Genomic DNA, 56,884 nt, shown 5'->3' on the forward strand with positions numbered 1-56,884 from the left:
CCTCGTGCGGGCTTTTTCATTTCGCATTTCCCGTTGCGTCCTCAGGCGGCACGTAACCACCGGTCATCACGCGTCGAGCCGCTACGAGAAATCCGCGATTGCATCCGCACGCGACTGCGCTATCGTGGCGGGATGCGTTCTTGACCCCTGCGCGATGCTCGATCCGACCGACCTGCGACTCCTGTATCAGCTCCGGCCCGCGGAGGCCGGCGATTTTCCGTTTGCCGAAGCGCTGACGCACGGCAACATGGGCGGCTATTACAAGCGCCATGGGCTCGTCTGGCGCAGCGACCTGTTCTACGCGAGCTGGCGCGAATCCGAGAACTTCATCCTCGAGGCCGACGGCGAACGCATCGGCGTGCTGCGCGTGACCGAGGAGGGCGATTCGCTGCACATCCGCGACGTACAGATCGCGGCCGGTCATCGCGGGCAGGGCGCCGGCACCTACATGCTCGACATGTCGCACCGCTGGGCGCGTGCGCGGGGGCTGCACGAACTGCAATTGCGCGTGTTCGTCGACAATCCTGCCGCGCGTCTTTATTTGCGCATGGGCTATCGGGTTGCCGGGTCGCGGCTCGCGCAACTTGGCTCGATCCGCCACATGGTGCGGCCGGTCTGACGCGCTGATGGCCCCGAACGACGCGTTCAGCGGACAGCGCCGATGGCGTCGTCGTCCGGGGTTTCGTCGTCCGCGAGGCTGCCTTCCGGGCCGCGGTGTTCGTAGCCGCGCAGCATGAATGCGCGCGGGCTTTCGCCGAATGCGCGCCGGAACATCGCCGAAAAGGCGCTCTGGCTCTGGTAGCCGAGCTCGCGCGCGATATGCGACAGCGGGCGCCCCTGGTTCAGCAGTGGAATGGCCCGTGCCAGCAGTGCCTGCTGGCGCCACTGCGAAAAACTCACGCCCAGTTCCTGCTTGAAGAGCCGCGAAATCGTGCGCGTGCTCGCGCCGACCTCGCTTGCCCAGTGCTCGAGCGATTCCGCATGCGCCGGATGCGCGAGTACCGACTCGCACAGCATGCGCAGCCGTTTTTCGTCGGGCATCGGTACCGCGAGCGGCAGCGGTTCGGCGCGACTCAGCTCGTCGAGCACGAGCCCGCACAGCAGGCGCTCGCGCGCGGTGCTCAGGTCGCGCGCGTCGAGCGCGACGATCAGTTCGCGCAGGAGCCCCGTCACTTCGACCACACGGCACGAGTCAAGCCCTTCCGGCACGATCGACTCGTCGATGTACAGCGTGCGCAAGAACGCCTCTTCGACGATCACGACCTCGTGCGTCACATGCGGCGGTACCCAGATCGCACGGGACGGCGGCACCATCCATGTCGTGCCGGTCGTCGCGACGCGCAGCACGCCGCGCGATGCGTACGCGAGCTGTGCCCATGCATGCGTATGCAGCGGGATGCGGCGTCCGGCGTCGAGCTGCCGTGCGCGCACGCGCATCGGATGGACGGCGGTCGGCGCGAATTCGGGCGGAATGTCGATGACGTACAGGTTCGGTACGTCGGCTTGGGCGGGCGGATTCATGAACGATTCGGGCAACGCTGCGGCGATGCCGTTATTGTAGAAGGCGCCGCGAAAGCGCATGTGACGGTTTGTCGGGCGATCATCCCGCGCTCAAATGAATGTTGTGTGTGGCCCGGCGATTTCAGGGCCGCCCGCGACGAGAGGCGCTTGCGCGTTCGAACCATCGGGCCGATATCGTGGTCTATCGATGCGCGGGGGATTGCGCAGGAATTGCGCACGGATCGCGCATGAATCGCCCGTGAACAGGGCAACACACGAATCAAAGAGGAGAACCACGATGCGTTACGTATTCGTCTACGGCACCTTGAGAAACGGGGAGGCCAACGACATCGGCCACGCGGCCGCCAGGCACGGAATTGCCGCGCCGACGCTGCTCGGCGCCGCCGCGCTGCCGGGAGAGCTGTACGATTTCGGCACGTATCCGGGGATGGTTGCCGGGTCGGCCGGCAAGTCGCTGGTCTGGGGCGACGTCTACGAAATCGACGACCTGCTTGTTCCCGTGCTCGACGAGATCGAGCGCGTCTATCCGGGTGTCGACTCGCTGTTCAAGCCGGACGACGTGACCGTCGAACTCGGCGGCCGGCAGTACGCGTGCCTTTACTATCCGGTCGCCGCGCACGCGACCGCCGGGCGTCCGCGCATTGCGTCGGGCGACTGGGTTCAGCACCGGCGCGAGCGGGAAGCCGTCTGACCGGCCGCGCGGCAGCCGCTTCGACCGCAAAGGAAAAAGCGCCCGGAGGGGCGCTTTCGTTTGTGCCGTCATTCGCGTGCGACCGGCGCCGACGCAAGGGCGGCCCCGATCGGGACGGGCGGCTTCGTCAGATTTCCTCGTACAGCGGCAGCGTCAGGAATTCGGTGAAGCCTTCCGACGTCGACATCTGCTCGAAGATCGCGGCGGCGCGCTCGTACGGCTGCGTGTTGCCGCCGACCGAGCGCTTCACGTTGTCGAGTTCGGCCTTCGAGAATTCCCGCACGAGCTCGGCCGTGACCTTGCGGCCGTCGTCGAGCACGCCCTTCGGCGAGCGGATCCATTGCCACACCTGCGAACGGGAAATCTCGGCCGTGGCCGCATCTTCCATCAGGTTGTGGATCGGTACGCAGCCGTTGCCGTCGAGCCAGGCGCCGAGGTAATGGATGCCGACGTTGATGTTGTTGCGCAGGCCGGCTTCGGTGATCGGCGTTTCAGGCTGGAAGTCGAGCAGGTTCCTGCCTTCGACCTGCACGTCGTCGCGCTGCTTCGCGATCTGGTTCGGCTTGTCGCCGAGCACCTTGACGAACTCTTCCATCGCGATCGGCACGAGGCCCGGGTGCGCGACCCAGCCGCCGTCGTAGCCGTCGGTCGCGTCGCGCTGCTTGTCCGAACGCACGCCGCCCATGGCCTTGTCGTTCGCTTCCGGATCGTTCTTGATCGGGATCAGCGCGCTCATCCCGCCGATCGCCGGCGCGTTGCGCTTGTGACAGGTCTTCAGCAGGAGCAGCGCGTACGCGCGCATGAACGGCACCGTCATCGTGATCTTCGAACGCTCGGCCAGGCAGAAGTCGCGGTCGTTCTTGAACTTCTTGATCGCCGAGAAGATGTAGTCCCAGCGGCCCGCGTTCAGACCCGAGCTGTGTTCGCGCAGTTCATACAGGATCTCGTCCATCTCGAACGCGGCGAGGATCGTCTCGATCAGCACCGTCGCGCGGATCGTGCCGCGCGGCACGCCGACGGCTTCCTGCGCCGCGACGAAGATGTCGTTCCACAGCCGTGCCTCGAGATGGCTTTCCATCTTCGGCAGGTAGAAGTACGGGCCCGAGCCGCGCGCCAGCAGTTCCTTCGCGTTGTGGAACAGGAACAGCGCGAAATCGAAGATGCCGCCGGACACGCGCTGGCCGTCGACCGTCACGTGCTTCTCGTCGAGGTGCCAGCCGCGCGGACGCACGATCAGCGTCGCGACCTTGTCGTTCAACTGGTAGGACTTGCCGTTCTGCTCGAGCGAGATCGTCCGGCGCACCGCGTCCTTCAGGTTGATCTGGCCGTCGATCTGGTTCGTCCAGCTCGGCGCGTTCGAATCCTCGAAGTCCGTCATGTACGAGTCGGCGCCCGAGTTCAGCGCGTTGATGATCATCTTGCGCTCGACGGGGCCCGTGATCTCGACGCGGCGGCATTGCAGGTCGGCCGGCAGCGGCGCGACCTTCCAGTCGCCTTCGCGGATCGCCTTCGTTTCGGCCAGGAAGTCGGGGCGCTCGCCCGCGTCGAGGCGTTTCGTGCGCTCGACGCGCGCCTGCAGCAGCGCCTGGCGGCGCGGTTCGAACGTGCGGTGCAGCGCCGCGACGAGTGCGAGCGCGTCGGGCGTCAGGATTGCTTCGTAACCCGGCTTGATTTCGCCGGTGATCGCCATGCCTTGCGGCAGCGTGATCGGGGTGCTCATGAGTCTCATCTCCTTGGTCGGTCAGTTGCGGTTTCGGTAAAGGGGGGAGGCGGCAGCTGCAATCGTCATGCACCCGGGCCGGGGCGCGTGCGGTTTGCGGGTCTGCCGGACGGAGCCGGGGTGGCGAGGAATGCGAGCAGGTCGGCCATGCCGGTGCCCGTACCGTCCGGCGGCGCGCCGAGTTCTTCGGCGGGCGCGCCCGTGCGGTTGAGCCAGAACGTGGTGTAGCCGAACCAGACGGCGCCGGCGACGTCCCACGCGTTCGACGACACGAACACGATGCCGCGCCGGTTCGGTCCGAACGCGGCGGTGCCGAGCGCATAGGCCGCCGGACTCGGCTTGTACGCGCGCACGGTGTCGGCCGACAGCACGCGATCGAACAGCCCGGACATGCCGGCGCTCTTGATCGCGATGTCGAGCATCTGTGGCGTGCCGTTCGACAGGATCGCGAGCGGCGGGCGCGGGTCGAGCGCGCGCAGCTTGCGCAGCGCGGGCACCGTATCGGGATAGGTGGACAGGCACGCGTACTCGTCCATCAGTCGCTTCTCGGCCGCGCTGTTCAGCGCGAGCCCGAGCCGGCGCGCGGCGAACCGCAGCGCATCGAGCGTGATGTCCCGGAACGGGCGATAGCGGGCGCCGGCCGGATCGGCGAGCGTGCGCAGTTGCGAGTATTCGATTTGCTTGCGTCGCCACAGCTGCGACAACCGTTCCCCGTGACCCGGAAACATCTGCTCTGCCGCGGCCAGCACCGCGCGCACGTCGAACAACGTGCCGAATGCGTCGAAGAGGATTGCGTCGGGAGAGGAGAGTGTCGTTGTGGCCGACATAGCCTTGCGCTCCGGTTTCAGAGGTCGAGTGAATTCTATTCGTGATCGTATGCGCTAAAAAAGACGCTATTCATCACTTGATCTTTTACTTTCATATACCTAATCTTGAGCCGTTTAAGCTATTTGAAGGGCGGCGGCACCGCCCCGGCGAGTCATGGACCGGTTCAAGCAGATCGAAACGTTCGCTGCGGTCGCGGCGAAGGGCAGCCTGTCGGCGGCTGCGCATGCGGAAGGCGTCGCCCCGGCGATCATCGGCCGACGCCTCGACGCGCTCGAGGAGCGGCTCGGCGTCAAGCTGCTGGTGCGCACGACGCGCAAGCTCACGCTGACGTTCGAGGGCTCGGCGTTTCTCGAGGATTGCCAGCGGATCATCAACGACATGCAGAACGCCGAGGCGAGCGTGTCTGCCGGCGGCGTCAAGGCGAGCGGCCACCTGCGTATTTCCGCGCCGGCGGGCTTCGGCCGGCGGCACGTCGCGCCGCTCGTGCCCGAATTCAGCGTCGGGCATCCCGACGTCTCGGTCACGCTCGACCTGTCCGACCGCATGGTCGACCTCGTCAACGAGGGGTTCGATTGCGCGGTGCGGCTCGGCGAGCTGCCCGATTCGTCGCTCGTGTCGCTGAAGCTCGGCGAGAACCGCCGCGTGTGCGTCGCGGCTCCCGCGTACCTCGTACGGCGCGGCACGCCCGCGACGCTCGCGGAACTGGCGCGGCACAACTGCCTCGCGCTTGCGGCAAACGCGAACCAGCAGCGCGGCTGGGCGTTCCAGGAGGACGGCAAGGTCGTGTCGATCCGCGTGAACGGCACGATGGAATGCTCGGACGGCGCGGTGCTGCACGAATGGTGCCTCGCCGGACATGGCCTGGCGTGGCGCTCGTGGTGGGAGGTCGGCGAGGACATCGCGGCCGGCCGGCTCGTCAGCGTGCTCGACGCATTTGCCGCCCCGCCGATCGGCATCCACGCGGTGTTCCCGCAACGCCGGCACCTGCCGCTGCGTGTGCGGCTGTTTCTCGACTACCTGAAGCACACTTACGAGCGGCCCGGATATTGGGGCGAGTAGCAGCGGGAGCCGGTCGCGTTCGCCCGCGTGTTTCCGATATGAGGGCGAACCCGTTGCCGGGGCCGGTTGGGCGGTTTCGCGCACTACACTCGTAGGAGGCATGTCCGACGCGTCACGGCCGCCCCGGATGGGATCGCGGCTTGCGGCGTGTACTTGACGAAGGAGGGCGCGATGTTCCGGCACATCCTCGTTCCAACCGACGGTTCCGAACTGTCGCAGAAGGCGATCGACGGCGCGATCGACCTGGCCCGGGCGGTCGGTGCGCGCGTCACGGCGTACGCGTGCCTGCCGCAGTATCCGTACTCGCCGTTTTCCGAAGTGATCATCGAGCCGCCCGCCGATTTCCGGGCGCGCAGCGAGCGCGAGGCGCGCACGCATCTCGGCGAGGTCGAATCGGCCGCGAAGGCGGCCGGCGTCGACTGCGACACCTGGACGAGCGTCCATCCGTCGCCGTATCTCGGCATCATCGAGGCGGCAGAACGCGGCGGCTGCGACGTGATCTTCATGGCGTCCCACGGACGCCGCGGGCTCGGCAGCTTGCTGATCGGCAGCGAGACGCAGCGCGTGCTGACCCATACGAAAATTCCGGTGATCGTCTATCGGTAGGGCCGTGCCCTGGAAAAAGGGCGCGCCGGACGAAGCCGGCGCGCGTCGTTGCTGGCGGCACGCAGGCCGCGCGGCCGGTCGCGCGATCGGTATCGCGCGCCTGCCGTCTCCTCCCTGATTTTTGTTCGGTGGCCGATGCCGTGCCGTCGCGAGACGGGGGCATCGGCATGACACGCCTGGCGCGTGTTACGCGACCTTCTTGCCGTCGAAGAACTGCTCGTCCTCGGTCGAGCCGTGCAGTGCGGTCGTCGACGCTTCGCGTTCGACCGTCTGCGTCACGGCGTCGAAGTAGCCGGTGCCGACTTCGCGCTGGTGCTTGACGGCCGTGAAGCCCTTTTCCGCGGCCGCGAACTCGGCCTGCTGCAGTTCGACGAAGGCGCTCATCTGTGTGCGGGCATAGCCGTGCGCGAGGTTGAACATCGAGTAGTTCAGCGCATGGAAGCCGGCCAGCGTGATGAACTGGAACTTGTAGCCCATCGCGCCGAGTTCCTTCTGGAACTTCGCGATCGTCGCGTCGTCGAGGTTCTTCTTCCAGTTGAACGACGGCGAGCAGTTGTACGACAGCAGCTTGCCCGGGAACTGCTTGTGGATCGCTTCCGCGAACTTCTTCGCGTACTCGAGATCCGGCTTGCCGGTTTCGCACCAGACGAGGTCGGCGTACGGCGCGTAGGCAAGACCGCGCGAGATCGCCTGCCCGATGCCCGGCTTCGTGCGGAAGAAGCCTTCCACCGTGCGCTCGCCCGTGAGGAACGGCTTGTCGTTGTCGTCGACGTCGGACGTGATCAGGTCGGCGGCTTCCGCGTCGGTGCGGGCGACCAGCACGGTCGGTGTGCCCATCACGTCGGCCGCGAGGCGCGCTGCCGACAGCTTCGCGACGGCTTCGCGGGTCGGCACGAGTACCTTGCCACCCATGTGGCCGCACTTCTTCACCGACGCGAGCTGGTCCTCGAAGTGGACGCCCGAGGCGCCGGCTTCGATCATCGCCTTCATCAGCTCGAACGCGTTCAGCACGCCGCCGAAACCGGCTTCCGCGTCGGCGACGATCGGTGCGAAGAAGTCGACATAACCTTCGTCGCCCGGATTCTTGCCTTCCGACCACTGGATCTGGTCGGCGCGCGTCAGCGTGTTGTTGATGCGCTTCACGACGAGCGGCACCGAGTTTGCCGGGTACAGCGACTGGTCCGGGTACATTTCGCCCGCGACGTTCGCGTCGCCGGCCACTTGCCAGCCGGACAGGTAGATGGCCTTCAGGCCGGCCTTCACCTGCTGCATCGCCTGGTTGCCGGTCAGCGCGCCGAGTGCGTTGACGAACGGCTCGTTGTTGACGAGGCTCCACAGCTTTTCCGCGCCGCGCCTGGCGAGCGTGTGCTCGATCGGCACCGAACCGCGCAGGCGGACCACGTCCTCAGCCGAATAGCTGCGCTTGATGCCTTTCCAGCGCGGATCGGTTTCCCATTGCTTTTGCAGTTCCTGTGCCTGTTGCTGACGCGACATGATGAGCTCCTTGATGCGGTGCGATGCCTGATGGGTTGAATCTGACGATGGTGAGGCTGTTCTCGAAGGCGGGAGCGTTGTGTTCCGGTTCGTGAGGTCTTGTATAAGAGTCTAGGCAAATCGACCGGGGCGGGACAGGGGGCTTTGTGGGGCGGCAGTCAAATTTTTAGTTGTTTTTAATCAATGGCTTGAAGTTGTGATTTCGAGATAAGAAACGCTCTTTCCCATCCTGCAATCGCTCGGGTTGTGCCACGCAGCATGATTTTTTACGACACAAAAAAATTTTCCGCATCGTGAAATGTGGGGCGGGGCGAAAAAAAACCGGCGCAGATGCGCCGGTTGGCTGAATGGGCAGTGCCATCCGTGGGGCGGCCGGTGGCCGCCCGTGCGTGCTTACGACGCGGAGTTGCTGCGACGCGGGCCGCCGCTGCGTTGACCGTCGCGGCGCGGGCCGCCGTCACGGCTGCCGCCCGGCTTGCCGCTCCAGCCGCCGCCATTGCCGCCGCCGTAGCTGCGGCCGTTGCCGCCATGACCGCCACCCGGCTTGCCGCCGAAACGTCGACCGCCGCCGTTACCGCCGCCCGGACGGCCGCGGCCGCCGGTGCCGCCGTTGCGCGGGGGTGCCTTGCGCGGCTCGAAACCTTCGATCACGTTGACCGGCAGCGGCGAGCGCACGAAGCGTTCGATGCGCTTGAGCGCGCCCTGTTCGGCGTGGTGCACGAGGCTCACCGCGGTGCCCGAACGGCCCGCACGGCCCGTACGGCCGATACGGTGCACGTAGTCTTCCGCGAACTTCGGCAGGTCGTAGTTGAACACGTGCGTGATGCCCGGGATGTCGATGCCGCGCGCCGCGACGTCGGTCGCGACCAGCACGCGCACACGGCGCTCGCGCAGCGCACGGATCGTGCGGTTACGCGCGCCCTGCGGCAGGTCGCCGTGCAGCGCGGCCGATTCGAAGCCTGCGTCGGCGAGACGGCCGGCGAGCTGGTCGGCATCGATCTTGGTCGCCGTGAAGATGATCGCCTGGTCGAGCGCGTCGTCGCGCAGCAGGTGATCGAGCAGGCGATCCTTGTGGTCGCGGTCGTCGACGTAATGCACGGTCTGTGCGATGTTTGCGCGCGACTCGAGGCGCTGCTGGATCTCGATACGCTCGGGATCCTTCAGCAGGCGGCTCGTCAGCGAACCGATCTTGCCGTCGAGCGTGGCCGAGAACAGCATCGTCTGGCGCGTCGCGGGCGTCGCGGCGACGATCGTTTCGATGTCGTCGATGAAGCCCATGTCGAGCATGCGGTCGGCTTCGTCGAGCACGAGCATCTTCAGCTCGGACAGGTCGATACGGCCGCGTTCGAGGTGATCGAGCAGACGGCCCGGCGTGGCGACCAGGATTTCGGGGTTCTTCGCGAGCAGCATCAGCTGCTGGCCGTAGGCGACGCCGCCGAGGATGCTGACCGTGCGCAGGCGCTTCAGGTGCTTGCCGTAGGTCGACGCGGCGGTGGTGACCTGCATCGCGAGTTCGCGGGTCGGCGTCAGCACGAGCAGGCCCGGGCGCGCGACGGGTTGCGGGCGGCGCGCACGGCGGTCGCCCTGGTTCGGTTCACGCGGCGCGCGCGGTTGCTGCGCCTGTGCCTTCTGGAGCTGCGCGAAACGTTCGATCGCGGGCAGCATGAATGCAGCGGTCTTGCCCGAACCGGTCGGGCTCGAGACCAGCAGGTCACGGCCGGCGATGCCGGCCGGAATCGCGCGCTGCTGGACCGGCGTCGGCTTCACATAGCCGGCGGCCTGCAGCGCGGAGACGATCTCCGGCGACAACCCGAGCGACGCGAAGCTCGGCTCGTCCGACGCCGGTTCGACCGCGGCCGGTGCGGCGGCGTCGTCGAGACCGAGCGCCTGGTCGGCGATCGCGTTGAGCGGGCTGGAGTTGATGCTCGAAGTCATAACAATCCTTGAAACACAGTGGGTGAAACGTCGGCGCCAATCGCGCATACCCAAGTCGTCGGATTCAGCGAGCAAATCGGGAAACGGGTGCAATCCGCCGAACCGTCGGCGGATGAGGCATTAGAAGCTGTTTTGGGTGCGGCGCGCTGCAGGAGCGGGGCCGCCAGCCTGATAAGTGACGACCGCGAAGGTCGAAGCAGGAGGGGACAGGTTCTAAACCGGATTGGAGCTTAACGCTACGAGGCGTCGGGCCGGAACGGCTTGCGAGCCGAGCGCGGAGATGACGCAGCCAGCATTATAAAGAGATTTGCTGCGCTGCGCCACTGATTTGATTGCCTATTGCAACCGGGGGGGCGGCCGGGGACGGCCGGAGGCTATTCGGTCAGGATGCCGTGCCGTTCTTCAGCGATTCGACGAGTTCGATGTACTGCTGCTTTGCCGCATCCTGCGACGTGCCCTTCAGCGCATCCCATGCGTCGTACTTGTATTTGCCGACGATGTCGGTGAAGCCCGGCTTGTCGCCATGGGCGTCGCCGTCGGTCGCCTGCTTGAAGAGCGCGTACAGGCGCAGCAGGGTCAGGTTGCCCGGCCGTTCCGTCAGTTGCTTGACGTCGATCTGGGCCTGGTCGAATTGGGCGGTGAGTTCGCTCATCGGGTGTCTCCGTAAGGGTTTCAGGTCGGGCGATCTTAACAAGCGGACCGCCGCGCGGGGTCGAGCGATCCTTCCAAACCGCCGCCGGGCGTGCGCGTGCGCACGGATCGGGCCGATCGCCCGTGGGAGCGGGGTGCCGCATTACAATGTCGCCCATGACGCAAACAGTGCTCCTCGCCATCGATACGTCGACCGAATACTGCTCGGTCGCGCTGCTGCGCTCGGCCCACGCCGATGACGCCGTTTCCATCCCGCAAACCTGGGTCCGCCACGAACTGACGGGCGCCGTGTCGAGCACGCGCGTGCTGCCGGCAATCCAGGAACTCTTCGCCGAATCGGGGCTGACGCTCGCCGATTGCGACGCGATCGCGTTCGGCGCGGGCCCCGGGTCGTTCACGGGCCTGCGCACCGCGACGGGCATCACCCAGGGGCTCGCGTTCGGGCGCGGGCTGCCGGTCGTGCCGATCGGCACGCTGCTCGCGTGTGCCGAGCACGCACGGCTGCGCGCCCCCGGTACGACCCGTGTCCTCGCCGCGCTGGATGCGCGGATGGACGAAGCCTACTGGGCGGACTTCGCGTGGGACGAAAGCGCCGGCGACTGGCTCACGCTGCATCCGGCTTCGCTCGATGTGCCGGGTGCGGTCGGCGTGCCCGATACGCCGTTCACGCTCGCGGGCAACGCGGCCGCCGCGTTCGGCGCGCAGTTGCCGGCCGCGGCGCACGCGGCCGTGATCGACGGCGACGCGATGCCGCACGCGCTGGCGGTCGCCCATGCCGCGCTGCGCGCGTTCCGTGCCGGCCGTGCGGTGCCGGCCGACCAGGCCGCACCGGAATACGTGCGCGACAAGGTGGCACAGACGACCGCCGAGCGCGTCGCGGCACGCGCCGCTCAGGCAGGCGGAGCGAAGGGATGACGGGCGTACTGCTGAGCGACCGCTACCTGGCGCCGATGACGGATGCCGATCTCGACGAGGTCGTCGCGATCGAGCACGTCGCGTACGAGTTCCCGTGGAGCCGCGGCAACTTCGAGGATTCGTTGCGCAACGGCTACCTGGGCGTGTGCCTGCGGCACGTGACGGGTTCGCTCGTTGGCTATTGCGTGCTGATGCCGGTGGTCGACGAGATGCACCTGCTGAACCTGTGCGTCGCGCCGGCCGCGCAGCGCGCGGGTGCGGGCCTCGCGCTGCTGCGCGAGGCCGTGCGCATTTCGCGTGCGGAGCGGCTCGACGGCGTGCTGCTCGAGGTGCGGCCGTCCAATCCGCGCGCGATCCATCTGTACGAGCGCTTCGGCTTCGTGACGATCGGCCGGCGCAAGAATTACTACCCGGCGAAGCACCACAGCCGGGAAGACGCGATCGTGATGCGTCTGACGCTGAACAAGGATGAAGGGGACGCGCATGGCATGGGCTGAAGCGGCGCTCGAGGAAATGGGTCTCGCGCAGATCTGGGTGCGGCGCGGGCAGGGCGCGAATGAACGCGCGGACGCGGGCGCGGCAGTCGAAGCGCCCGCCGCGGCGCAAACGGGGGCGGCGAACGCCGCACCTGCCGTCGTTGCGACCGAGCGACCTGCGCGCACCGCGCGCACGCCGGCGCAAGACGAGGCGACGCCGGCAGTGGCGCGGAGCGTCGATGTTCCGCCGGTTCGCGAGCCTGCCGCCCCGGCGCACCGCGTCGACGACGATCGCGTGCCCGCACGCGCCGCGCCGGTCGCATCGACCGACACGATGCCGCCGATGGACGATGCGCCGCCTGCCGGAGCCGACGATTTTGCGTGGTTCGATGCGGCGCCGCCGGGCGATCCCGCGCCGCCGGCCCCATTGCGACGCGCCGAAACCCCGGTTGCGACACTCGACTGGGACGCGCTGGCCGCGCGCGTGGCCGACTGCACGCTCTGCCGGTTGTGCGAGAAGCGGACCAACACCGTGTTCGGGGTCGGCGACCGCGAAGCGGACTGGATGCTGATCGGCGAAGCGCCGGGCGAGAACGAGGACAAGCAGGGCGAGCCGTTCGTCGGCCAGGCCGGCAAGCTGCTCGACAACATGCTGCAGTCGCTGTCGCTCCAGCGCGGCGACAACGTGTACATCGCGAACGTGATCAAGTGCCGGCCGCCCGGCAACCGCAACCCGGAGCCGGACGAGGTCGCTCGCTGCGAGCCTTATCTGCAGCGTCAGGTCGCGCTCGTGAAGCCGAAGCTGATCGTCGCGCTCGGCCGTTTCGCCGCGCAGACCCTGCTGAAGACGGATGCGAGCATCGCGTCGCTGCGCGGCCGCGTGCATGCGTACGAGGGCGTGCCGGTGATCGTGACCTACCACCCGGCATACCTGTTGCGCAGCCTGCAGGACAAGTCGAAGGCATGGGCCGACCTGTGCCTCGCACGCGACACGTTCCGGCGCGCGGAAGGCGCCGACGTGAACGGGCCGGCCGGGCAATGACGACGGGCGCGGCGTGCGCACTCGTCGACACGCTGCATGACGCCGCGGTTCGCGATCTGGGCTGGTTGCTTGCCAGCCCGAGCCTCCTCACTGCGGTACCGGGAGCGCCGCTTGCGCGCCCGTGGCCGGATGCGGCCGGGCAGTCGGCCGTCCACGCATGGCTCGCCGCGCTCGATGCGCAGCCCGGGCCGCTGCATCGCGCGCTCGACGGGTTCCGGCCCACCCGGCTCGGCCGCTACGCGGAATGCCTGCTCGAGTATTTCCTGACGCACGGCCCGTCGCTGCGGCTCGTCGCGGCCAATCTGCCGCTGCGCAGCAACGGCAAGACGCTCGGCGAAGTCGATTTTCTCGTCGACGCGCCGGGCGGTCAGCGCCTGCATTGGGAGCTCGCGGTGAAGTGCTATTTGTGCGCGCCGGTACGCGACGGTGCATCGCTTGCCGACTTCGTCGGCCCCAATCTCGTCGACCGGTTCGACCGCAAGCGCAGCCGGCTGCTCGATCACCAGTTGCGCCTCGGCGAACACGACGGGTTCGCGCGGCTCGGCTATGGCGCACCGTCCGACGCACAGATGTTCATCAAGGGCTGGTTGTTCTATCCGCACGGCGCGCCGTTGCCGTCGGTGTCCGCCGAAATCGCGCCGGATCACCCGCGCGGATTCTGGCTGACGCACGCGCAGTGGCCGGCGTGGGCGGCCGCGCAGCCCGCCGGCGCCGCATGGAGTGTGTTGCCGAGGCTCGCGTGGCTCGCGCCGCGACGTGCCGCCGCCGATACCGGATTCGAGCCGGAACCGCTGGCGGCCGCTCTGGAGCTGCCGCCCGTGTTGACGACGCGCGAGGCCCCCGCGCTGATCGGCATGCATGAACAGGACGGTGACGGCACCTGGCGCGAACGGGCGCGCGGCTTCGTCGTGCCGGACGACTGGCCGGTGCGCGCGCAGGCGTTTGCGGCGCAGGATCACTGACGCCGCGTCAGCCGGCGCTCACCACCAGCGATGGAAGTGATGGACGGGGCCGACGCCGTGGCCGACGTCGAGGTGGCCGCTCGCGGCGATCGCGCCGGTCAGGTAGGTCTTGGCTTCGCGCACCGCGCTTTCGAGGTCGGGCTGTTGCGGCAGCAGCGCGGCGATCGCCGACGACAGCGTGCAGCCGGTGCCGTGCGTGTTGCTGACCGGCACGCGTGCACCGTCGAGCCGCACGGAGCGCGCCGCTTCGACGAGCCAGTCGGGGCTCGCGGACGCGTCCGGCAGGTGGCCGCCTTTCATCAGTACGGCACGCGCGCCCGTCTGTAGCAGGGCCCGGCCTTGCCGGACCATGTCGTCTTCCGTGGTGGCGGGCACGTCGTTCAGCAGCGCGGCCGCCTCGGGCAGGTTCGGCGTCACGACCGTCGCGAGCGGCAGCAGCGCATCGCGCAACGCGTCGACGGCATCGGGCGCCAGCAGCGCGTGCGAGCTCTTCGAGATCATCACCGTGTCGAGTACGACGAAGCGTGGCGCATAACGCCGCAGCGCGTCGGCGACCGCGTGCACGATCGCCGCATTCGCGAGCATCCCGATCTTGACCGCATCGATGCGGATGTCGCTGAACACCGCGTCGAGCTGTGCGGTCACGAACGCCGCGTCCGGCGCATGCACGCCCGTTACGCCGCGGGTGTTCTGGGCGGTCAACGCGGTGATTGCGCTGGCACCGTAGGCGCCCAGCGCGGAGAACGTCTTCAGGTCGGCCTGGATGCCTGCGCCGCCGCCCGAATCGGAGCCGGCGATCGTCAGGATGTTGGGTATCGGGTGCGTCATCGGGGCAATGCGCCGGTTGAAAGACCGGCGCCGGCGGACGGAAACGAGGAGTGTAGCGTCAGTGCCGCGATTCGCCGATCAGCGCGACCGAGTCGAACTGGCGCTGGTTCGCCTGGTGGCGGCGCATCACGAGCCACATCGTCAGGCAGACGAACGTGCCGAACAGGACGATCACGACGCCGACCGGCACGTCGAGCCATACGAGCACCGCATACAGGCACAGCATCACGAGCACCGACAGGTTCTCGTTGAAGTTCTGCACCGCGATCGAGTGGCCGGCCGACAGGAGCACGTGGCCGCGATGCTGCAGCAGCGCGTTCATCGGAACGACGAAGTAACCGGACAGCGCGCCCACGCACATCAGGAAGATGTACGCGATGATCAGGTACACGGGCATGCGCAGGTGGCCGAAATGCACGGCCCAGTGCGGCGGGAACAGGTCGCGCGTGTAGAACGCCATCAGCATCACCGCGATACCCATGACGATGCCGACGGGCAGCACGGTCAGCGACTTCTTCAACGGGATCCGGGCCGCGGCGGCGATTGCGCCGGCCGCGACGCCGACCGCGACCACGGCCTGGAGGATCGCGCCTTCCGACAGCGACATGCCGAGCGAGACTTCAGCCCACTTCAGCACGATGAACTGCAGCGTCGCACCCGCACCCCAGAACAGCGTCGTGACCGCCAGCGAGATCTGGCCGAGCTTGTCGCGCCACAGCACCATGAAACAGTCGGCGAAATCGGTGAGGAGCTTGACCGGGCCGCGTTCCTGCTTCGGGTAGCGGGCGCCGGTATCGGGAATGCGCAGGTTGAACAGCGCGGCGACCACGTAGATCGCCATGATGATCGCCATCGCCGCTTCGGCGGGCGTGCCGATCCAGGCGGGGGTATGCGCGATCACGTGCGACGCGATGTGCGGGCTGATCAGCGCACCGCCGAGCACGGTGCCGAGGATGATCGAGCTGACGGTCGTGCCTTCGATCCAGCCGTTGGCGGCGACCAGCCGGTCGGCCGGCAGCAGCTCGGTGAGAATGCCGTATTTCGCGGGCGAGTAGGCTGCCGCGCCGAAGCCGACGATCCCGTACGCGATCAGCGGGTGGGCGCCGAGCAGCATGATCATGCAGCCGATCACCTTGATCGAGTTGGTGATGAACATCACGCGGCCCTTCGGTCGCGAATCCGCGAACGCACCGACATACGCCGCCAGCACCACATAGGACAACACGAAGAACAGCTTCAGCAGCGGTGTCATCCAGTTGGGGGCGTGGAGGTCTTTCAGCAGGGCGATGGCGGCGATGAGGAGCGCATTGTCGGCCAGCGACGAGAAAAACTGCGCGGCCATGATGGTGTAAAAACCTTTTTTCATCTGATGCGATGCTTTCGTCGCTGCGGCAGGGCCGCGTAGGCCGCCTGGTATGCGATCGGCTTATTCCGTTCGAAATGGGTTGTGCGCACGGCTTTATAACATGAAAATACGCCAGTTCGGACTAGCAAGATTCCCCGATCGTTCCGCAAGTTGTCGGCTTCAGTGCTCAAAAGGCGCGGTAAGCTGATGATTCGCAAGCGTCTTTACGTAAATTTCCCATGCCGCGCCCGATCTCCGCCACCATCCACACCGCCGCTCTCGCGAACAATCTCTCCGTCGTCCGCCGCTTTGCCGGCCCGTCCAAGGTCTGGGCGGTCGTCAAGGCGAACGCGTACGGGCACGGTCTCGCCCGCGCGTTTCCGGGCCTGCGCGGCACCGACGGCTTCGGCCTGCTCGACCTCGACGAGGCAGTCAAGCTGCGCGAGCTCGGCTGGGCCGGCCCGATCCTGCTGCTGGAGGGGTTCTTCCGCTCGACCGACATCGACGTGATCGACCGCTACAGCCTGACGACGACCGTCCACAACGACGAGCAGATGCGGATGCTGGAAACGGCGCGGCTGTCGAAACCCGTCAACGTGCAGCTGAAGATGAACAGCGGGATGAACCGGCTCGGCTACCTGCCGGAGAAATACCGCGCCGCGTGGGAGCGCGCCCGCGCGTGCCCCGGCATCGGCCAGATCACGTTGATGACCCATTTTTCGGATGCGGACAACGAGCGCGGCGTCGCCGAGCAGCTCGCGACGTTCGAGCGCGGCGCGGAAAACATCGCCGGCGCGCGCAGTCTCGCGAACTCGGCCGCCGTGCTGTGGCATCCGGACACGCATTTCGACTGGGTGCGCCCGGGGATCGTGCTGTACGGCGCGTCGCCGTCGGGGCTGTCGTCCGACATCGCCGACACGGGGCTGAAGCCGGCGATGACGCTCGCGTCCGAACTGATCGCGGTGCAGACAATCGCGAAGGGCCAGGCGATCGGCTACGGCTCGACGTTTTCCGCGCAGGCGCCGATGCGGATCGGCGTGGTCGCATGCGGTTATGCGGACGGTTATCCGCGGGTCGCGCCCGAAGGCACGCCCGTGATCGTCGACGGCATCCGCACGCGGATCGTCGGCCGCGTGTCGATGGACATGATTACCGTCGACCTGACCCCGTGCCCGCAAGCCGGCGTCGGCGCGCGGGTCGAGCTGTGGGGCAATGCATTGCCGATCGACGACGTCGCCCGCCATTGCGGCACGATCGGTTACGAGCTGATGTGTGCAGTCGCCGGCCGCGTGCCCGTGCGCGCGGAATAAGGGCGTCGCGCGTGGCCAAACAGAAAACCGTATACGTCTGCAGCGAGTGCGGCGGACAGACCCCGAAGTGGCAAGGGCAATGCCCGTCGTGCCAGGCCTGGAATACGCTCGTCGAATCGGTTCCTGAGGCGCCGTCGGCCCATCGTTTCCAGTCGCTCGCCAAGCGTGCGCCCGTGCAGCGTCTCGTCGACATCGAAGCCGCCGACGTGCCGCGCTTCTCCACCGGCATCGGCGAATTCGACCGCGTGCTCGGCGGCGGGCTCGTGCCGGGCGGCGTCGTACTGATCGGCGGCGACCCGGGTATCGGCAAATCGACGCTGCTGCTGCAGTCGCTTGCGGACATCGCGAGCGAGCGGCGCGCGCTCTATATCAGCGGTGAGGAATCGGCCGCGCAGATCGCGTTGCGCGCGCAACGGCTTGCGCTGCTCGACGGCGGTACGCCGGCGGACGAACTGAAGCTGCTCGCGGAGATCCAGCTCGAGAAGATCCAGGCCGCGATCGACACGGAACGGCCGGACGTGGCCGTGATCGACTCGATCCAGACCGTCTATTCGGAAGCGCTCACGTCGGCCCCCGGCTCCGTCGCGCAGGTGCGCGAATGCGCGGCGCAGCTCACGCGCATCGCGAAGCAGTCGGGCACCGCGATCATCATGGTCGGGCACGTGACGAAGGAAGGCAACCTGGCCGGCCCGCGCGTGCTCGAGCACATCGTCGACACGGTGCTGTACTTCGAAGGCGACACGCACTCGTCGTTCCGGCTCGTGCGCGCGTTCAAGAACCGCTTCGGCGCGGTCAACGAACTCGGCGTGTTCGCGATGACGGAGCGCGGGCTGCGCGGCGTCGCGAATCCGTCCGCACTGTTCCTGTCGCAGCACGAGCAGGTCGTGCCCGGCTCGTGCGTGCTCGTTACACAGGAGGGCACGCGCCCGCTGCTCGTCGAAGTCCAGGCGCTCGTCGACACCGCGCACGTGCCGAACCCGCGCCGGCTCGCGGTCGGCCTCGAACAGAACCGGCTCGCGATGCTGCTCGCGGTGCTGCACCGTCATGCGGGCATCGCGTGCTTCGACCAGGACGTGTTCCTCAATGCGGTGGGCGGCGTGAAGATCACCGAGCCGGCCGCCGACCTCGCGGTGCTGCTCGCGATCCATTCGTCGATGCGCAACAAGGCGCTGCCGAAGGGGCTGATCGTGTTCGGCGAAGTGGGGCTGGCGGGCGAGATCCGGCCGTCGCCGCGCGGGCAGGAGCGGCTGCGCGAGGCTGCGAAGCTCGGTTTCACGTCCGCGCTGATCCCGAAGGCGAACGCGCCGAAGCAACCGATCGAAGGGCTGAACGTGATGGCCGTCGATCGGCTCGAGCAGGCGATCGACCGCGTGCGCGATCTCGAGTGACCGGCTGCACGGGTACGCGGGCCGGGCCTGCCGGCGATCTGGCGCGTAATTCGCTGTAAAGAATATGTAGGCTTCTGTAACCCGCCGGACATCGCTTTTCCCTATCCTTGGCCGGATTGTCGAACCGCGCAATGCGAAGGGAACCTATGTTGAAATCCTATGGGGAAGCGCCGGGCGGACGCCTTTACAACCTGCGCGGCTGCCGCGTGTCGGAGCCGATTCGCCAGCCCTGGGGTGGGGGATGCCGGATCGTCGAGTGGATCGACGAAGAGGGGCGACTCGCGCGCAAGGTCGTGTCCGAGGACGTGACGGAAGCGGAAGTCGCTGCCGCGATCCGGCGGCCGACCGAAGGGCGCCGGTACCTGATGGGCGACGACGAGCAGATGCCGCGCGATACGCTGCCGCGCCGCTGAGCCGGCAGCCTGGCGGATGGCCGGCGAACCACAGGGTGACGACAGTAGTGAATGAACAGGCCGGGACCGTGCGCCCGGCCTTGTCGTATCCGGGCCCGAAGAAGGACGGATGGGCCTGTCGAGATGCCGCGATATCAAGGTGCCGCGGTGCCGAGGCAGCCGGCACGCCGGGCTGGCATACCGGCCGGTTGCGCCGCGACAGCGGTCAGCCGATCTGCTCGAGCTCTTCCTGCGCGGCAAGCCAGTCGGCCTCGACCGTCTCGAGACGCGTGTTGACGTCCCCGAGCTTGCGGATCGCATCGGTCAGCTCCGTCTTGCGCTCGGCTTCGTAGCTCGCCGGATCGGCGACGAATGCGTCGAGGCGGGCCTTCTCCGCGTGCAGCGTCTCCATTTCCTTTTCGAGCTTGGTGATGCGCGTCTGCAGCGGCTTCTTCAGCACCGACAGGCGCTGCCGTTCCTCGGCGGCCTGACGTTTCTGGTCCTTGCGGTTGGCCGCGGCACCCGCGCCCGACGAAGCTGCGCTGTCCGCCTTCGCGGCGGCGCGCTGCTCGGCCGCGTGCTGCAGCAGCCAGTCGCGGTAGTCGTCGAGGTCGCCGTCGAACGGCTGCAGCCGGTGCTTCGCGACCAGCATGAACTGGTCGGTCGTCGCGCGCAGCAGGTGGCGGTCGTGCGAGACGAGGATCAGCGTGCCCTCGAACTGCGCGAGCGCCATCGTCAGCGCATGGCGCGTTTCGAGGTCGAGGTGGTTGGTCGGTTCGTCGAGCAGCAGCAGGTTCGGCTTCTGCCAGATGATCAGCGCGAGCGCGAGGCGTGCCTTTTCGCCGCCCGAAAACGGCCCGACGGGGCTGGTTGCCATGTCGCCCGAGAAGTTGAAGCCGCCGAGGAAGTCGCGCAGTTCCTGCTCGCGCGTGTCGGGCGCGAGCCGCGCCAGATGCGCCAGCGGCGAATCGTCCTCACGCAGCGTTTCGAGCTGGTGCTGCGCGAAATAGCCGATCGTCAGCCCCTTGCCGTCGCGGACGTGCCCCGACAGCGGCGCGAGCGTGCCGGCCAGCGTCTTGATCAGCGTCGACTTGCCCTGGCCGTTCGCGCCGAGCAGGCCGATGCGCTGGCCGTTCTGGATCGACAGCGCGACGCGCTCGACGATCGGGATCTCCGCTCCGCCGTCGGCGTGGTAGCCGCAGCGGACGTCTTCCATCACCATCATCGGGTTCGGCGCGGCGTCGGGCGTGCGGAATTCGAACGTGAACGGCGACGCGATGTGCGCGGGCGCGATCAGCTCCATCTTCTCGAGCGCCTTCATCCGGCTCTGCGCCTGCTTGGCCTTGGTCGCCTTGGCCTTGAAGCGGTCGACGAAGCTTTGCAGGTGCTCGATCGTCTTCTGCTGCTTTTCGTAGGCGCTTTGCTGGAGCGCCAGTTGCTGCGCGCGCAGCACTTCGAACTGCGAGTAGTTGCCGCCGTAGCGCTTCACCTGGCGGTTTTCCAGGTGCAGCGTGACATTGCAGATCGAATCGAGGAATTCGCGGTCGTGCGAAATCACGACGAGCGTGCCGGGGTAGCGGTGCAGCCAGTCTTCGAGCCAGACGATCGCGTCGAGGTCGAGGTGGTTCGTCGGTTCGTCGAGCAGCAGCAGGTCGGAGCGGCACATCAGCGCCTGCGCGAGATTCAGGCGCATGCGCCAGCCGCCGGAGAAGCTGGCGACGGATTCGCGCGTCTGCGCGAGCGTGAAGCCGAGACCGAGCAGCAGCGCCTCGGCACGGGCCGGCGCGGTGTAGCCGTCGGCGTCGGCGAATGCCGCGTGCGCGTCGGCTTCGGCGGCGCCGTCATGCGCAGCGGACGCGGCGGCGATGCGCGCCTCGATCTCGCGCAGCGCGGCGTCGCCGTCGAGCGTGTAGTCGAGTGCCGAGCGGTCGACGGCGGGCGTTTCCTGCGACACGTGGGCGATCCGCCACGACGGCGGCATCGAGAAATCGCCGCCGTCGGAGTGCAGCTCGCCGCGCAGGACCGAGAACAGCGTCGACTTGCCGGCGCCGTTCGCGCCGATCAGGCCGGCTTTCTCGCCGGGATTGAGCACGAAGGAGGTCGACTCGAACAGCGGCTTGGTGCCGCGCGCAAGGCTGAACTGATTGAAACGGATCACGGCGGAAATGACTGGCCAAAACCGATATTCTAGACTGCGCGCCGCTTGCGCCGGGCATTGGCCGTTCGGCGGATGCCGCAATGGCGCAATTTCGCCTAGACTCCACGTCGATCCGGTTTCGTAAAAGGAGTGCCCGATGTCCACCCTGTATTCGTTCAGCGCAGAGACGCTTGCCGGCGAGCCGGCCTCGCTCGACGCGTATCGCGGCAAGGTGCTGCTGATCGTCAACACCGCGAGCGAGTGTGGTTTCACGCCGCAGTACGCCGGCCTGCAGAAGCTGTACGACCAGTACGCGGCGCGCGGCTTCTACGTGCTCGGCTTCCCGTGCAACCAGTTCGGCAAGCAGGAGCCCGGCGACGCCGCGCAGATCGGCGCGTTCTGCGAGCGCAATTACGGCGTCACGTTCCCGATGTTCGCGAAGATCGACGTGAAGGGCGACCATGCGCATCCGCTGTACCGCTACCTGACCGACGAGGCGCCCGGCATTCTCGGCCTCAAGGCGATCAAGTGGAACTTCACGAAATTCCTGATCGATCGCGAAGGGCGCATCGTCAAGCGCTATGCGCCGTCCACCAAGCCGGACGAAATCGCCGCGGATATCGACAAGCTGCTGTGACGGCTGCCGGCGTCGTTCGCGGCGCCGGTGCGGGGCGCCTGCCCGCCGCGGTCCCGGCCGTCAGAGGATCGGTGCGAACAGCCGCGCGACGTGCATCGCGATGCGTCGCCAGGCAGGCGATCGGCGGTATTCGTTCGCATCGACCTCGTACGCCTGTGCGAAGTCGGCAGCGAGCATCGTCTCGACCTCGTCGGCGAATGCGCGGTCGACGGTCAGCACCATGATCTCGAAATTGAGGCGGAACGAACGGTTGTCGAGATTCGCGCTGCCGATCGCCGCCGCGATGCGGTCGATCAGCACGACCTTCTGGTGCAGGAAGCCGGGCCGGTAGCGGAATACCTTCACGCCCGCATCGACCAGGTCGCGCGCGTACAGCTTCGACGCCTCGAATACCACGTAGTGATCGCGCCGGCTCGGAATCAGGATGCGCACGTCGACGCCGCGCATGACGGCGAGCTTCAGCGCGGAGATCACGGCTTCGTCGGGGACGAGGTACGGCGTGGTGATCCAGACCCGTTCGCGTGCGGCGTTGATCGCCTCGACGAAGAACAGCGAGCCCGTCTCCTGCTTGTCGGCCGGCCCCATCGGCACGGCGAGGCAATGCATGTTGTCGCCCGGCTGCGCGGGCGGCGGCATCGCGAGCGGCGGCAGCTTCTGCGTCGCCCAGTGCCAGTCTTCGGCGAACACGTACTGGATGCTCGCGACCACGGGGCCGCGTATCTCGATGTGCGTGTCGCGCCACGGCGACAGGCGCGGCTTCGCGCCGAGATATTCGACGCCGACGTTGTGGCCGCCGACGAACGCGCGATTGCCGTCGACCACGACGATCTTGCGGTGGTTGCGGAAGTTGAGCTGGAAACGGTTGACGAACTTCCGGTTGGTCGCGAACGGATGCACCTCGACGCCGCCCCGGCGCAATGTGTCGACGTAGCTGTGCGGCAAGTCGAAGCTGCCGATGCTGTCGTACAGGAGGCAGCAGCGCACGCCGGCTGCCGCACGCGCGAGCAGCGAGTCGCGCAGCATCCGGCCGAGCGCATCGTCGCGCACGATGAAGAACTGCACCACCACGTAATCGCGCGCGGCGTCGATTGCGGCGAGGATCGCCGAGAACGTCGCATCGCCGTTCACGAGCGTGCGCACCGAATTGCCGCCGAGGAACGGCATGCCGCCGAGTCGCGTAAGCGCGAGCACCGCGGCCTGGCCGATCGCGTCGGCGGCCGGCCCGTCGGTCGCGTCGGTGCTGAGCCAGGGCGAGCGGGGTGTGTGCATGCGCAACATTTCCAGCTCGTGGCGCCGGGCGTCGACGTAGCCGGAGAACTTGCTGCGACCGAGGAACAGGTACGGAACGAGCGTCAGGTACGGCATGGCCGCAAGCGAGACGGCCCATGCGATCGCACCTTGCGACGTGCGCGTGTTCATGATCGCGTGGCACGCAGCGACGATCCCGAGCACATGGATGGTCAGGATCAGGGTGCCGAGATGTAGCCAGTCGAGGGTCATGGGCGCGTGACGGACTCCTGAGGTCGCGCGGCCGGGCGGCCGCCTACGCGCATCTTACCCAACCGTGCGGCGCAACGGTGCACCGCACGGTGGGCGAGCCGAAAAGGCTTAGGCCTTGCGCGGCAGGTCCGACGCCTGGATCAGGAACACGGCGTCGTCGCCCGCGCTGGTCGGCAGCCACGTGAGTTCGAGGCCGCCGAACGCGGCTTCGACGTTCTCGCGCTCGTTGCCGATCTCGACGACGAGCACGCCGTCGTCGTGCAGCCAGCGATGGGCTTCGGCGACGATGCGTCGCACGATGTCCATCCCGTCGTCGCCACCCGCGAGCGCCATCTCCGGCTCGTGCCGGTACTCGGGCGGCAGTGCGGCCATCGACGACGCATTCACGTACGGCGGGTTCGTCAGGATCACGTCGTAGCGCGAGTCCGGGTCCGTGCGGAATGCGGGCAGCGGCGCGTAGAGGTCGCCGCGGTGCAGCCCGATGCGGTCTTCGAGGCCGTAGTCGCGCACGTTGATCTCGGCGACTTCGAGGGCCTTGTCGGACAGGTCGACCGCGTCGATCTCGGCATTCGGGAACGCGCTCGCCGCGAGGATCGCGAGGCAGCCCGAGCCCGTGCACAGCTCGAGCACGGCGCCGACCTGTTCGGGATCGGCGACGTACGGCTGCAGCCCGTCGTCGAGCAGTTCGCCGATGAACGAGCGCGGCACGATCACGCGTTCGTCGACGTAGAAGCGGTGGCCATGCATCCAGGCTTCATGCGTGAGGTACGCGGCCGGCACGCGGTCGGTCGCGCGCCGTTCGATCACGGCGAGCACGGCCGCGATTTCGTCGGGCAGGAGCCGTGCGTCGAGGAACGGCTCGAGCGTGTCGAGCGGCAGGTCGAGCGTGCGCAGCACGAGGTAGGCCGCTTCGTCGTACGCATTGTCGGAGCCGTGGCCGAACGCGAGCTTCGCCTTCGAGAAGCGCGTGACCGCGTAGCGCAGCAGGTCGCGGACTGTGGCAAAAGGTGTCGTCATGCGAGGCTCCATCAGGCGATCAGTTGTTCGAGCACGCGTCGGTACACGTTCTTCAGCGGATCGATGAAGCGCACTTCGATGTGCTCGTCGATCTTGTGGATGCTGCCGTTCGGCGGCCCGAACTCGATCACCTGCGGGCAGATGCGCGCGATGAAACGGCCGTCCGACGTGCCGCCCGTGGTCGACAGCTCGGTCGTGATGCCGGTCTCGGTGCGGATCGCGTTTTCCAGCGCGCCCGACAGCTCGCCGCGCGGCGTGAGGAACGGCAGGCCGCTCACCGACCACTTCAGCGTGTATTCGAGGCCGTGCTTGTCGAGGATCGCGTGCACGCGTGCCTGCAGGCCCTCGACCGTGCTCGCGGTCGAGAAGCGGAAGTTGAACAGCAGGTCGGCGTGGCCGGGGATCACGTTGGTCGCGCCGGTGCCGGCGTGCAGGTTCGATACCTGCCAGGTGGTCGGCGGGAAGTATTCGTTGCCTTCGTCCCATTGCTCGGCGGCGAGCTCGGCGAGCGCCGGCGCGAGCAGGTGGATCGGGTTCTTCGCGAGGTGCGGATAGGCGATGTGGCCCTGCACGCCCTTGACGACCAGTTCGCCCGACATCGAGCCGCGGCGGCCGTTCTTGACGACGTCGCCGAGTTCGTGGGTCGACGTCGGTTCGCCGACGATGCAGTAGTCCATGCGTTCGCCGCGCGCTTCGAGCAGCTCGACGACCTTCACGGTGCCATCGGTGGCGGGGCCTTCCTCGTCGCTCGTGATCAGGAACGCGATCGCGCCGCGGTGGCCGGGGTGTGCCGCGACGAATTCCTCGGACGCGACGACGAACGCCGCGAGCGACGTCTTCATGTCGGCCGCGCCGCGGCCGTACAGCTTGCCGTCCCGATGGGCGGGGATGAACGGCGGCGAGCTCCATTGCTCGAGCGGGCCGGTCGGTACGACGTCGGTGTGGCCCGCGAAGGCGAGCAGCTTGCCGTCGCGGCCGTCGGCGCCGCGCTTGACGGCCCACAGGTTGGTCACGCCGTGCGACGCGATGGTCTCGCATTCGAAGCCGAGTGCGGCGAGGCGCTCGGTCATGATCTGCTGGCAATGCTGGTCGTCGGGCGTCACGGACGCGCGGGCGATCAGCTGTTCGGTAAGGGCTAGGGTGGCGGACATGGTTCGGACCACTTTCGATAAAAAATGCCGGCGCGGTGGCCGGCAGCGACAAGACGTCGGGCTGCGCCGACAGGCGCAGCGCGGGCAGCCCTATGCGGCAAACAGCGCCGCGTATTGATCGGCCACGAAGCCGAGCGATTTCACGCGGCCGTTGACCACCAGCACGGGGCGCTTGATGACCGACGGCTTGTGGATCATCAGCGCGACCGCGCCGGTCTTCGTTTCGGCGGCCGCCTTCATTGCGTCGTCGAGGCCGCGCCACGTGGTGCCGCGCTTGTTGACGAGTGCGTCGAGCGACACGTCCTTCAGCCAGTCTTCGATCAGCGGCGCGCTGACGCCGAGCTTCTTGAAGTCGTGGAACTCGAATTCGACGCCGTGATCGTCGAGCCACACGCGGGCCTTCTTCACGGTGTCGCAGTTCGGAATGCCGTAGACGACCACGGTGTGCGGCTTCGCCATCAGTCGCCTCGCAGCAGCTCGTTCAGGCCGACCTTCGCGCGCGTCTTCGCGTCGACCTTCTTGACGATCACCGCGCAATACAGGCTGTGCGAGCCATCCTTCGACGGCAGGTTGCCGGCGACGACGACCGAACCGGCCGGGATGCGGCCGTAGCTGACTTCGCCCGTCTCGCGATCGTAGATCTTCGTGCTCTGGCCGAGGTACACGCCCATCGAGATCACCGAGTTTTCCTCGACGATCACGCCTTCGACGACTTCCGAGCGGGCGCCGATGAAGCAGTTGTCTTCGATGATGACCGGGTTCGCCTGCAGCGGCTCGAGCACGCCGCCGATGCCGACGCCGCCCGACAGGTGCACGTTCTTGCCGATCTGCGCGCACGAACCGACCGTTGCCCACGTGTCGACCATCGTGCCTTCGTCGACGTACGCGCCGATGTTGGTGTACGACGGCATCAGCACGACGTTCTTCGCGATGAACGAGCCGCGGCGCGCGATGGCCGGCGGGACGACGCGGAAGCCGCCTGCGGCGAAATCTTCGGCCGTGTAGTTCGCGAACTTCGACGGCACCTTGTCGTAGAACTGCGAGTAGCCGCCGGCGGGCATCGGCGCGTTGTCCTCCAGGCGGAACGACAGCAGCACGGCCTTCTTCAGCCACTGGTGCACGGTCCAGTTGCCGTCGATCTTCTCGGCAACGCGCAGCGCGCCTTTGTCGAGCTGCTCGATCGCGTGCGCGACGGCTTCGCGGACGTCGGCCGGTGCGGCCTTCGGCGACAGCTCGGCGCGGTTGTCCCAGGCGGTATCGATGATTTGCTGAAGTTGTTGCGACATGTTCGTTTTCGCAGGAGATTGGATGGAATTGATCGGATGGACGATTACCGCGCGAGAGACCGGCAGAAATCGACGATGCGTTGCGCGCCCTCGACGCATTCGGGGGTGCCCGCGACGAGCGCGATCCGGATGAAATCGCGGCCCGGATTCGTGCCGTGCGCATCGCGCGCGAGGTACGAGCCGGGCAGAACCGTCACATTATAGTCGGCGTACAGGCGGCGGGCGAACTCGGTGTCCGACAGGCCGGTGCGCGACACGTTGGCCCACAGGTAGAACGCCGCGTCGGGCAGTTTCACGTCGATCACGTCGGCGAGCATCGGCGTGACCGTGCTGAACTTCTGCAGGTACAGCGCGCGGTTCTCGCGCACGTGCGCCTCGTCGTTCCACGCGGCGATGCTCGCGTGCTGCCAGACCGGCGACAGCGCCGCGCCGTGGTACGTGCGATACAGCAGGAATTGCTTCAGCAGCGCGGCGTCGCCGGCGACGAAACCCGAGCGCATGCCCGGCACGTTCGAGCGTTTCGACAGGCTGGACAGCATCACGAGCCGCTCGAAGCCGCGGCCGAGGCGGTGCGCGGCCTCGAGGCCGCCGAGCGGCGGTGCCGCTTCGTCGAAATAGATTTCCGAATAGCACTCGTCGGACGCGATCACGAAACCGTGGCGGTCGGACAGCGCGAACAGCTCGCGCCAGTCGTCGAGCGTCAGCACGGCGCCCGTCGGGTTGCCCGGCGAGCACACGTACAGCAGCTGCGTGCGCGCCCAGACCGCGTCGGGCACCGACGCGTAGTCGCACGCGAAGTTGCGGGCCGGGTCGCTGTTCGCGAAATAGGGTTCGGCACCGGCCAGCAGCGCCGCGCCTTCGTAAATTTGATAGAAAGGATTCGGACAGAGTACGATCGCCTTCTCGCCCGTTTCGGACGGGCGTGCGTCGATCACCGTCTGGGCGAGCGAGAACAGCGCCTCGCGCGAACCCGACACGGGCAGCACCTGCGTGGCCGGATCGATGGCCGGCAGCCCGTAGCGGCGCTCGAGCCAGTGCGCGATCGACGTACGCAGCGCGTCCGAGCCGGCGGTGGCCGGGTACGACGCGAGACCGTCGAGCGCGGCCACCACGGCGTCGCGGATCAGCGCCGGGGTCGCATGTTTGGGCTCGCCGATGCCGAAGCTGATCGGTTTGAGGGCGCCGGAGGGCGTCACGTCCTTGAACAGGGCGCGCAGCTTTTCGAAGGGATAGGGCTGGAGCGAGTCGAGTCGAGGGTTCACGGGCGAAGCGGCCATCGCGGCCGGTTGGAGCGAAAGAAGCGGCGGGCGCGCCGCGCGGCTGCGAACGGGCGCCGCGGGCGCACGGGTCGCAACGGACGATTATAGCGTGACGGAACGCGGTCACGGCCTGCCGGAACGGCGGCCGGGCCGGTCGAATAAAGGGTATCGAACCAAATGAATAACGCGGTACGCGGCAGCCTGCCGACGCTGGCCATCCTGATCGGCGCATCGGTATGGGGCCTGATCTGGTATCCGCTGCGGATCCTTGCGTCGCTCGGCGTGACGGGCACGCTCGCGAGCGCGCTGACGAGCCTCGTCGCGTTCCTGTTCGTGATCGTCGCGCGGCACCGCACGATCGCGACGCTGCGCTGGCACTGGGTGCTGCCGGGCATCGCGGTGACGGCCGGCGTGACGAACCTCGGGTTCGTCTGGGGCACGATCCACGGCGAGGTGCTGCGCGTGATGCTGCTGTTCTACCTGACGCCGGCCTGGACCGCGATCTACGCACACTTCCTGCTGCGCGAGCGGCTGACTTGGGCCGGCGCCGGGCTCGCGGCGTTGTCGATCGGCGGCGCGATGCTGATGCTGTGGTCACCGGCGCTCGGCTTGCCGCTGCCGGCCAACCCGGCCGAATGGGCCGGTCTCGCGGCCGGGCTCAGTTTCGCGATGAGCAACGTGCTGGTAATCAAGGCGAGCCGCGAGCTGCCCGACATGCGCGCCGAAATGCGCACCGCGACGCTGTTCGGCGGCGCGGCCGTGTTCGGCGCGATCGCGTCGCTGTTCGAGGGGCTGCCGGCTGCGCCGGCGGGCGGCCAGCTCGGTGTCGCCGCGCTGATCATCGTCGCGATCGGCGTGACGATGGCGTCGAACAACCTGCTCGTGCAGTACGGGCTCGCGCGTGTGCCGGCGAACCGCGCGTCGATCATCATGCTGTTCGAGATCGTGATCACCGCGCTGTCGGCGTGGGTGTTCGCGAACGAGCTGCCGACCGCGCGCGAGTGGGCGGGCGGCGCATGCATCGTGCTGGCCACGCTGCTGTCGAGCCGGGTCCATCGTGCCGCGCCGGCACCGGACAAACCCGGCGACGGTCGGGACGGTGCACGCGCGATGGTATGATGGAAGCCGTTTGCGGGGCCCAACGCTGGATGCGCGCGGCCCCGCTTTTGAATTCCGGGGCGCGTCGCGCGCATGGGCCGTCCGGCCTCGCGCAGTGCGGCTCCGTCCGTTTCACACCTTCTTCACATCCGATACCGCCGTGCGTCTGAGCTCGATCAAACTCGCTGGCTTCAAATCCTTTGTCGATCCCACGCATTTCCAGGTTCCGGGCCAGCTTGTCGGCGTGGTGGGCCCGAACGGGTGCGGCAAGTCCAACATCATCGACGCCGTGCGCTGGGTGCTCGGCGAGTCGCGCGCTTCCGAGCTGCGCGGCGAGTCGATGCAGGACGTGATCTTCAACGGCTCGACCGCCCGCAAGCCCGGCAGCCGGGCCAGCGTCGAACTGATCTTCGACAACTCCGACGGCCGCGCGGCCGGGCAGTGGGGCCAGTACGGCGAAATCGCCGTGAAGCGCGTGCTCACGCGCGACGGCACGTCGAGTTACTACATCAACAACCTGCCGGCGCGCCGCCGCGACATCCAGGACATCTTCCTCGGCACGGGCCTCGGGCCGCGTGCGTACGCGATCATCGGGCAGGGCATGATCGCGCGGATCATCGAGGCGAAGCCGGAAGAGCTGCGCGTGTTCCTAGAGGAAGCCGCCGGCGTGTCGAAGTACAAGGAACGCCGCCGCGAAACCGAGAACCGCCTGCACGACACGCGCGAGAACCTGACGCGCGTCGAGGACATCGTCCGCGAACTCGGCGCGAACCTCGAAAAGCTCGAGGCGCAGGCGGTGGTCGCGACCAAGTACAAGGAACTCGTCGCCGACGGCGAGGAGAAGCAGCGCCTGCTGTGGCTGCTGCGCAAGAACGAGGCCGCCGGCGAGCAGCAGAAGCAGCAGCGCGCGATCGAACAGGCGCAGATCGACCTCGAGGCGCAGACGGCGAAGCTGCGCGAGGTCGAGGCGCAGCTCGAAACGCTGCGTGTCGCGCATTACTCGGCGAGCGACGCGATGCAGGGCGCGCAGGGTTCGCTCTACGAGGCGAATGCCGAGGTGAGCCGCCTCGAAGCCGAGATCAAGTTCATCGTCGAATCGCGCAATCGCGTGCAGGCGCAGATCGCCGCGCTGAATGCGCAGCGCGAGCAATGGCGCGCGCAGGCCGAGAAGGCGCAGGACGAGCTCGAGGAAGCCGAGGAAGCGCGCGCGATGGCCGACGAGAAGGCCGCGCTCGCCGAAGACAACGCCGCCGCGAAGCACGACGCGCTGCCGGCGCTCGAAGCGAAATGGCGCGATGCACAGGCGCAGCTCAACGACGAGCGCGCGCGGATCGCGCAGACCGAACAGTCGCTGAAACTCGAGGCCGCGCACCAGCGCAACGCCGACCAGCAGCTTCAGCAGCTTCAGCAGCGCCATGAGCGCCTGAAGAGCGAAGCGGGCGGGCTCGACGCGCCGGACGAGGCCCAGCTCGAGGAGCTGCGCATGCAGCTGGCCGAGCAGGAAGAGATCCTTGCCGAAGCGCAGGCGCGCCTCGCCGACGCGCAGGAAACGGTGCCGCGCCTCGATGGCGAACGCCGTGCCGCGCAGGAGCGCGTGCAGGCCGAGGCCGCGCAGATCCACCAGCTGGAGGCGCGTCTCGCCGCGTTGAAGCAACTGCAGGAAAACGTGCAGACCGAAGGCAAGGTGCAGCCGTGGCTCGACAAGCACGAGCTCGGTGCGCTGCCGCGCCTGTGGAAGAAGCTGCACGTCGAGGCCGGCTGGGAAGCGGCGCTCGAGGCCGTGCTGCGCGAGCGTCTCGCCGCGCTCGAAGTGTCGAATCTCGACTGGGTGAAGGCATTCGCGACCGATGCGCCGCCGGCGAAGCTCGCGTTCTATGCGCCGCCTGCGGCCGGCGAACCGCCCGCGGCCGTGGCGGGCCTGCGCCCGGTGCTGTCGCTCGTGCGCATCGACGATGCGGGCATCCGTGCGGTGCTGAACGACTGGCTCGGCAACGTGTATGTCGCCGACGACGTCGCACAGGCGCTCGCGACGCGCACGCAGCTGCCGGCAGGCGGTGCGTTCGTCGTCAAGGCCGGCCATGTCGTCACGCGCGTCGGCGTGCAGCTCTATGCCGCCGATTCGGAGCAGGCCGGGATGCTGGCCCGCCAGCAGGAAATCGAAAACCTGACGCGCCAGGTGCGTGCGCAGGCACTGCTCGCCGACGAGGCGCGCACGGCAGCCGTGCGGGCGGAAGCCGCGCACACGCAGGCCACGCAGGCGCTCGGCGACGTGCGCGCACAGGCTGAGCGTGCGACGCAACGCGTGCACGCGCTGCAGATGGACGTGCTGAAGCTCGCGCAGGCGCACGAACGTTACACGCAGCGCAGCACGCAGATCCGCGAGGAACTCGAGGAAATCGGCGCGCAGATCGAAGAGCAGCGCGCGATGCGCGCTGAATCGGAAGCGAATTTCGAGCGTTTCGACGGCGAACTCGCGGAGCTGCAGGCGCGCTTCGAGGACAACCAGCTCGCATTCGAAGCACTCGACGAATCGCTGACGCAGGCACGTCAGGAAGCGCGCGACCTGGAGCGCGGCGCGAACGACGCGCGCTTCGCAGCGCGCAACGCGGTCACGCGGATCGACGAACTCAAGCGCAGCATCCAGGTCGCGCACGAGCAGAGCGAACGTGTTGCCGGATCGCTGGAAGACGCACGCGCCGAACTCGAGACGATCAACGAGCAGACCGCGCACACGGGCCTGCAGGACGCGCTCGAAGTGCGTGCGGTGAAGGAAGAGGCGCTGCAGGCCGCGCGGATCGAACTCGACGACCTGACCGCGAAGCTGCGCGCGTCGGACGAGCAGCGGCTCGTCGCCGAGCGTTCGCTGCAGCCGCTGCGCGACCGCATCACCGAGCTGCAGTTGAAGGAGCAGGCCGCGCGCCTGGCGGTCGAGCAGTTCGCCGAGCAACTGACCGCGGCCGAGGTCGACGAGGAGGCGCTGCGCGAGAAGCTCACGCCGGATCTGAAGCCGTCGTACCTGCAAGGCGAGGTCACGCGCCTGAACAACGCGATCAACGCGCTCGGCCCGGTGAACATGGCCGCGCTCGACGAGCTGAAGGCCGCGAGCGAGCGCAAGGTGTTCCTCGATGCGCAGTCGGCCGACCTGATCGACGCGATCACGACGCTCGAGGACGCGATCCACAAGATCGACCAGGAAACCCGTACGCTGCTGCAAGGCACTTTCGACGAGGTCAACCGTCACTTCAGCGACCTGTTCCCGCGCCTGTTCGGCGGCGGCCAGGCGAAGCTGATCATGACGGGCGACGAGATCCTCGATGCCGGCGTGCAGGTGATGGCGCAGCCGCCGGGCAAGAAGAACGCGACGATTCACCTGCTGTCGGGCGGCGAGAAGGCGCTGACCGCGACCGCACTGGTGTTCGCGATGTTCCAGCTCAATCCGGCGCCGTTCTGTCTGCTCGACGAGGTCGACGCGCCGCTCGACGACGCGAACACCGAGCGTTTCGCGAATCTCGTGCGCGCGATGTCCGACAAGACGCAGTTCCTGTTCATCTCGCACAACAAGATCGCGATGGAGATGGCGCAGCAGCTGATCGGCGTGACGATGCAGGAGCAGGGCGTGTCGCGGATCGTCGCGGTGGACATGGAAACCGCCGCGGGTTTTGCCCGGAATTGACGTTTGACGAAACCGGACCGCGTTCGCGCGGCGCATGGGCGCCCGTTCGCGGTTCCGACGAACAAGAATTGCTGATGGAGCGTGCATGGACGAGTTGACACTCGGTTTGATCGGCGCGGGCGCCGTCGTGGTGGGCGGCGTCGTGGTCTACAACGCATGGCAGGGCGCGAAGGTGCGGCGCAGGATGCCGCGCCCGATGCCGGAGGAAGCGGCCGAGGCGATGAACCGCCCCGAGCGCGACGAAGAGTTGCCGTTCATCGAGCCGGTGCGTCAGCCGGTGCGGCGCGAGCCTGCGGTGCCGGCTGCGACTGCTGCTGCGGCCACCGCGTCGGCGGAAGTCGCGCGCGTCGAGCCGACCTTCGGCGGTGCGGCGCCTGCCGACATGCCGGCCGACCTGCAGGCCGAGGCGACCGGTGTCGAGCCGTCGGCAGAGCCGGCCGAGCCGGTCGACGCGGTTGCCGGAGAAGACACCGTGCCGGCCGCCGCGCACGACACGCACGCTGAAGCGGCCGAGCCGGTCGAACCCGTGCTGCCGGCCGCGACGACGATCTCGTCGGCACCGCCGGCGATCGTCGACCGCCGGATCGACTGCATCGTGCCGATCCGGCTCAACGGTTTGCTGCCGGGCGACAAGATCCTGCCGGCCGCGCAGCGGCTGCGCCGCGCGGGCAGCAAGCCCGTGCATATCGAAGGCAAGCCCGAAGGCGGCCAGTGGGAGCTGCTGCAGAACGGCGTGCGCTACGAGGAACTGCGCGCAGCCGCGCAGCTCGCGAACCGCAGCGGTGCGCTGAACGAGCTCGAGTTCTCCGAATTCGTGACAGGTGTCCAGCAGTTCGCCGACGCGATCGACGGCGCGCCGGAATTCCCGGACATGATGGAAACGGTCGCGATGGCGCGCGAGCTCGACGCGTTTGCCGCGCAGTGCGACGCGCAACTGTCGATCAACGTGATGTCGGACGGCGCGCCGTGGTCGGCGAACTACGTGCAGGCGGTCGCGTCGCAGGACGGGCTGCTGCTGTCGCGGGACGGCACGCGTTTCGTGAAGCTCGACGCGAAGCAGAACCCGGTGTTCATGCTGCAGTTCGGCGACACGAACTTCCTGCGTGACGACCTCACGTACAAGGGCGGCAACATGATCACGCTGGTGCTCGACGTGCCGGTCGCCGAAGAGGACATCCTGCCGTTCCGGCTGATGTGCGACTACGCGAAGTCGCTGTCCGAACGGATCGGTGCGCGGGTCGTCGACGATTCGCGCCGGCCGCTGCCGGAATCGACGCTCGTCGCGATCGACCAGCAACTGATGAAGCTGTACGCGAAGCTCGAGGAAGCCGGCATCCCGGCCGGTTCGCCGGTCACGCGCCGCCTCTTCAGCCAGTAACGCGAACGCACGGGCGGCGGGCTTCGGCGCCGCCGTTCGTCGCTGCGGCGCACACCTCGCTGTTTGCGCTGCAGCACGCGCATCGGGCGCGTTTTGCGCGCCCCGCCACGGCGGCAAACTGAGATAATCGGGCATCCGATTTTCTCAGAACGAATCTGCCGCCAGCATGGCCCGAACCCAAGCCGAACCGCCAGCCAGCCAGCCCGACGCGCGCGCCGCGTGGCTGCGCGACCAACTCGAGCGGGCGAACTACGCCTACTACGTGCTCGATCAGCCGGATCTGCCCGACGCCGAGTACGACCGACTGTTTCGCGAACTGCAGCAGCTCGAAACCGATCATCCCGAACTCGTGACGCCCGATTCGCCGACGCAGCGCGTAGGCGGCGAGGCGGCCGGCGGCTTCACGCCGGTCGTCCACGACGCGCCGATGCTGTCGCTGAACAACGGTTTTACCGACGAGGACATCGTCGCGTTCGACAAGCGCGTCGCCGATGCGCTCGACAAGGCGACCGATCTCGCCGGTTCGGTGACGGAGCCGGTCGACTACGCGTGCGAACTGAAGTTCGACGGTCTCGCGATCTCGCTGCGTTACGAGCAGGGCGTATTCGTGCAGGCGTCGACGCGCGGCGACGGCACGACCGGCGAGGACGTGACCGAGAACGTGCGCACGATCCGCTCGATTCCGCTGAAGCTGAAGGGCAAGAACGTGCCGGCCGTACTCGACGTGCGCGGCGAGGTGCTGATGTTCAAGCGCGATTTCGCACGCCTGAACGAACGCCAGCGCGCGGCCGAGCAGCGCGAATTCGCGAACCCGCGCAACGCGGCGGCCGGCAGCCTGCGCCAGCTCGACTCGAAGATCACCGCGCAGCGTCCGCTGTCGTTCTTCGCGTACGGGATCGGCGTGCTCGACGGGATGCCGATGCCCGATACGCACAGCGCGCTGCTCGACTGGTACGAGTCGCTCGGCCTGCCCGTGAACCGCGAGCGCGCGGTCGTGCAGGGCGCCCAGGGTTTGCTCGACTTCTTCCGCAAGATCGGCGAGAAGCGCGAGTCGCTGCCCTACGACATCGACGGTGTCGTCTACAAGGTCAACCGGCGTGACGAGCAGGAGCGCCTCGGCTTCGTGTCGCGTGCGCCGCGCTTTGCGCTCGCTCACAAGTTCCCCGCGCAGGAAGCGCTGACGAAGCTCGTCGCGATCGACGTGCAGGTCGGGCGCACCGGTGCGATCACACCGGTCGCGCGCCTCGAGCCGGTGTTCGTCGGCGGTGCGACGGTGACCAACGCGACGCTGCACAACGAGGACGAGGTGCGCCGCAAGGACATCCGGATCGGCGATACCGTGATCGTGCGCCGCGCCGGCGACGTGATCCCCGAAGTGGTCGGTGCGCTGCTCGACCGGCGTCCGGCCGATGCGGCCGAATTCGTGATGCCGACCGAATGCCCGGTGTGCGGCTCGAAGATCGAGCGCCTGCCGGACGAGGCGATCGCGCGCTGCACGGGCGGCCTGTTCTGTCCGGCGCAGCGCAAGCAGGCGCTGTGGCACTTCGCGCAGCGCCGCGCACTCGACATCGACGGTCTCGGCGAGAAGATCATCGACCAGCTCGTCGAGCTGAATCTCGTGCGCACGCCGGCCGACCTGTTCAATCTCGGCTTTGCGACGCTCGCCGAGCTCGACCGGTTTGCCGAGAAGTCCGCACAGAACCTGCTCGACTCGCTCGAGAAGGCGAAGCACACGACGCTCGCGCGCTTCATCTACGGGCTCGGTATCCGTCACGTGGGCGAATCGACCGCGAAGGATCTCGCGAAGCATTTCGGCTCGCTCACGCCGATCATGGACGCGTCGATCGAAGAGCTGCTCGAAGTCAACGACGTCGGGCCGATCGTCGCTGAGTCGCTCCACCAGTTTTTCGCGGAAGAGCACAACCGGACCGTGATCGAGCAGTTGCGCGCGCCGGGCAAGGTGACGTGGCCGGAAGGGCCGCCCGCGCCGAAGGCGCCGCAGGGCGTGCTGGCCGGCAAGACCGTCGTGCTGACGGGCACGCTGCCGACGCTCACGCGCGATGCCGCGAAGGAAATGCTCGAAGCGGCGGGCGCGAAAGTGGCCGGTTCGGTATCGAAGAAGACGGATTACGTGGTCGCGGGCGCCGAAGCCGGCAGCAAGCTCGCGAAGGCCGAGGAACTCGGCATCCCCGTGCTGGACGAAGACGGCCTGCACCAACTCCTGGAGGGCAATACGCCATGATTCGCGAGATCCTGAAGATGGGCGATCCGCGCCTGCTCGAAGTCGCCAAGCCGGTCGAGCGGTTCGATACACCCGAGCTGCACGAGATCGTCGCGGACATGTTCGAGACGATGCACCATGCGAACGGCGCCGGCCTGGCCGCGCCGCAGATCGGCGTCGGGCTGCAGATCATCATCTTCGGCTTCGGCAACAACAACCGCTACCCGGAAGCGCCGCCGGTGCCGGAGACCGTGCTGATCAACCCGAAGGTCGAGTACCTGCCGCCGGACATGGAAGAGGGCTGGGAAGGCTGCCTGTCGGTGCCGGGCATGCGCGGCGTCGTCAGCCGCTACGCGAAGGTGCGCTACAGCGGCTTCGACCAGTTCGGCGAGAAGATCGATCGTGTCGCCGAGGGATTCCACGCACGCGTCGTCCAGCACGAATACGATCACCTGATCGGCAAGCTGTATCCGATGCGGATCACCGATTTCACGCGCTTCGGCTTCACGGAGGTGCTGTTCCCGGGGCTCGATCCGGCTTCCGACGACTGATTCCTCTGCTTTCCCGGTTTCTCGCAGACAAGAAAAAGCCCGCTTGCGCGGGCTTTTTCATTGCATGGCCACGGGTGGCGCGCCGGCGGTCAGAACGTCTCGTCGGCCGACAGATAGCGCCATTGCCCTTGCGGCAGTGCGCCGAGCATTACGCGGCCCATCCGGACGCGTTTCAGGCCGATCACGTCGAGGCCCACCAGTTCGCACATGCGGCGGATCTGGCGCTTCTTGCCTTCGCGCAGCACGAAGCGCAACTGCTCGCCGTTCTGCCAGCTCACCATCGCGGGCTTCAGCGCGACGCCGTCGAGCTCGAGGCCGTGGCGCAGCTTCGCGAGCGATTCCGCCGGGAAGTGCTGGTCGATGTCGATCAGCCGTTCGCCGAAGCGCACGCGCACCAGGTACTCCTTGTCGATATCCGACTGCTCGCCGATCAGCTGCTTCGCGATCACGCCGTTCTGCGTCAGCACGAGCAGGCCGGTCGAATCGATGTCCAGGCGGCCGGCCGGTGCGAGCGCGTGCAGGTGCTGCGGCGAGAAGCGTACAGGCGAATGGTCGCCGCTCCAGCGGTTCGCGCGCGTGATCAGCACGGCTGCCGGCTCGTAGCCGTCTTCCGCCTGGCCCGACACATAACCGACGGGCTTGTGCAGCAGGATCGTCACTTGCGCGGCCTGCGCGGCGCTCGCGCGCTCGTCGATCTCGATCTTCTGGTCGGCGCGGACCTTGGTGCCGAGCGTGTCGATGCGTTCGCCGTCGACGAGTACCCAACCCTTTTCGATCCATTCGTCGGCTTCGCGGCGCGAGCACATGCCGAGCTCGGACATCCGCTTCGACAGGCGCATCAGGCCCGTTTCGTCGCCGTAGTCGACGTCGGCCGCCGCGCGCTTGACCGGTTGCGCGGTCTTGACCGCACCGAACGAGCGGCGTTCGCCGTCGCGTGCGGGGCGAGCCGGGCGGTCGCCGAAGCTGCGCTTTGCGCCTTCGCCGGTTGCATTGTCGCGATAGGACGGGCGTTTGCCCTCGTCGGCGCCTGCGCGACGCGGACGTGCGTCGTCATCACGACGCGGCGGACGATCGGACGACGTGCGGCGGTCGCCGAAGCTGCGCTTTGCGCCTTCGCCGGTTGCCTTGTCGCGATAGGACGGGCGTTTGTCGTCGTCGGCGCCTGCGCGGCGCGGACGTGCATCGTCATCACGACGCGGCGGACGATCGGACGACGTGCGTCGATCGCCGAAGCTGCGCTTTGCGCCTTCGCCGGATGCCTTGTCGCGATAGGACGGGCGTTTGTCGTCGTCGCCACCTGCGCGGCGCGGACGGGCATCGTCATCGCGGCGCGGCGGACGGTCGGACGACGGGCGGCGGTCGCCGAAGCTGCGCTTTGCGCCTTCACCGGCTGCCTTGTCGCGATAGGACGAGCGTTTGTCGTCGTCGCCACCTGCGCGGCGCGGACGGGCATCGTCATCACGGCGCGGCGGACGATCGGACGACGTGCGACGGTCGCCGAAGCTGCGCTTCGCGCCTTCGCCGGATGCATTGTCGCGGTACGGCGCGCGCGCGCCGCCTTCACCACCCGCGCGACGCGGACGTGCGTCGTCATCACGGCGCGGCGGACGATCGGACGACGTGCGTCGATCGCCGAAGCTGCGCTTTGCACCTTCACCGGCTGCCTTGTCGCGATAGGACGGGCGTTTGTCGTTGTCGCCACCTGCGCGACGCGGACGTGCGTCGTCATCACGGCGCGGCGGTCGATCGGACGACGTGCGTCGATCGCCGAAGCTACGCTTCGCCCCTTCGCCGGCCGCGTTGTCGCGATACGGCGCGCGCGTGCCGCGTTCGGCACCGCCGTCACGCGGCGCACGCTTGGCCGGTGCGCGATCCGCGCCCGGGCGCTCGGCGCCTGCCGCGCCGCGCGGCTTGAACGAGCGTTCGCCGGCGGCGGCCGGGGACGCCTTCTTCGGGCGGGCCGGCTTGTCCCCTGCGGGCGGCGCAGCGGGACGCACCGCCTTGCGGGCGACGAGGCTGCCGGAGCGGACAGGGGCGCGGGTCGGCGACGCCGGCTTCGGATTCTTGACGGTTAGTTTGGTGCGCATAAACGCTGGAATTCATTCAGACTGCGATCGCACGCAGCAACTCGGTTTCAAGCTGGATCTGCAGGCGGTTGTCGGACAGGCCGGCACCCGCGAGCAGGAAGATGTCCTCGACGCGTTCGCCGAGCGTATTGATCCGCGCCGCATGGACGCCGATCCGATGCTCGGCGAGTACGCGCGCGATCGAATAGAGAAGGCCCGGCCGGTCGTTGGCCGACACGGACAGGATGTAGTACTGGCCGCGCTCGTCGGCCCGCAGGTCGACGCGCGGCGTGATCGGAAACGTCCGGGACAGCCTCGACAGGCGGCCCTTGGACGGCTCCGGCAGCGATGCGGTTTCGGTGAGCCGCGACGCGAGCTGTTGTTCGACGAGATTCGCGATGTCGCGGTAGCGCACGTCGCGTTCGGTCTGCGTGACGATGAAGTTGTCGAGCGCGTAGCCGTGCCGCGTCGTGCTGACGCGCGCGTCGAGCACCGACAGCCCGTTGCGGTCGAAATACGCGCAGATGCCCGCGAACAGGTCGGGCCGATCCTTCACGTACACGAGCACCTGAAGCGCATCGCCGATCGGCGACGGCCGCGCGCGGACGATCGCGGTTTCGGCGTTCACGTGCCGGTACAGCACGCGTGTCTGCCACGCGATGTCGGCTGCGTCGTGACGCAGGAAGAAGCCGACGTCGAGCTGGTCCCACAGTGCGCGATGGGCGTCGTCGGGCACGGTCTCGAGGCGCAGCAGCGCGAGCGCCTGCTCCTGCCGCGACTTCAGCTCCGAATGCGCGTCGGGGTTGGCCCCGCCGAGCACCGCGAGCGTGATGCGGTACAGGTCCTCGAGCAGCTTGCCTTTCCACGTGTTCCACACCTTCGGGCTCGTGCCGCGGATATCGGCGACGGTCAGCAGGTACAGCGCGGTGAGGTAGCGTTCGTTGCCGACGACTTCGGCAAAGCGCTTGATGACTTCGGGGTCGCTCGTGTCCTGCTTCTGCGCGACCTGGCTCATCGTCAGGTGATGCTGGACGAGCCACACGATCAGCGACGCGTCGTCGCCGGCGATGCCGTGCTCGCGGCAGAAGCGCCGCGCATCGGCCATCCCGAGCGTCGAGTGATCGCCGCCGCGGCCTTTCGCGATGTCGTGGAACAGCGCGGCGACATACAGCACCCACGGGCGCTCGAAGTTGCCGATCAACTGGCTGCAGAACGGATATTCGTGCGCGTGCTCGGCCACCGCGAAGCGGCGGATGTTGCGCAACACCATCAGGATGTGCTGGTCGACCGTGTACACGTGGTAGAGGTCGTGCTGCATCTGGCCTACGATGCGGCGGAAGTTCAGCAGATAGCGGCCGAGCACACTCGTCTGGTTCATCAGCCGGAACGCGTGCGTGATCCCTTCGGGCTGCTGCAGGATCCGCATGAACGTGTCGCGGTTCTGCGGATCGCGGCGCCACGCGTTGTTCATGATCTCGCGCGAGTTGTACAGCGCGCGCAGCGTGCGGGCGGACAGGCCCTTCACGCCGCGGGTCGTCTCGTACAGCAGGAACGCTTCGAGGATCGCGTCGGGATGGCGCTCGAACACGCCGTCGTCGACGATCTCGAGCATCCCCTGTTTCTCGACGAAGCGGTCGGGCGACAGCACGCGCGTGATGCCGCTCGTCGCGGGAAAGAGCTGCGCCTCGATGTTCTGGATCAGGATCGTCGCGAGCTGCGTGACGGCTTTCGCGGCCCAGTAATAGCGGCGCATCAGCTGCTCGCTCGCGCGCTTGGTCTGCGTCGGCTGGTAGCCGAAGCTCTCGGCCGCCTGCGTCTGCAGGTCGAACACGAGCATGTCCTGGCGGCGGCCGGCGATCACGTGCAGCCGCGCGCGCAGCGTCTTCAGGAAACCTTCGTTGCGGCGCAGCTCGCGCGCTTCGCGATCGGTGATGAGTCCGCGCGTGTCGAGTTCGCGCCAGCTGCTGCCGAAGCCCGCCGCGCGCGCGATCCACAGGATCGTCTGCAGGTCGCGCAGCCCGCCGGGGCTTTCCTTCACGTTCGGCTCGAGGCTGTACGGCGTGTCCTGGAACTTCGCGTGGCGCTGGCGCATCTCGAGCACCTTCGCGGTGAAGAACGCGCGGGCGTCGAGCGCCTCGTGGTAGCGCACCGTGAAGCGCTCGAACAGCGCGGTGCTGCCGACGATGCGCCGCGCTTCCAGCAGGGATGTTTGCACCGTGACGTCCTGCGACGCCTCCTCGATGCACTGCGCGACCGTGCGCACGCTGCTGCCGATCTCGAGGCCGAGATCCCACGCCATCCCGATGAAGCGCTCGATGCGCGCGTCGAGCGCCGGGTCGTGCGCATCGGGCAGCAGCACGAGGATGTCGACGTCGGAATAGGGCGCGAGCTCGCCGCGCCCGTAGCCGCCGACGGCGACGAGTGCGAGCGTCGCGGGCAGCCCGCAGTCGTCCCACACGCGCTTGAGCGCATCGTCGGTGAGTTTCGACAGCGCATGCATCAGGGACGCGACGTTCGTCGCGCGGCGAAAGCGCTCGAGCATCTCCGTCTTGGCGGCCTTGAATTCGGCGCGCCGCGACAGCGCGTCGGGCGAGGGGGCGGCGTGAGCGCTCATGGGCAGCCGGTCAGGTGCGGGTGGTGCGGGTAGGGCGGGCTGGCGCGAGAGCGCTCAGACCGCGGCGGCCGGTTGCGCGAACACGGGGCGCGCCGGCGTGCCGGCCGACACGGTCAGCACCTCGTAGCCGGTTTCGGTGACGAGCACCGTGTGCTCCCACTGCGCCGACAGGCTGCGGTCGCGCGTCTTGACGGTCCACTGGTCGGGCATCGTGCGGATGTCGCGCTTGCCGGCGTTGATCATCGGCTCGATCGTGAAGATCATCCCGGCCTTCAGTTCGATGCCGGTGCCCGGGCGGCCGTAGTGGACGACCTGCGGATCCTCGTGGAACACCGTGCCGATGCCGTGGCCGCAGTATTCGCGCACGACGCTGTAGCCTTGCGCTTCCGCGTGCTTCTGGATCGCGTAGCCGATGTCGCCGAGGTGCGCGCCGGGCTTGACCTGGTCGATGCCGAGCCACATGCACTCGTAGGTGGTCTGCACGAGGCGCTTCGCGAGGATCGAGCCCTCGCCGACGATGAACATCCGGCTGGTGTCGCCGAAGTAGCCGTTCTTGATCACGGTGATGTCGATGTTCAGCGCGTCGCCGTTCTTGATCACCTTCTCGCCGGGAATGCCGTGGCAGATCACGTCGTTGACCGAAATGCAGGTGGCCTTCGGGTACGGCGGGTAGCCGGGCGGCTGGTAGTTCAGCGGTGCCGGGATCGTGCCCTGTTCGTTGAGCATGAACTCGTGGCAGAGGCGGTCGAGTTCGGCGGTCGTGATGCCGGCGACGACGTGCGGCGTGATGAAGTCGAGCACTTCGCTCGCGAGACGGCAGGCGACGCGCATCTCGGCGATATCGTGTTCGTTTTTGAGCGTAATAGCCATCGAGGTATGCCTGGAATGCGGTGAATTGACGGATTATCGCACCTTCTGGCAGGCGTCGCAGCCCCTGCCGGCGGTGCGGATGCGGGTTTTCGCGGATTGTCCGGCCGGCTGCCGCGCGGCAAGCGAAAGTGGTGAGCGACTTGAGAGCGGACAAATCGGCGTGCTATACTCTTTGGCTAAGTCGACATCCAAATGCCGTAGTGCCCCGTTGCGGGGCGGCATCGCGGTGAAAGGCTTACGGCACGGGCGTTTTGCACGTGCCGAATCGCAAGCCGGCGCAACCAGGGTGCCGGCCGCGCGGAATTCGTGCCTTTCGGGGCAGGTTCGTGCGGCGGTACGGCGGCCGGCTTAAGACCCAACCCTCGTGGAGAATTTACATGGCAGTTACGATGCGCCAAATGCTGGAAGCGGGTGTCCACTTCGGTCACCAGACGCGCTTCTGGAACCCGAAGATGGCTCCGTTCATTTTCGGTCACCGCAACAAGATTCACATCATCAACCTCGAAAAGACGCTGCCGATGTTCACGGACGCACAGAAGTACGTGCGCCAGCTGGCAGCGAACCGCGGCACGATCCTGTTCGTCGGCACGAAGCGTCAATCGCGTGACACGATCGCCCAGGAAGCGCAGCGCGCAGGCATGCCGTACGTCAACGCACGCTGGCTCGGCGGCATGATGACCAACTTCAAGACGCTGAAGGTATCGATCAAGCGCCTGAAGGACATGGAAGCGGCAGTCGAGGCAGGCGAGCTCGAGAAGATGAGCAAGAAGGAAGCGCTGCTGTTCGAACGCGAAATCGCGAAGCTGCAGAAGTCGATCGGCGGCGTGAAGGACATGGGCGGCATTCCGGACGCAATCTTCGTCGTCGACGTCGGCTACCACAAGATTGCCGTCACGGAAGCGAACAAGCTGGGCGTGCCGGTCATCGCCGTGGTCGATACGAACCACTCGCCGGAAGGTGTGGATTACGTGATCCCGGGTAACGACGACTCGAGCAAGGCGGTCGCGCTGTACGCCGAAGGCGTGGCCGACGCGATCCTCGAAGGCCGTGCGAACGCGGTCAACGAAGTGGTCCAGGCTGCACGCGGCGACGACGAGTACGTCGAGGAAAACGCGTAACTGGCCCCGAGCCGGCGCAAAAAGGGGGCTCTCAACAGGCCCCCTTTTTTTAAGCTTGTGCGCCGGACCTGATCGCGCCGAATCGGCGCGGGTCCGGAAACGATTTTCGGCCGTTCGCGTCCAAGCGGGCGGCGTTGTGAATACAGACTCAAGGAGCGAATGATGGCGGCAATTACCGCAAGCATGGTGGCAGAACTGCGCGCGAAGACCGACGCACCGATGATGGAGTGCAAGAAGGCGCTGACGGAAGCCGACGGCGATCTGGCCAAGGCTGAAGAGCTGCTGCGCGTCAAGCTCGGCAACAAGGCGAGCAAGGCGGCATCGCGCGTGACGGCAGAAGGCGTCGTCGCATCGTTCGTCGGCGGCAACGCAGGCGCGCTGGTCGAGCTGAACTGCGAAACCGACTTCGTCGCGAAGAACGACGACTTCCTCGCATTCTCGAAGACGGTTGCAGAACTCGTCGCGACGCAGAACCCGGCCGACGTGGCAGCGCTGTCGGCACTGCCGCTCGAAGGCTCGACGGTCGACGCAGTGCGTCTGGCCCTGATCGGCAAGATCGGCGAGAACGTGTCGATCCGCCGTTTCGTCCGTTTCGAAACCGCGAACAAGATCGCAACGTACCTGCACGGCGCGCGTATCGGCGTGATCGTCGAGTACACGGGCGCGGAAGAGCAGGTCGGCAAGGACGTCGCGATGCACATCGCGGCAATGAAGCCGGTCGCGCTGTCGTCGGCTGACGTGCCGGCGGAACTGATCGAGACGGAACGCCGCGTGGCCGAGCAGAAGGCTGCGGAATCGGGCAAGCCGGCCGAGATCGTCGCGAAGATGGTCGACGGCAGCGTCCAGAAGTACCTGAAGGAAGTGTCGCTGCTGAACCAGACGTTCGTGAAGAACGACAAGCAGACGATCGAGCAGATGCTGAAGGCAGCGAATGCGGCAGTGCAGAAGTTCGCGCTGTTCGTCGTCGGCGAAGGCATCGAGAAGCGCCAGGACGACTTCGCCGCCGAAGTGGCCGCGCAAGTCGCAGCAGCAAAGCAGCAGTAAGCCGTAAGCAGTCAGGCAGTATCCGCGGCGGGCGTCCGCTCCGCCGCGGTCGGCGCCGCCGCCGGCCGGCCGGGAAACCCGGTTCGACCGTCGGCGCTTGCCCGAATCAGTATTTCGCCCCTACAGTTCGTGGTTGTCATCCTCTCGTCGCTCGGAAGCCCCTATGTCCAATGCCTATAAACGCGTCCTCCTCAAACTCTCCGGCGAAGCGCTGATGGGCGACGATGCCTTCGGCATCAATCGCGCGACGATCGAACGGATGGTGGCCGATATCGCCGAAGTTGTGCGTCTCGGTACGCAGCTCGCGGTCGTGATCGGTGGCGGTAATATTTTCCGCGGTGTCGCGGGTGGCGCGGCCGGCATGGATCGCGCGACGGCGGACTACATGGGGATGCTCGCGACGATGATGAACGCGCTGGCGCTGCAGGACGCGATGCGCCACGCCGGCATCGAGGCGCGCGTGCAGTCCGCGCTGCGCATGGACCAGGTCGTCGAGCCGTACATCCGGCCCCGCGCGATTCGCCAGCTCGAGGAAGGCCGCGTCGTGATCTTCGCGGCCGGTACGGGCAACCCGTTCTTCACGACCGACACGGCCGCCGCGCTGCGCGGTTCGGAAGTGGGCGCCGAGGTGGTACTGAAGGCGACCAAGGTCGATGGCGTATATTCTGCCGATCCGAAGAAGGATCCGTCGGCCACGCGCTACACGACGATCACGTTCGACGAGGCGATCAGCCGCAACCTGCAGGTGATGGACGCGACGGCCTTCGCGCTGTGCCGCGACCAGAAGCTGCCGATTCGCGTGTTTTCGATCAACAAGCCGGGCGCGCTCAAGCGCATCGTGCTGGGCGAGGACGAAGGTACGCTCGTCCACGTGTAAACTCCCGCGGATGCGGGCCATCGGCCGCGGCGCGCCGGACGCGCCGGGCAGGGCCCGCGTTCTTTGAAGGTTAGAAGGTTCGGAGGTTGAAATGAGTGTCGCTGATACCAAGAAGGGCGTCGAGCAAAAGATGCAGCGCTCGATCGAGGCGTTCAAGAACGATCTGGCAAAGATCCGTACGGGCCGTGCACACACCGGTCTGCTCGATCACGTGCAGGTCGACTACTACGGGTCGATGGTGCCGATCTCGCAGGTCGCTAACCTGACGCTCGTCGATGCGCGCACGATCGGCGTGCAGCCGTGGGAAAAGAACATGGTCGCGAAGGTCGAGAAGGCCATTCGCGAAGCCGACCTGGGGCTGAACCCGGCGACGGCCGGCGACCTGATCCGCGTGCCGATGCCCGCGCTGACGGAAGAGCGCCGCCGCGAACTGACCAAGGTCGTCAAGAGCGAAGGCGAAACGGCCAAGGTCGCGATCCGCAACCTGCGCCGCGACGCGAACGAAGCGCTCAAGAAGCTCGTGAAGGACAAGGAAATCTCGGAAGACGACGAGCGCCGTGCGAGCGACGACGTGCAGAAGCTGACCGACAAGCACGTCGCCGAAATCGACAAGCTCGTGCAGACCAAGGAAGCCGAGATCATGACGGTCTGACGACCGTCCTCGCGCGCCGCCTTCTTCCCGCAACTGTCTCAACGGCCATGACCTATACCAGCTCTACCGTTCGCGTGCCTGACGTCGGTGTCGTGCCGCGTCACATCGCGATCATCATGGACGGCAACGGCCGTTGGGCGACCGAACGCCGCTTGCCGCGCGTCGCGGGGCATACCCGCGGCGTCGATGCCGTGCGGGCGGTGGTCGAAGGCTGCGCGCGCGCCGGCGTCGAATACCTGACGCTGTTCGCGTTCAGTTCGGAAAACTGGCGCCGGCCGAACGACGAAGTGTCGTTCCTGATGCGGCTCTTCATCACCGCGCTCGAGCGCGAGGTCGGCAAGCTCCATGCGAACGGGATCCGCCTGCGTGTCGTCGGCGATCTCGACCGTTTCGAGCCGCGCATCCGCGAACTGATTCGCCGCGCCGAAACCAAGACGGCGCGCAACACCCGTCTTACGCTTACCATCGCGGCCAACTACGGCGGCCGGTGGGACATCCTGCAGGCGACGAAGAAGCTCGTCGAGCAGGCCGTGCGCGAAGGGCGCGAGGTCGAAGTGACCGAGGACGCGTTCGCGCCGCACCTGGCGATGGCCTATGCGCCGGAGCCCGATCTCTTCATCCGTACCGGTGGCGAGCAGCGCGTCAGCAACTTCCTGCTGTGGCAGCTCGCGTACGCCGAATTCTATTTCACCGACAAATACTGGCCGGATTTCGACGGCGCGGCACTGGCCGACGCCATGGCGTCGTATACGGAGCGCGAACGTCGTTTCGGCCGCACGAGCGCACAGCTCGAACCGCAATCGCAGAACGCCGACTCCCTTTCATGCTGAAAACCCGTGTGATCACGGCGATCGTGATGCTGGCGGTATTGCTGCCGGTGACGTTGTTCGCGCCGCTCACCGCGTTCGGCGCGCTGATCGGCGTCGTGCTCGTGTTCGCCGCGTGGGAATGGGCGCGACTGCTCAAGCTCGGCGGCGCCGGCCCGGTCGTCTATGCCGTCGTCGCGGCGCTTGCGCTCGCGGCAACGGTGCCGCTCGGCGTCGATGCGGCTTCGTCCCGTCCCCTTTTTATGGCAGCCGGCGTGTTCTGGCTGCTGGTCGGCCCGTTCGCGCTGCGGCGCAAGCCCGAACTCGCGGGCGGCGTCTGGCGGCCGTTCCTGCTGGCGGCCGGCCTCGTGGTCTTTGCGGCCTGCTGGCATGCGCTCGTCGCGGCGCGCGCGCTGGGCGTGCCGTTCGTGCTGTCGCTGCTTCTGGTCGTCTGGCTGGCCGATATCGGCGCATACTTCGCGGGCAAGGCCTTCGGAAAGCGTAAACTGGCCGTCACGATCAGTCCCGGCAAGAGCTGGGAAGGCGCGATCGGGGGCTGGCTCGCCGTGATGGTCGTCGCCGGTGTCGCGATGGTCGTGCACGCGTTCGAGCCGACCCTGTTTTCCGCGTTCGCCGTGCGTTACGGGATGCCCGGCGCGTGGGCCGCACTGACGCTGCTGGTCGCGTACAGCGTGATCGGCGACCTGTTCGAGTCGCTGCTGAAGCGGCAGGCGGGCGTGAAGGATTCGAGCGGACTGCTGCCTGGCCATGGCGGCGTGCTCGACCGTGTCGACGCGCTGCTTCCGGTGCTGCCGCTCGCGATGCTGCTGCTTGGTTAAACCACTATTTCTGTTATGCAAAAACGTCTGACATTGCTCGGTTCCACGGGCTCGATCGGAGACAGCACGCTCGACGTGGTCGCGCGCCATCCCGAGCGCTTCTCGGTCTACGCGCTGACCGCACACCGCAACGGCGACAAGCTGGTCGAGCAATGCCTGCGCTTCGCGCCTGAAGTGGCGGTGGTCGGCGATGCCGCGACCGCCGCGCAGGTCGAAGCGAAGCTGCGTGCGGCGGGCAGCAAGACGACCGTGCTGCACGGGCCGCAGGCGCTCGTCGACGTGTCGAAGAGCGACGGCTGCGACACGGTGGTCGCGGCGATCGTCGGTGCGGCCGGCCTCGCGCCGAGCCTCGCGGCCGCGCGCGCCGGCAAGCGCATCCTGCTCGCGAACAAGGAATCGCTGGTGATGTCGGGCGCGATCTTCATGGACGCCGTGCGCGACCATGGCGCGATCCTGCTGCCGGTCGACAGCGAACACAACGCGATCTTCCAGTGCATGCCCCGCGACGAGAACGAGCACGGCGGGATCTCGAAGATCATCCTGACCGCGTCGGGCGGCCCGTTCCGCACGCGCGAGCCGGCCACGCTCGTCGACGTGACGCCGGACGAGGCGTGCAAGCATCCGAACTGGGTGATGGGCCGCAAGATCTCGGTCGACTCCGCGACGATGATGAACAAGGGTCTCGAGGTGATCGAGGCGCACTGGATCTTCGGGCTGCCGGGCGACCGGATCGACGTGTTGATCCATCCGCAGAGCGTGATCCATTCGCTCGTGTCGTACCGCGACGGCTCGGTGCTCGCCCAGCTCGGCAACCCCGACATGCGCACGCCGATCGCGCACGCACTCGCGTTCCCCGAGCGCGTCGATGCGGGCGTCGATCAGCTCGACCTCGCGCAGATCGCCCAGCTGTCGTTCGAGAAGCCCGATTACGCGCGCTTCCCGTGCCTCGCGCTCGCGCTGAAGGCACTCGAGGAAGGCGGTATCGCGAGCGCCGCATTGAACGCGGCGAACGAAGTGGCGGTCGAAGCGTTTCTCGCGCGCCGCATCGGCTTCATGGCGATTGCGGCGACGGTCGACGCCGTGCTCAACACGCTGCCGAACCGCGCGCCCGACGGGCTCGACGACGTCCTGGCGGCGGATGCAGAAGCACGCCGCCTCGCCGCCGAGATCATTGCCAAAGCGCCTGCGCCACGCGTGGAGCGCACTGTCTGAATGGGGTGCTCATGAACGTGCTGGTCGAACTGATCGCGTTTGCGGTGGCGATCGGGGTGCTGGTCGTCGTGCATGAGTACGGACATTATCGCGTCGCGCGCTGGTGCGGCGTGAAGGTGCTGCGTTTCTCGATCGGCTTCGGCCAGCCCGTCGCGCGCTGGGTCAGCCGCCGGACGGGCACCGAGTGGACGCTGTCCGCGTTGCCGCTCGGCGGCTACGTGAAGATGCTCGACGAGCGCGATCCCGGCCCCGGCATCCCGCCCGAGGAGCTCGGCCAGGCGTTCAACCGGCAACCGGTCTACAAGCGCATCGCGATCGTCGCGGCCGGCCCGATTGCCAACTTCCTGTTGGCAATCTTCCTGTTTTCCGTCGTATTTGCCACCGGCGTGACCGAGCCGGCCGCGATCGTCGCGCCGCCGGCCGCCGGTACGGCGGCGGCGCGCGCGGGCTTCGACGGCGGAGAGGCGATCGTGTCGATCCGCAACGTGCGCACGGGTGACGCGCAAGGCGGCGAGTCCGAGCCGGTAAGGTCGTGGTCGGACCTGCGCTGGAAGCTGCTCGCGGCCGCGTTCGATCACCGCGAGATCGTGCTCGGCGCGCGCGACGGCAACACGACGTTCGATTTCCGCGTCGACCTGCGCAACGTTCCCGAAAGTCAGCTCGACGACGATTTCATGGCCCGTCTGGGTTTCGAGGCCGGCGGCGGCACGTTGTCGGTCGCGACGGTGCAGCCCGGCAGCGCGGCGGAGCAGGCGGGCCTGAAGTCCGGCGACAAGCTGGTCGCGCTCGACGGCAAGCCGATCGGCGGCGCGACGCGCTTCATCGATTTCGTGAAACACCATGCAGGCAAGCCGCTCGAGCTGCAGATCGAGCGCGACGGCGCCGCGCAGACGGTGTCGATCGTGCCGCAGATGCAGCGCGACGATGAATCGGGGCAGCAGGTCGGCCGTATCGGTGCGGCGCTGTCGATGCATGCGCCGTCCGTCGACGTGCGTTACGGGCCGATCGAGAGCCTGCGGCTCGGCGCGCACCGCACGTGGGACATCTCCGTGTATTCGCTGCGGATGTTCGGGCGCATGATCACGGGCAACGCGTCGCTGAAGAACCTGTCCGGCCCCGTGACGATTGCCGACTACGCGGGCAAGAGTGCGCGGCTCGGTCCGTCGGCGTTCCTGTCGTTCCTCGCCCTTGTCAGCATTAGCCTTGGCGTCCTGAACTTGTTGCCGATTCCCGTTTTGGACGGGGGGCATCTGTTATATTATGCGGTTGAAGCCGCGACCGGGAAAGCCGTCTCGGAGCGCTGGCAGCTGATTCTGCAAAGAGCCGGGTTGATCTGCATCGTCGCGTTGTCGGCGATCGCGCTGTTCAACGATCTGGCTCGGTTAATCCATTTCTGAAGCGTCAGGCGGCGGCCGCAGGGCAGTCGCCCGATTTGATGCAGCTAAATATTGGGGATGCATGTTGTTCAAACCTCATCGTTTTGTACCTAAGACAGTTGCAGCGGCCGCGCTCGCCGCGCACGGCCTCGCGGCGCATGCAGCGGCACCGTTCGTGGTGCAAGACATCAAGATCGAGGGGCTGCAGCGCGTCGAAGCGGGTTCGGTGTTCGCCTACCTGCCGATCAAGCAGGGCGATACCTTCACGGACGACAAGGCATCCGAAGCAATCCGCGCGCTGTACGCGACGGGCTTTTTCAACGACGTACGCATCGCCACGCAGGGCAACGTCGTGATCGTGCAGGTGCAGGAGCGTCCGGCCATCGCGTCGATCGACTTCACCGGCACGAAGGAATTCGACAAGGACAACCTGACGAAGGCGCTGCGCGCGGTCGGCCTTGCCGACGGCCGTTATTACGACAAGGCGCTCGTCGACAAGGCGGAGCAGGAGCTCAAGCGCCAGTACCTCACGCGCGGCTTCTACGCGGCCGAGGTCAAGACGACGGTCACGCCGGTCGACGCGAACCGTGTGTCGATCCTGTTCGCGGTGGCCGAAGGCCCTAGCGCGAAGATCCGCCAGATCAACTTCATCGGCAACAAGGCATTCAGCACCAGCACGCTGCGCGACGAGATGCAGCTGTCCACGCCGAACTGGTTCTCCTGGTACACGAAGAACGACCTGTACTCGAAGGAAAAGCTGACGGGCGACCTCGAAGCGGTGCGCTCGTACTACCTGAACCGCGGTTATCTCGAGTTCAACATCGATTCGACCCAGGTGTCGATCTCGCCCGACAAGAAGGACATGTACCTGACGGTCACGCTGCACGAAGGCGAGCCGTACACGGTGTCGGGCATCAAGCTGTCGGGCAACCTGCTCGATCGCGAGGCCGAACTCAACAAGCTGATCAAGATCAAGCCGGGCGATCGCTTCTCGGCCGAAAAGCTGCAGCAGACCACCAAGTCGATCGTCGACAAGCTCGGTGAATACGGTTATGCATTCGCGACCGTCAACGCGCAGCCGGACATCGACCAGGCGAACCACAAGGTGAACCTGAACCTCGTCGTCGATCCGAGCCGCCGTGTGTACGTGCGCCGGATCAACGTCGTCGGCAACACGCGCACGCGCGACGAAGTCGTGCGCCGCGAAATGCGCCAGCTCGAAAGCTCGTGGTTCGATTCGAACCGCCTCGCGCTGTCGAAGGATCGCGTGAACCGTCTCGGCTACTTCACCAACGTCGACGTGACGACGGTGCCGGTCGACGGCACGAACGACCAGGTCGACGTGAACGTGAAGGTCGATGAAAAGCCGACCGGCGCGATCACGCTGGGCGCCGGCTTCTCGTCGACGGACAAGGTCGTGCTGTCGGCGGGCGTGTCGCAGGACAACGTGTTCGGTTCGGGTACCAGCCTGTCGGTGAACGTCAACACCGCGAAGAGCTACCGCACGCTGACCGTCACGCAGGTCGACCCGTATTTCACGGTCGACGGCATCAAGCGGATCACGGACGTCTACTACCGCACGTACCAGCCGCTCTACTATTCGACGAGTTCGAGCTTCCGGATCATCAGCGCGGGCGGCAACCTGAAGTTCGGCATTCCGTTCTCGGAAGTCGACACCGTCTACTTCGGCGCCGGCTTCGAGCAGAACCGTCTCGACGTCGATTCGAACACGCCGCAGAGCTACCAGGATTACGTGAACGAGTTCGGCCGCGTGTCGAACACCGTGCCGCTGACGGTCGCGTGGTCGCGCGACGCGCGTGACAGCGCGCTGATTCCGAGCCGCGGCTACTTCACGCAGGCGAACATGGAGTACGGCGTACCGGTCGGCAAGATCCAGTACTACAAGGCCGACCTGCAGGCCCAGTACTACTATTCGTTCTCGCGTGGCTTCATCCTGGGCCTGAACCTGCAAGGCGGCTACGGTAACGGTATCGGCAACCCGTACCCGATCTTCAAGAACTACTACGCGGGCGGTATCGGCTCCGTGCGTGGCTACGAGCCGAGCTCGCTGGGCCCGCGCGACACGAAGACGAACGACCCGATCGGCGGTTCGAAGATGCTCGTCGGCAACATCGAGCTGACGTTCCCGCTGCCGGGCACGGGTTACGACCGCACGCTGCGCGTGTTCACGTTCCTCGACGGCGGTAACGTGTGGGGCAACGCGCCGGGCGGCACGAGTACGGGCGCCAACGGCCTGCGTTACGGCTACGGTGTGGGTCTCGCGTGGATCTCGCCGATCGGCCCGCTGAAGCTGAGCCTCGGCTTCCCGCTGCAGAAGCACGAAGGCGACCAGTACCAGAAATTCCAGTTCCAGATCGGGACGGCGTTCTGACCGAACGCATGACAACAGCAACGAGAGGGTAATTTTGCTAACCGGTAAGTTTTCGAAACGAGTGATGTGCGCGCTGACCGTTGCGCTGGCCTTGGGCGCGGCAACGGTGCACGCACAGGACGTCGCCCGCATCGCGGCGGTCAATTCGGATCGGATCCTGCGCGAGTCGGCGCCCGCGAAGGCGGCGCAGACGAAGCTCGAAGCCGAGTTCGCGAAGCGTGACAAGGATCTGCAGGATCTGGCGGCACGCCTGAAGTCGATGTCCGATTCGCTGGACAAGAACGGCGCGTCGCTGTCGGCGGCCGACCGCGCGCAGAAGCAGCGCGATCTCGCCCAGCTCGATACCGACTTCCAGCGCAAGCAGCGCGAGTTCCGCGAAGACCTGAACCAGCGCCGCAACGAGGAACTGGCGGCCGTGCTCGAGAAGGCGAACAAGGTCATCAAGCAGATCGCCGAGCAGCAGAATTACGACCTGATCGTGCAGGAAGCCGTGTACGTCAGCCCGCGCATCGACATCACCGACAAGGTGCTCAAGGCGCTCGCGTCCGGCTCGACGAACTGAACGGAGCAGACGACGAATGGCATTGACGCTTGAGGAACTCGTAAAGCGGTTCGGCGGCGAGATCGCCGGCGACGCACAGTGCAAGGTGGGCGGGCTCGCACCGCTCGACCAGGCAGGCCCGCAGCAACTCGCGTTCCTCGCGAATCCGAAGTACCTGTCGCAGGTCGAGTCGACCCGCGCCGGCGCGGTGCTGATCGCGCCGAAGGATCTGGAAAAGCTGGGCGCGGCCGCGACGGGCCGCAATTTCATTGTCACGCCGAATCCGTACGCGTACTTCGCGCGCGTCGCGCAGATGTTCATCGATCTGGCCACGCCGCAGCGTGCCGCCGGCGTGCATCCGAGCGCGACGATCGATCCGGCCGCGCAGGTCGCCGCGAGCGCGGTGATCGGCCCGCACGTGACGGTCGAGGCCGGCGCGGTGATCGAGGACGGCGTGCAGCTCGACGCGAACGTCTTCATCGGCCGCGGCACGACGATCGGCGCGGGCTCGCACATCTATCCGAACGCGTCGGTGTACCACGGCTGCAAGGTCGGCCCGCGCGCGATCATCCATGCGGGCGCCGTGATCGGCTCCGACGGTTTCGGCTTCGCGCCGGATTTCGTCGGCGACGGCGACGCGCGCACCGGCAGCTGGGTCAAGATCCCGCAGGTCGGCGGCGTATCGATCGGCCCGGACGTCGAGATCGGCGCGAACACGACGATCGACCGCGGCGCGATGGCGGACACCGTCATCGACGAATGCGTGAAGATCGACAACCAGGTGCAGATCGCCCACAACTGCCGGATCGGCGCCTACACGGTGATCGCCGGCAAGGCGGGCATCGCGGGCAGCACGACGATCGGCCGCCATTGCATGATCGGCGGCGCGGCCGGGATCGCCGGCCACGTGACGCTCGGCGACTATGTCATCATCACCGCGAATTCGGGCGTATCGAAGTCGCTGCCGAAGGCCGGCATCTATACCAGCGCGTTCCCGGCCGTCGACCACGGCGAATGGAACAAGAGCGCCGCGCTCGTGCGCAACCTCGACAAGCTGCGCGAGCGCATCAAGGCGCTCGAAGCCGCGCTCGCCGCCCAGGGCGGCACGGGCGCCTGAGCGCATCATGCGAGACCTCGAACCGGGCACGGCCAGCGCAACCGGCCCGGTTTGCCAGACTGGGCCGCACGGCGGCCCGCTTCAGCCTTTGCATCACCACCGCGCAGCCTCTGCGTGAGACGAACCATCATGAGCACTGAAAAAATCAATCTCGACATCCACAAGATCCTCACGCTGCTGCCGCATCGCTACCCGATTCTGCTCGTCGATCGCGTGCTCGAACTCGAACCGCACAAGGGAATCAAAGCGCTGAAGAACGTGTCGATCAACGAGCCGTTCTTCCAGGGGCATTTCCCGAAGCGGCCGGTGATGCCGGGCGTGCTGATCCTCGAGGCGCTCGCGCAGGCCGCGGCGCTGCTGACCTTCTCGGAAGAGCAGCCGAAGGATCCGGAGAACACGCTGTACTACTTCGTCGGGATCGACGGCGCGCGCTTCAAGCGTCCGGTCGAACCGGGCGACCAACTGATTCTGAACGTGACGTTCGAACGCTACATCCGCGGCATCTGGAAGTTCAAGGCGGTGGCGGAAGTGGACGGCAAGGTGGCGGCGGAAGCCGAACTGATGTGCACGGTCAAGACGACCGACGTGGCGCCCTGAGCGACGCGGCACGCACAGGCAACGCAACGCGACACATCACATCGAGAGGCAACGGCGCATGACCAGGATTCATCCCACCGCGATTGTCGAACCGGGCGCGCAGATCGACGAATCGGTAGAGATCGGCCCGTACGCGATCGTCGGCCCGCACGTCACGATCGGCGCGCGCACGACGATCGGCTCGCACAGCGTGATCGAAGGCCATACGACGCTCGGCGAGGACAACCGCATCGGCCATTACGCGTCGGTCGGCGGCCGTCCGCAGGACATGAAGTACAAGGACGAGCCGACGAAGCTCGTGATCGGCAGCCGCAACACGATCCGCGAATTCACGACGATCCACACGGGCACCGTGCAGGACGGCGGCGTGACGACGCTCGGCGACGACAACTGGATCATGGCCTATGTGCACATCGGTCACGATTGCACCGTCGGCAGCCACGTGATCCTGTCGAGCAACGCGCAGATGGCCGGCCACGTCGAGATCGGCGACTGGGCGATCGTCGGCGGGATGTCGGGTGTCCACCAGTTCGTGCGCATCGGCGCGCACTCGATGCTCGGGGGCGCTTCGGCGCTCGTGCAGGACATCCCGCCGTTCGTGATCGCGGCGGGCAACAAGGCGGAGCCGCACGGCATCAACGTCGAAGGGCTGCGTCGGCGCGGCTTCTCGCCCGATGCGATCTCGGCGCTGCGCAGCGCTTACCGCCTGCTGTACAAGAACGGCCTGTCGTTCGAGGAAGCGAAGGTGCAGCTGCGCGAGCTCGCGGAAGCGGGCGGCGACGGCGACGCGGCGGTCAAGGCGTTCGTCGAGTTCATCGACGCGTCGCAACGCGGCATCATCCGCTAAGCGATGCCGCTTCCGACCACTCAGCTCCGGCTCGCGATGGCGGCCGGCGAACCGTCGGGCGACCTGCTCGGGGCGTCGCTGCTCGGCGGGCTGCGCGAGCGGCTGCCCGAATCGGCCCAGTATTACGGGATCGGCGGGCAGCGGATGATCGCGCAGGGCTTCGACTCGCACTGGCAGATGGACAAGCTGACCGTGCGCGGCTACGTCGAGGCGCTCGGCCAGATTCCCGAGATCCTGCGGATTCGCGGTGAGCTGAAGCGCCAGTTGCTCGCCGAGCGACCGGACGCATTCATCGGCATCGACGCACCCGACTTCAACTTCAGCGTGGAACAGGCCGCGCGCGATGCCGGTATCCCGTCGATCCACTTCGTGTGCCCGTCGATCTGGGCATGGCGCGGCGGCCGGATCAAGAAGATCGCGAAGTCCGTCGATCACATGCTGTGCCTGTTCCCGTTCGAACCGGCGATTCTCGACAAGGCAGGTGTCGCCTCGACCTACGTCGGCCATCCGCTGGCCGACGAGATCCCGCTCGAACCCGACATGCACGGTGCGCGCATCGCGCTCGGATTGCCGGCCGACGGCCCGGTGATCGCGGTGCTGCCGGGCAGCCGGCGTTCGGAAATCGCGCTGATCGGCCCGACGTTCTTTGCGGCGATGGCGCTGATGCAGCAGCGCGAGCCTGGCGTGCGGTTCGTGATGCCGGCGGCGACGCCCGCGTTGCGCGCGCTGCTGCAGCCGCTCGTCGACGCGCATCCGCAGCTTGCGCTGACGCTCACCGACGGCCGCTCGCAGGTCGCGATGACGGCGGCCGACGCGATCCTCGTGAAGAGCGGCACGGTCACGCT

49 protein-coding genes (1 of these 49 cut by a window edge) are annotated in these 56,884 nt (G+C 67.2%); 31 read left to right on the forward strand and 18 right to left on the reverse strand.

Annotated features, from left to right (window positions below):
* The first annotated feature begins 154 nt into the window (after positions 1 to 154).
* Positions 155 to 619: a GNAT family N-acetyltransferase gene (locus tag L810_RS14640; protein WP_021159069.1), complete on the forward strand. Its 465-nt coding sequence runs from the start codon at positions 155 to 157 to the stop codon at positions 617 to 619.
* Between the two features lie 26 nt (positions 620 to 645).
* Here the strand turns inward: L810_RS14640 and L810_RS14645 are convergent, their stop codons facing one another.
* A complete protein-coding gene (locus tag L810_RS14645) occupies positions 646 to 1,521 on the reverse strand; it encodes an AraC family transcriptional regulator (RefSeq protein WP_042974819.1) in 876 nt (291 codons plus the stop codon).
* Between the two features lie 277 nt (positions 1,522 to 1,798).
* Here L810_RS14645 and L810_RS14650 point away from each other — a divergent pair, with 277 nt between their 5' ends.
* Positions 1,799 to 2,212 (forward strand): gamma-glutamylcyclotransferase family protein, encoded by a 414-nt coding sequence (locus L810_RS14650; protein WP_021159071.1) that lies wholly within the window; start codon positions 1,799 to 1,801, stop codon positions 2,210 to 2,212.
* A 127-nt stretch (positions 2,213 to 2,339) separates the two neighbouring features.
* On the opposite strand, the gene aceB is transcribed toward L810_RS14650, so the two are convergent.
* Both aceB and L810_RS14660 read right to left on the reverse strand, forming a co-directional pair.
* Entirely contained in the window at positions 2,340 to 3,932 is a 1,593-nt protein-coding gene (gene aceB / locus L810_RS14655; RefSeq protein WP_021159072.1) for a malate synthase A, read from the reverse strand.
* Positions 3,933 to 3,997: 65 nt separating this feature from the next.
* Positions 3,998 to 4,759, reverse strand: a complete 762-nt coding sequence (locus L810_RS14660; RefSeq protein ID WP_021159073.1) for a haloacid dehalogenase type II — start codon at positions 4,757 to 4,759, stop codon at positions 3,998 to 4,000.
* A 154-nt stretch (positions 4,760 to 4,913) separates the two neighbouring features.
* On the opposite strand from L810_RS14660, the gene L810_RS14665 reads away from it, so the two are divergent.
* Both L810_RS14665 and L810_RS14670 read left to right on the forward strand, forming a co-directional pair.
* Entirely contained in the window at positions 4,914 to 5,819 is a 906-nt protein-coding gene (locus tag L810_RS14665; protein ID WP_021159074.1) for a LysR family transcriptional regulator, read from the forward strand.
* Positions 5,820 to 5,990: 171 nt separating this feature from the next.
* Complete coding sequence (locus L810_RS14670) at positions 5,991 to 6,425, forward strand: universal stress protein (protein ID WP_021159075.1); 435 nt, start codon at positions 5,991 to 5,993, stop codon at positions 6,423 to 6,425.
* A 186-nt stretch (positions 6,426 to 6,611) separates the two neighbouring features.
* Here L810_RS14670 and aceA read toward each other — a convergent pair whose 3' ends face one another.
* The 3 genes from aceA to L810_RS14685 form a co-directional block, all read right to left on the reverse strand.
* Positions 6,612 to 7,919, reverse strand: coding sequence for an isocitrate lyase (aceA, locus tag L810_RS14675; RefSeq protein ID WP_021159077.1), 1,308 nt, complete (start codon positions 7,917 to 7,919; stop codon positions 6,612 to 6,614).
* 393 nt (positions 7,920 to 8,312) lie between these two features.
* Positions 8,313 to 9,854 (reverse strand): DEAD/DEAH box helicase, encoded by a 1,542-nt coding sequence (locus tag L810_RS14680; protein ID WP_021159078.1) that lies wholly within the window; start codon positions 9,852 to 9,854, stop codon positions 8,313 to 8,315.
* 382 nt (positions 9,855 to 10,236) lie between these two features.
* Positions 10,237 to 10,506 carry an acyl-CoA-binding protein gene (locus tag L810_RS14685; protein WP_011352486.1) on the reverse strand — a complete coding sequence of 90 codons (270 nt, stop codon included), beginning with the start codon at positions 10,504 to 10,506 and terminating at the stop codon, positions 10,237 to 10,239.
* Between the two features lie 146 nt (positions 10,507 to 10,652).
* Here L810_RS14685 and tsaB point away from each other — a divergent pair, with 146 nt between their 5' ends.
* Genes tsaB through L810_RS14705 form a run of 4 tightly spaced genes read left to right on the forward strand, consistent with a single transcriptional unit; the run spans position 10,653 to position 13,900 of the window.
* On the forward strand, positions 10,653 to 11,420 hold the full coding sequence (tsaB, locus tag L810_RS14690; protein ID WP_042974798.1) for a tRNA (adenosine(37)-N6)-threonylcarbamoyltransferase complex dimerization subunit type 1 TsaB: 768 nt from the start codon (positions 10,653 to 10,655) through the stop codon (positions 11,418 to 11,420).
* Positions 11,417 to 11,917: a ribosomal protein S18-alanine N-acetyltransferase gene (rimI, locus tag L810_RS14695; protein WP_021159081.1), complete on the forward strand. Its 501-nt coding sequence runs from the start codon at positions 11,417 to 11,419 to the stop codon at positions 11,915 to 11,917. Before tsaB ends, rimI begins: the two co-directional genes overlap by 4 nt.
* A complete protein-coding gene (locus L810_RS14700) occupies positions 11,904 to 12,938 on the forward strand; it encodes a uracil-DNA glycosylase (RefSeq protein WP_021159082.1) in 1,035 nt (344 codons plus the stop codon). Before rimI ends, L810_RS14700 begins: the two co-directional genes overlap by 14 nt.
* Positions 12,935 to 13,900 carry a DUF1853 family protein gene (locus tag L810_RS14705; protein ID WP_021159083.1) on the forward strand — a complete coding sequence of 322 codons (966 nt, stop codon included), beginning with the start codon at positions 12,935 to 12,937 and terminating at the stop codon, positions 13,898 to 13,900. The genes L810_RS14700 and L810_RS14705 overlap by 4 nt, the downstream gene beginning before the upstream one ends.
* An 18-nt stretch (positions 13,901 to 13,918) precedes the next feature.
* Here L810_RS14705 and thiD read toward each other — a convergent pair whose 3' ends face one another.
* Positions 13,919 to 14,728: a bifunctional hydroxymethylpyrimidine kinase/phosphomethylpyrimidine kinase gene (gene thiD, locus L810_RS14710; protein ID WP_021159084.1), complete on the reverse strand. Its 810-nt coding sequence runs from the start codon at positions 14,726 to 14,728 to the stop codon at positions 13,919 to 13,921.
* Positions 14,729 to 14,786: 58 nt separating this feature from the next.
* A complete protein-coding gene (lplT, locus tag L810_RS14715) occupies positions 14,787 to 16,094 on the reverse strand; it encodes a lysophospholipid transporter LplT (protein ID WP_021159085.1) in 1,308 nt (435 codons plus the stop codon).
* A gap of 218 nt (positions 16,095 to 16,312) precedes the next feature.
* Between lplT and alr the strand changes: the two genes are divergently transcribed.
* From alr to L810_RS14730, 3 genes are all read left to right on the forward strand, one after another.
* Positions 16,313 to 17,383 (forward strand): alanine racemase, encoded by a 1,071-nt coding sequence (gene alr / locus L810_RS14720; protein WP_021159086.1) that lies wholly within the window; start codon positions 16,313 to 16,315, stop codon positions 17,381 to 17,383.
* 11 nt (positions 17,384 to 17,394) lie between these two features.
* Positions 17,395 to 18,771: a DNA repair protein RadA gene (gene radA / locus L810_RS14725; RefSeq protein ID WP_021159087.1), complete on the forward strand. Its 1,377-nt coding sequence runs from the start codon at positions 17,395 to 17,397 to the stop codon at positions 18,769 to 18,771.
* Between the two features lie 146 nt (positions 18,772 to 18,917).
* Positions 18,918 to 19,184, forward strand: a complete 267-nt coding sequence (locus L810_RS14730) for a DUF2866 domain-containing protein (RefSeq protein WP_021159088.1) — start codon at positions 18,918 to 18,920, stop codon at positions 19,182 to 19,184.
* Between the two features lie 205 nt (positions 19,185 to 19,389).
* Here L810_RS14730 and L810_RS14735 read toward each other — a convergent pair whose 3' ends face one another.
* The gene (locus L810_RS14735; protein ID WP_042974800.1) at positions 19,390 to 21,321 is read right to left on the reverse strand and encodes an ATP-binding cassette domain-containing protein; all 1,932 of its coding nucleotides are present in this window, start codon (positions 21,319 to 21,321) and stop codon (positions 19,390 to 19,392) included.
* A gap of 136 nt (positions 21,322 to 21,457) precedes the next feature.
* Between L810_RS14735 and L810_RS14740 the strand changes: the two genes are divergently transcribed.
* On the forward strand, positions 21,458 to 21,937 hold the full coding sequence (locus L810_RS14740; RefSeq protein WP_021159090.1) for a glutathione peroxidase: 480 nt from the start codon (positions 21,458 to 21,460) through the stop codon (positions 21,935 to 21,937).
* A gap of 60 nt (positions 21,938 to 21,997) precedes the next feature.
* On the opposite strand, the gene cls is transcribed toward L810_RS14740, so the two are convergent.
* The 6 genes from cls to dapC all read right to left on the reverse strand — a co-directional run bounded on the left by cls (position 21,998) and on the right by dapC (position 28,168).
* Positions 21,998 to 23,437: a cardiolipin synthase gene (cls, locus tag L810_RS14745; protein ID WP_021159091.1), complete on the reverse strand. Its 1,440-nt coding sequence runs from the start codon at positions 23,435 to 23,437 to the stop codon at positions 21,998 to 22,000.
* Positions 23,438 to 23,545: 108 nt separating this feature from the next.
* Complete coding sequence (gene prmB, locus L810_RS14750) at positions 23,546 to 24,454, reverse strand: 50S ribosomal protein L3 N(5)-glutamine methyltransferase (RefSeq protein ID WP_021159092.1); 909 nt, start codon at positions 24,452 to 24,454, stop codon at positions 23,546 to 23,548.
* Positions 24,455 to 24,465: 11 nt separating this feature from the next.
* The gene (dapE, locus tag L810_RS14755) at positions 24,466 to 25,605 is read right to left on the reverse strand and encodes a succinyl-diaminopimelate desuccinylase (RefSeq protein WP_042974803.1); all 1,140 of its coding nucleotides are present in this window, start codon (positions 25,603 to 25,605) and stop codon (positions 24,466 to 24,468) included.
* A 90-nt stretch (positions 25,606 to 25,695) separates the two neighbouring features.
* Positions 25,696 to 26,064 (reverse strand): ArsC family reductase, encoded by a 369-nt coding sequence (locus tag L810_RS14760; RefSeq protein WP_006478478.1) that lies wholly within the window; start codon positions 26,062 to 26,064, stop codon positions 25,696 to 25,698.
* Complete coding sequence (gene dapD, locus L810_RS14765; RefSeq protein WP_014896723.1) at positions 26,064 to 26,891, reverse strand: 2,3,4,5-tetrahydropyridine-2,6-dicarboxylate N-succinyltransferase; 828 nt, start codon at positions 26,889 to 26,891, stop codon at positions 26,064 to 26,066. The genes L810_RS14760 and dapD overlap by 1 nt, the downstream gene beginning before the upstream one ends.
* Positions 26,892 to 26,935: 44 nt before the next feature.
* Positions 26,936 to 28,168, reverse strand: a complete 1,233-nt coding sequence (gene dapC, locus L810_RS14770) for a succinyldiaminopimelate transaminase (protein WP_021159094.1) — start codon at positions 28,166 to 28,168, stop codon at positions 26,936 to 26,938.
* A 159-nt stretch (positions 28,169 to 28,327) separates the two neighbouring features.
* On the opposite strand from dapC, the gene L810_RS14775 reads away from it, so the two are divergent.
* From L810_RS14775 to def, 5 genes are all read left to right on the forward strand, one after another.
* Entirely contained in the window at positions 28,328 to 29,269 is a 942-nt protein-coding gene (locus L810_RS14775; protein WP_021159095.1) for a DMT family transporter, read from the forward strand.
* Positions 29,270 to 29,408: 139 nt separating this feature from the next.
* Complete coding sequence (gene smc / locus L810_RS14780) at positions 29,409 to 32,921, forward strand: chromosome segregation protein SMC (protein ID WP_021159096.1); 3,513 nt, start codon at positions 29,409 to 29,411, stop codon at positions 32,919 to 32,921.
* Between the two features lie 85 nt (positions 32,922 to 33,006).
* A complete protein-coding gene (locus L810_RS14785; protein WP_021159097.1) occupies positions 33,007 to 34,299 on the forward strand; it encodes a cell division protein ZipA C-terminal FtsZ-binding domain-containing protein in 1,293 nt (430 codons plus the stop codon).
* A gap of 166 nt (positions 34,300 to 34,465) precedes the next feature.
* Positions 34,466 to 36,541 (forward strand): NAD-dependent DNA ligase LigA, encoded by a 2,076-nt coding sequence (gene ligA / locus L810_RS14790; protein WP_021159099.1) that lies wholly within the window; start codon positions 34,466 to 34,468, stop codon positions 36,539 to 36,541.
* The gene (gene def, locus L810_RS14795) at positions 36,538 to 37,071 is read left to right on the forward strand and encodes a peptide deformylase (RefSeq protein WP_021159100.1); all 534 of its coding nucleotides are present in this window, start codon (positions 36,538 to 36,540) and stop codon (positions 37,069 to 37,071) included. The genes ligA and def overlap by 4 nt, the downstream gene beginning before the upstream one ends.
* An 89-nt stretch (positions 37,072 to 37,160) precedes the next feature.
* Here def and L810_RS45180 read toward each other — a convergent pair whose 3' ends face one another.
* From L810_RS45180 to map, 3 genes are read right to left on the reverse strand one after another with little or no spacing between them, the layout of a single operon-like run.
* Entirely contained in the window at positions 37,161 to 39,158 is a 1,998-nt protein-coding gene (locus L810_RS45180) for a pseudouridine synthase (protein ID WP_021159101.1), read from the reverse strand.
* A 16-nt stretch (positions 39,159 to 39,174) separates the two neighbouring features.
* The gene (locus L810_RS14805; RefSeq protein ID WP_021159102.1) at positions 39,175 to 41,751 is read right to left on the reverse strand and encodes a [protein-PII] uridylyltransferase; all 2,577 of its coding nucleotides are present in this window, start codon (positions 41,749 to 41,751) and stop codon (positions 39,175 to 39,177) included.
* Positions 41,752 to 41,805: 54 nt separating this feature from the next.
* Positions 41,806 to 42,621: a type I methionyl aminopeptidase gene (gene map / locus L810_RS14810; protein WP_021159103.1), complete on the reverse strand. Its 816-nt coding sequence runs from the start codon at positions 42,619 to 42,621 to the stop codon at positions 41,806 to 41,808.
* A 377-nt stretch (positions 42,622 to 42,998) separates the two neighbouring features.
* Here map and rpsB point away from each other — a divergent pair, with 377 nt between their 5' ends.
* From rpsB to lpxB, 14 genes are all read left to right on the forward strand, one after another.
* A complete protein-coding gene (gene rpsB / locus L810_RS14815) occupies positions 42,999 to 43,739 on the forward strand; it encodes a 30S ribosomal protein S2 (RefSeq protein WP_006483818.1) in 741 nt (246 codons plus the stop codon).
* Between the two features lie 162 nt (positions 43,740 to 43,901).
* Positions 43,902 to 44,783 carry a translation elongation factor Ts gene (gene tsf / locus L810_RS14820; protein WP_021159104.1) on the forward strand — a complete coding sequence of 294 codons (882 nt, stop codon included), beginning with the start codon at positions 43,902 to 43,904 and terminating at the stop codon, positions 44,781 to 44,783.
* A gap of 163 nt (positions 44,784 to 44,946) precedes the next feature.
* Positions 44,947 to 45,660 carry a UMP kinase gene (pyrH, locus tag L810_RS14825; protein ID WP_011352459.1) on the forward strand — a complete coding sequence of 238 codons (714 nt, stop codon included), beginning with the start codon at positions 44,947 to 44,949 and terminating at the stop codon, positions 45,658 to 45,660.
* 91 nt (positions 45,661 to 45,751) lie between these two features.
* Positions 45,752 to 46,312 (forward strand): ribosome recycling factor, encoded by a 561-nt coding sequence (gene frr, locus L810_RS14830; RefSeq protein ID WP_021159105.1) that lies wholly within the window; start codon positions 45,752 to 45,754, stop codon positions 46,310 to 46,312.
* 47 nt (positions 46,313 to 46,359) lie between these two features.
* A complete protein-coding gene (gene uppS / locus L810_RS14835; protein WP_006478494.1) occupies positions 46,360 to 47,142 on the forward strand; it encodes a polyprenyl diphosphate synthase in 783 nt (260 codons plus the stop codon).
* Positions 47,136 to 47,957 carry a phosphatidate cytidylyltransferase gene (locus L810_RS14840; protein ID WP_042974809.1) on the forward strand — a complete coding sequence of 274 codons (822 nt, stop codon included), beginning with the start codon at positions 47,136 to 47,138 and terminating at the stop codon, positions 47,955 to 47,957. The genes uppS and L810_RS14840 overlap by 7 nt, the downstream gene beginning before the upstream one ends.
* A gap of 15 nt (positions 47,958 to 47,972) precedes the next feature.
* Complete coding sequence (locus L810_RS14845) at positions 47,973 to 49,169, forward strand: 1-deoxy-D-xylulose-5-phosphate reductoisomerase (protein ID WP_021159108.1); 1,197 nt, start codon at positions 47,973 to 47,975, stop codon at positions 49,167 to 49,169.
* 11 nt (positions 49,170 to 49,180) lie between these two features.
* Positions 49,181 to 50,566, forward strand: coding sequence for an RIP metalloprotease RseP (gene rseP / locus L810_RS14850; protein ID WP_021159109.1), 1,386 nt, complete (start codon positions 49,181 to 49,183; stop codon positions 50,564 to 50,566).
* A gap of 61 nt (positions 50,567 to 50,627) precedes the next feature.
* Positions 50,628 to 52,937: an outer membrane protein assembly factor BamA gene (gene bamA / locus L810_RS14855; RefSeq protein ID WP_021159110.1), complete on the forward strand. Its 2,310-nt coding sequence runs from the start codon at positions 50,628 to 50,630 to the stop codon at positions 52,935 to 52,937.
* A 64-nt stretch (positions 52,938 to 53,001) separates the two neighbouring features.
* On the forward strand, positions 53,002 to 53,499 hold the full coding sequence (locus tag L810_RS14860) for an OmpH family outer membrane protein (protein WP_011549544.1): 498 nt from the start codon (positions 53,002 to 53,004) through the stop codon (positions 53,497 to 53,499).
* A gap of 16 nt (positions 53,500 to 53,515) precedes the next feature.
* Positions 53,516 to 54,595 carry a UDP-3-O-(3-hydroxymyristoyl)glucosamine N-acyltransferase gene (gene lpxD, locus L810_RS14865; RefSeq protein ID WP_021159111.1) on the forward strand — a complete coding sequence of 360 codons (1,080 nt, stop codon included), beginning with the start codon at positions 53,516 to 53,518 and terminating at the stop codon, positions 54,593 to 54,595.
* 129 nt (positions 54,596 to 54,724) lie between these two features.
* Positions 54,725 to 55,192, forward strand: a complete 468-nt coding sequence (fabZ, locus tag L810_RS14870) for a 3-hydroxyacyl-ACP dehydratase FabZ (RefSeq protein WP_021159112.1) — start codon at positions 54,725 to 54,727, stop codon at positions 55,190 to 55,192.
* 58 nt (positions 55,193 to 55,250) lie between these two features.
* Positions 55,251 to 56,039 (forward strand): acyl-ACP--UDP-N-acetylglucosamine O-acyltransferase, encoded by a 789-nt coding sequence (gene lpxA / locus L810_RS14875; protein WP_021159113.1) that lies wholly within the window; start codon positions 55,251 to 55,253, stop codon positions 56,037 to 56,039.
* 3 nt (positions 56,040 to 56,042) lie between these two features.
* A protein-coding gene (gene lpxB / locus L810_RS14880) for a lipid-A-disaccharide synthase (RefSeq protein WP_042974811.1) crosses the window boundary here: on the forward strand, positions 56,043 to 56,884 show its 5' portion. 328 nt of this gene lie beyond the right edge of the window; only the first 842 of its 1,170 coding nucleotides appear in the window; the start codon lies at positions 56,043 to 56,045; its stop codon lies off the right edge, out of view.

Source organism: Burkholderia sp. AU4i, assembly GCF_000466765.1.
GTDB classification, from domain to species: Bacteria; Pseudomonadota; Gammaproteobacteria; order Burkholderiales; family Burkholderiaceae; genus Burkholderia; species Burkholderia cepacia.

What these genes read in the sequence shown, in the direction of transcription:
- L810_RS14730 (WP_021159088.1), top strand. Translation starts at nt 18,918, where the DNA reads ATGTTGAAATCCTATGGGGAAGCGCCGGGCGGACGCCTTTACAACCTG.
- L810_RS14645 (WP_042974819.1), bottom strand. Translation starts at nt 1,521, where the DNA reads ATGAATCCGCCCGCCCAAGCCGACGTACCGAACCTGTACGTCATCGAC.
- L810_RS14670 (WP_021159075.1), top strand. Translation starts at nt 5,991, where the DNA reads ATGTTCCGGCACATCCTCGTTCCAACCGACGGTTCCGAACTGTCGCAG.
- bamA (WP_021159110.1), top strand. Translation starts at nt 50,628, where the DNA reads ATGTTGTTCAAACCTCATCGTTTTGTACCTAAGACAGTTGCAGCGGCC.
- L810_RS14685 (WP_011352486.1), bottom strand. Translation starts at nt 10,506, where the DNA reads ATGAGCGAACTCACCGCCCAATTCGACCAGGCCCAGATCGACGTCAAG.
- aceA (WP_021159077.1), bottom strand. Translation starts at nt 7,919, where the DNA reads ATGTCGCGTCAGCAACAGGCACAGGAACTGCAAAAGCAATGGGAAACC.
- lpxA (WP_021159113.1), top strand. Translation starts at nt 55,251, where the DNA reads ATGACCAGGATTCATCCCACCGCGATTGTCGAACCGGGCGCGCAGATC.
- thiD (WP_021159084.1), bottom strand. Translation starts at nt 14,728, where the DNA reads ATGACGCACCCGATACCCAACATCCTGACGATCGCCGGCTCCGATTCG.
- L810_RS14665 (WP_021159074.1), top strand. Translation starts at nt 4,914, where the DNA reads ATGGACCGGTTCAAGCAGATCGAAACGTTCGCTGCGGTCGCGGCGAAG.
- lpxD (WP_021159111.1), top strand. Translation starts at nt 53,516, where the DNA reads ATGGCATTGACGCTTGAGGAACTCGTAAAGCGGTTCGGCGGCGAGATC.
- alr (WP_021159086.1), top strand. Translation starts at nt 16,313, where the DNA reads ATGCCGCGCCCGATCTCCGCCACCATCCACACCGCCGCTCTCGCGAAC.
- uppS (WP_006478494.1), top strand. Translation starts at nt 46,360, where the DNA reads ATGACCTATACCAGCTCTACCGTTCGCGTGCCTGACGTCGGTGTCGTG.
- def (WP_021159100.1), top strand. Translation starts at nt 36,538, where the DNA reads ATGATTCGCGAGATCCTGAAGATGGGCGATCCGCGCCTGCTCGAAGTC.
- fabZ (WP_021159112.1), top strand. Translation starts at nt 54,725, where the DNA reads ATGAGCACTGAAAAAATCAATCTCGACATCCACAAGATCCTCACGCTG.
- L810_RS45180 (WP_021159101.1), bottom strand. Translation starts at nt 39,158, where the DNA reads ATGCGCACCAAACTAACCGTCAAGAATCCGAAGCCGGCGTCGCCGACC.
- L810_RS14740 (WP_021159090.1), top strand. Translation starts at nt 21,458, where the DNA reads ATGTCCACCCTGTATTCGTTCAGCGCAGAGACGCTTGCCGGCGAGCCG.
- rseP (WP_021159109.1), top strand. Translation starts at nt 49,181, where the DNA reads ATGAACGTGCTGGTCGAACTGATCGCGTTTGCGGTGGCGATCGGGGTG.
- frr (WP_021159105.1), top strand. Translation starts at nt 45,752, where the DNA reads ATGAGTGTCGCTGATACCAAGAAGGGCGTCGAGCAAAAGATGCAGCGC.
- L810_RS14775 (WP_021159095.1), top strand. Translation starts at nt 28,328, where the DNA reads ATGAATAACGCGGTACGCGGCAGCCTGCCGACGCTGGCCATCCTGATC.
- dapE (WP_042974803.1), bottom strand. Translation starts at nt 25,605, where the DNA reads ATGTCCGCCACCCTAGCCCTTACCGAACAGCTGATCGCCCGCGCGTCC.
- tsf (WP_021159104.1), top strand. Translation starts at nt 43,902, where the DNA reads ATGGCGGCAATTACCGCAAGCATGGTGGCAGAACTGCGCGCGAAGACC.
- aceB (WP_021159072.1), bottom strand. Translation starts at nt 3,932, where the DNA reads ATGAGCACCCCGATCACGCTGCCGCAAGGCATGGCGATCACCGGCGAA.
- tsaB (WP_042974798.1), top strand. Translation starts at nt 10,653, where the DNA reads ATGTCGCCCATGACGCAAACAGTGCTCCTCGCCATCGATACGTCGACC.
- L810_RS14680 (WP_021159078.1), bottom strand. Translation starts at nt 9,854, where the DNA reads ATGACTTCGAGCATCAACTCCAGCCCGCTCAACGCGATCGCCGACCAG.
- L810_RS14785 (WP_021159097.1), top strand. Translation starts at nt 33,007, where the DNA reads ATGGACGAGTTGACACTCGGTTTGATCGGCGCGGGCGCCGTCGTGGTG.
- L810_RS14640 (WP_021159069.1), top strand. Translation starts at nt 155, where the DNA reads ATGCTCGATCCGACCGACCTGCGACTCCTGTATCAGCTCCGGCCCGCG.
- map (WP_021159103.1), bottom strand. Translation starts at nt 42,621, where the DNA reads ATGGCTATTACGCTCAAAAACGAACACGATATCGCCGAGATGCGCGTC.
- lplT (WP_021159085.1), bottom strand. Translation starts at nt 16,094, where the DNA reads ATGAAAAAAGGTTTTTACACCATCATGGCCGCGCAGTTTTTCTCGTCG.
- L810_RS14860 (WP_011549544.1), top strand. Translation starts at nt 53,002, where the DNA reads ATGTGCGCGCTGACCGTTGCGCTGGCCTTGGGCGCGGCAACGGTGCAC.
- pyrH (WP_011352459.1), top strand. Translation starts at nt 44,947, where the DNA reads ATGTCCAATGCCTATAAACGCGTCCTCCTCAAACTCTCCGGCGAAGCG.
- dapD (WP_014896723.1), bottom strand. Translation starts at nt 26,891, where the DNA reads ATGTCGCAACAACTTCAGCAAATCATCGATACCGCCTGGGACAACCGC.
- rpsB (WP_006483818.1), top strand. Translation starts at nt 42,999, where the DNA reads ATGGCAGTTACGATGCGCCAAATGCTGGAAGCGGGTGTCCACTTCGGT.
- ligA (WP_021159099.1), top strand. Translation starts at nt 34,466, where the DNA reads ATGGCCCGAACCCAAGCCGAACCGCCAGCCAGCCAGCCCGACGCGCGC.
- L810_RS14660 (WP_021159073.1), bottom strand. Translation starts at nt 4,759, where the DNA reads ATGTCGGCCACAACGACACTCTCCTCTCCCGACGCAATCCTCTTCGAC.
- L810_RS14700 (WP_021159082.1), top strand. Translation starts at nt 11,904, where the DNA reads ATGGCATGGGCTGAAGCGGCGCTCGAGGAAATGGGTCTCGCGCAGATC.
- prmB (WP_021159092.1), bottom strand. Translation starts at nt 24,454, where the DNA reads ATGACGACACCTTTTGCCACAGTCCGCGACCTGCTGCGCTACGCGGTC.
- rimI (WP_021159081.1), top strand. Translation starts at nt 11,417, where the DNA reads ATGACGGGCGTACTGCTGAGCGACCGCTACCTGGCGCCGATGACGGAT.
- L810_RS14840 (WP_042974809.1), top strand. Translation starts at nt 47,136, where the DNA reads ATGCTGAAAACCCGTGTGATCACGGCGATCGTGATGCTGGCGGTATTG.
- L810_RS14845 (WP_021159108.1), top strand. Translation starts at nt 47,973, where the DNA reads ATGCAAAAACGTCTGACATTGCTCGGTTCCACGGGCTCGATCGGAGAC.
- L810_RS14760 (WP_006478478.1), bottom strand. Translation starts at nt 26,064, where the DNA reads ATGGCGAAGCCGCACACCGTGGTCGTCTACGGCATTCCGAACTGCGAC.
- dapC (WP_021159094.1), bottom strand. Translation starts at nt 28,168, where the DNA reads ATGGCCGCTTCGCCCGTGAACCCTCGACTCGACTCGCTCCAGCCCTAT.
- L810_RS14705 (WP_021159083.1), top strand. Translation starts at nt 12,935, where the DNA reads ATGACGACGGGCGCGGCGTGCGCACTCGTCGACACGCTGCATGACGCC.
- L810_RS14650 (WP_021159071.1), top strand. Translation starts at nt 1,799, where the DNA reads ATGCGTTACGTATTCGTCTACGGCACCTTGAGAAACGGGGAGGCCAAC.
- cls (WP_021159091.1), bottom strand. Translation starts at nt 23,437, where the DNA reads ATGACCCTCGACTGGCTACATCTCGGCACCCTGATCCTGACCATCCAT.
- L810_RS14805 (WP_021159102.1), bottom strand. Translation starts at nt 41,751, where the DNA reads ATGAGCGCTCACGCCGCCCCCTCGCCCGACGCGCTGTCGCGGCGCGCC.